The 57,671-nt window shown below is 42.9% G+C and carries 50 protein-coding genes (1 of these 50 running past the window's edge); 25 read left to right on the top strand and 25 right to left on the bottom strand.

Translation table 11 applies throughout. From position 1 onward, the window contains the following. Both H562_RS0112865 and H562_RS0112860 read right to left on the bottom strand, forming a co-directional pair. On the bottom strand, positions 1–2,822 hold the 5' portion of the coding sequence (locus H562_RS0112865; RefSeq protein ID WP_084466377.1) for a SusC/RagA family TonB-linked outer membrane protein. The gene continues 187 nt to the left of window position 1, outside the view; only the first 2,822 of its 3,009 coding nucleotides appear in the window; it begins with the start codon at positions 2,820–2,822; its stop codon lies beyond the left edge, outside the window. 17 nt (positions 2,823–2,839) lie between these two features. Further along, entirely contained in the window at positions 2,840–4,315 is a 1,476-nt protein-coding gene (locus H562_RS0112860; RefSeq protein ID WP_051190509.1) for a glycoside hydrolase family 28 protein, read from the bottom strand. Between the two features lie 182 nt (positions 4,316–4,497). Between H562_RS0112860 and H562_RS0112855 the strand changes: the two genes are divergently transcribed. Further along, the gene (locus H562_RS0112855; RefSeq protein WP_027377883.1) at positions 4,498–5,532 is read left to right on the top strand and encodes a LacI family DNA-binding transcriptional regulator; all 1,035 of its coding nucleotides are present in this window, start codon (positions 4,498–4,500) and stop codon (positions 5,530–5,532) included. 62 nt (positions 5,533–5,594) lie between these two features. Here H562_RS0112855 and H562_RS0112850 read toward each other — a convergent pair whose 3' ends face one another. The 10 genes from H562_RS0112850 to kduI all read right to left on the bottom strand — a co-directional run bounded on the left by H562_RS0112850 (position 5,595) and on the right by kduI (position 16,206). After that, positions 5,595–7,208: a UxaA family hydrolase gene (locus H562_RS0112850; protein ID WP_027377882.1), complete on the bottom strand. Its 1,614-nt coding sequence runs from the start codon at positions 7,206–7,208 to the stop codon at positions 5,595–5,597. Positions 7,209–7,219: 11 nt separating this feature from the next. After that, complete coding sequence (locus H562_RS0112845; protein WP_027377881.1) at positions 7,220–8,683, bottom strand: tagaturonate reductase; 1,464 nt, start codon at positions 8,681–8,683, stop codon at positions 7,220–7,222. Positions 8,684–8,689: 6 nt separating this feature from the next. Continuing rightward, positions 8,690–10,225: an MFS transporter gene (locus tag H562_RS0112840; protein ID WP_027377880.1), complete on the bottom strand. Its 1,536-nt coding sequence runs from the start codon at positions 10,223–10,225 to the stop codon at positions 8,690–8,692. Positions 10,226–10,253: 28 nt separating this feature from the next. Next, positions 10,254–10,919: a bifunctional 4-hydroxy-2-oxoglutarate aldolase/2-dehydro-3-deoxy-phosphogluconate aldolase gene (locus H562_RS0112835; RefSeq protein ID WP_034691176.1), complete on the bottom strand. Its 666-nt coding sequence runs from the start codon at positions 10,917–10,919 to the stop codon at positions 10,254–10,256. Positions 10,920–10,924: 5 nt separating this feature from the next. Continuing rightward, the gene (locus tag H562_RS0112830; protein ID WP_027377878.1) at positions 10,925–11,374 is read right to left on the bottom strand and encodes a YhcH/YjgK/YiaL family protein; all 450 of its coding nucleotides are present in this window, start codon (positions 11,372–11,374) and stop codon (positions 10,925–10,927) included. Positions 11,375–11,380: 6 nt separating this feature from the next. After that, positions 11,381–12,421, bottom strand: coding sequence for a sugar kinase (locus H562_RS0112825; protein ID WP_027377877.1), 1,041 nt, complete (start codon positions 12,419–12,421; stop codon positions 11,381–11,383). Between the two features lie 72 nt (positions 12,422–12,493). Then, positions 12,494–12,814, bottom strand: a complete 321-nt coding sequence (locus H562_RS0112820) for a cupin domain-containing protein (RefSeq protein ID WP_027377876.1) — start codon at positions 12,812–12,814, stop codon at positions 12,494–12,496. A gap of 11 nt (positions 12,815–12,825) precedes the next feature. After that, a complete protein-coding gene (uxaC, locus tag H562_RS0112815) occupies positions 12,826–14,226 on the bottom strand; it encodes a glucuronate isomerase (RefSeq protein ID WP_027377875.1) in 1,401 nt (466 codons plus the stop codon). 354 nt (positions 14,227–14,580) lie between these two features. Then, positions 14,581–15,366 (bottom strand): gluconate 5-dehydrogenase, encoded by a 786-nt coding sequence (locus H562_RS0112810; protein ID WP_027377874.1) that lies wholly within the window; start codon positions 15,364–15,366, stop codon positions 14,581–14,583. A gap of 3 nt (positions 15,367–15,369) precedes the next feature. Continuing rightward, positions 15,370–16,206 (bottom strand): 5-dehydro-4-deoxy-D-glucuronate isomerase, encoded by an 837-nt coding sequence (gene kduI, locus H562_RS0112805; protein ID WP_027377873.1) that lies wholly within the window; start codon positions 16,204–16,206, stop codon positions 15,370–15,372. Positions 16,207–16,661: 455 nt separating this feature from the next. Here kduI and H562_RS15115 point away from each other — a divergent pair, with 455 nt between their 5' ends. The 4 genes from H562_RS15115 to H562_RS0112785 all read left to right on the top strand — a co-directional run bounded on the left by H562_RS15115 (position 16,662) and on the right by H562_RS0112785 (position 22,947). Next, positions 16,662–19,838: a pectinesterase family protein gene (locus tag H562_RS15115; protein ID WP_051190508.1), complete on the top strand. Its 3,177-nt coding sequence runs from the start codon at positions 16,662–16,664 to the stop codon at positions 19,836–19,838. 130 nt (positions 19,839–19,968) lie between these two features. After that, the gene (locus H562_RS0112795) at positions 19,969–20,424 is read left to right on the top strand and encodes a DUF1810 domain-containing protein (RefSeq protein ID WP_027377872.1); all 456 of its coding nucleotides are present in this window, start codon (positions 19,969–19,971) and stop codon (positions 20,422–20,424) included. 201 nt (positions 20,425–20,625) lie between these two features. Then, the gene (locus tag H562_RS0112790) at positions 20,626–21,168 is read left to right on the top strand and encodes a tRNA methyl transferase PRC-barrel domain-containing protein (protein WP_027377871.1); all 543 of its coding nucleotides are present in this window, start codon (positions 20,626–20,628) and stop codon (positions 21,166–21,168) included. A gap of 12 nt (positions 21,169–21,180) precedes the next feature. Next, entirely contained in the window at positions 21,181–22,947 is a 1,767-nt protein-coding gene (locus H562_RS0112785; RefSeq protein WP_027377870.1) for an endonuclease, read from the top strand. An 84-nt stretch (positions 22,948–23,031) separates the two neighbouring features. On the opposite strand, the gene H562_RS0112780 is transcribed toward H562_RS0112785, so the two are convergent. Continuing rightward, positions 23,032–23,676, bottom strand: a complete 645-nt coding sequence (locus H562_RS0112780; protein ID WP_027377869.1) for a MarR family winged helix-turn-helix transcriptional regulator — start codon at positions 23,674–23,676, stop codon at positions 23,032–23,034. A gap of 354 nt (positions 23,677–24,030) precedes the next feature. On the opposite strand from H562_RS0112780, the gene H562_RS0112770 reads away from it, so the two are divergent. From H562_RS0112770 to H562_RS0112735, 8 genes are all read left to right on the top strand, one after another. Beyond that, complete coding sequence (locus H562_RS0112770) at positions 24,031–24,546, top strand: pyridoxamine 5'-phosphate oxidase family protein (protein ID WP_034691174.1); 516 nt, start codon at positions 24,031–24,033, stop codon at positions 24,544–24,546. Between the two features lie 78 nt (positions 24,547–24,624). Beyond that, entirely contained in the window at positions 24,625–25,887 is a 1,263-nt protein-coding gene (locus H562_RS0112765) for a putative DNA modification/repair radical SAM protein (RefSeq protein WP_034691173.1), read from the top strand. After that, positions 25,887–26,651 carry a TIGR03915 family putative DNA repair protein gene (locus tag H562_RS0112760; protein WP_027377866.1) on the top strand — a complete coding sequence of 255 codons (765 nt, stop codon included), beginning with the start codon at positions 25,887–25,889 and terminating at the stop codon, positions 26,649–26,651. The genes H562_RS0112765 and H562_RS0112760 overlap by 1 nt, the downstream gene beginning before the upstream one ends. Before the next feature lie 156 nt (positions 26,652–26,807). Continuing rightward, positions 26,808–27,836: a ligase-associated DNA damage response exonuclease gene (locus H562_RS0112755; RefSeq protein WP_027377865.1), complete on the top strand. Its 1,029-nt coding sequence runs from the start codon at positions 26,808–26,810 to the stop codon at positions 27,834–27,836. Between the two features lie 77 nt (positions 27,837–27,913). After that, a complete protein-coding gene (locus H562_RS0112750; protein WP_027377864.1) occupies positions 27,914–29,494 on the top strand; it encodes an ATP-dependent DNA ligase in 1,581 nt (526 codons plus the stop codon). Between the two features lie 47 nt (positions 29,495–29,541). Next, positions 29,542–32,019, top strand: coding sequence for a ligase-associated DNA damage response DEXH box helicase (locus H562_RS0112745; RefSeq protein WP_051190507.1), 2,478 nt, complete (start codon positions 29,542–29,544; stop codon positions 32,017–32,019). A 28-nt stretch (positions 32,020–32,047) separates the two neighbouring features. Further along, complete coding sequence (gene pdeM, locus H562_RS0112740) at positions 32,048–32,689, top strand: ligase-associated DNA damage response endonuclease PdeM (RefSeq protein WP_051190506.1); 642 nt, start codon at positions 32,048–32,050, stop codon at positions 32,687–32,689. Between the two features lie 16 nt (positions 32,690–32,705). Then, complete coding sequence (locus H562_RS0112735; RefSeq protein WP_027377861.1) at positions 32,706–33,245, top strand: lipocalin family protein; 540 nt, start codon at positions 32,706–32,708, stop codon at positions 33,243–33,245. A 76-nt stretch (positions 33,246–33,321) separates the two neighbouring features. Here H562_RS0112735 and H562_RS0112730 read toward each other — a convergent pair whose 3' ends face one another. The 7 genes from H562_RS0112730 to ku form a co-directional block, all read right to left on the bottom strand. Beyond that, positions 33,322–35,709, bottom strand: a complete 2,388-nt coding sequence (locus H562_RS0112730; RefSeq protein WP_027377860.1) for a TonB-dependent receptor — start codon at positions 35,707–35,709, stop codon at positions 33,322–33,324. A 244-nt stretch (positions 35,710–35,953) separates the two neighbouring features. Continuing rightward, complete coding sequence (locus H562_RS0112720; RefSeq protein ID WP_027377858.1) at positions 35,954–36,907, bottom strand: fasciclin domain-containing protein; 954 nt, start codon at positions 36,905–36,907, stop codon at positions 35,954–35,956. A 169-nt stretch (positions 36,908–37,076) separates the two neighbouring features. Continuing rightward, positions 37,077–38,186, bottom strand: a complete 1,110-nt coding sequence (locus H562_RS0112715) for a DNA topoisomerase IB (RefSeq protein WP_027377857.1) — start codon at positions 38,184–38,186, stop codon at positions 37,077–37,079. Positions 38,187–38,299: 113 nt separating this feature from the next. Continuing rightward, positions 38,300–38,467, bottom strand: a complete 168-nt coding sequence (locus H562_RS0112710; RefSeq protein WP_027377856.1) for a phosphatidate cytidylyltransferase — start codon at positions 38,465–38,467, stop codon at positions 38,300–38,302. A gap of 31 nt (positions 38,468–38,498) precedes the next feature. After that, a complete protein-coding gene (locus tag H562_RS0112705) occupies positions 38,499–38,933 on the bottom strand; it encodes a DUF6526 family protein (RefSeq protein ID WP_027377855.1) in 435 nt (144 codons plus the stop codon). 68 nt (positions 38,934–39,001) lie between these two features. Continuing rightward, complete coding sequence (gene ligD / locus H562_RS0112700; RefSeq protein WP_027377854.1) at positions 39,002–41,569, bottom strand: DNA ligase D; 2,568 nt, start codon at positions 41,567–41,569, stop codon at positions 39,002–39,004. Positions 41,570–41,625: 56 nt separating this feature from the next. Next, entirely contained in the window at positions 41,626–42,405 is a 780-nt protein-coding gene (gene ku / locus H562_RS0112695; protein ID WP_027377853.1) for a non-homologous end joining protein Ku, read from the bottom strand. Between the two features lie 92 nt (positions 42,406–42,497). Between ku and xth the strand changes: the two genes are divergently transcribed. The 5 genes from xth to H562_RS0112670 all read left to right on the top strand — a co-directional run bounded on the left by xth (position 42,498) and on the right by H562_RS0112670 (position 46,622). Beyond that, positions 42,498–43,271, top strand: coding sequence for an exodeoxyribonuclease III (gene xth, locus H562_RS0112690; RefSeq protein WP_027377852.1), 774 nt, complete (start codon positions 42,498–42,500; stop codon positions 43,269–43,271). Positions 43,272–43,340: 69 nt separating this feature from the next. Continuing rightward, positions 43,341–43,793 carry a DUF2147 domain-containing protein gene (locus tag H562_RS0112685; protein ID WP_034691170.1) on the top strand — a complete coding sequence of 151 codons (453 nt, stop codon included), beginning with the start codon at positions 43,341–43,343 and terminating at the stop codon, positions 43,791–43,793. Positions 43,794–43,804: 11 nt separating this feature from the next. After that, a complete protein-coding gene (locus H562_RS0112680; protein WP_027377850.1) occupies positions 43,805–44,149 on the top strand; it encodes a phage holin family protein in 345 nt (114 codons plus the stop codon). A gap of 111 nt (positions 44,150–44,260) precedes the next feature. After that, the gene (locus H562_RS0112675; protein ID WP_027377849.1) at positions 44,261–46,123 is read left to right on the top strand and encodes a M1 family metallopeptidase; all 1,863 of its coding nucleotides are present in this window, start codon (positions 44,261–44,263) and stop codon (positions 46,121–46,123) included. Between the two features lie 10 nt (positions 46,124–46,133). Further along, positions 46,134–46,622 carry a PH domain-containing protein gene (locus tag H562_RS0112670; RefSeq protein ID WP_027377848.1) on the top strand — a complete coding sequence of 163 codons (489 nt, stop codon included), beginning with the start codon at positions 46,134–46,136 and terminating at the stop codon, positions 46,620–46,622. 157 nt (positions 46,623–46,779) lie between these two features. On the opposite strand, the gene H562_RS0112665 is transcribed toward H562_RS0112670, so the two are convergent. After that, positions 46,780–47,628 carry a T9SS type A sorting domain-containing protein gene (locus H562_RS0112665; RefSeq protein ID WP_027377847.1) on the bottom strand — a complete coding sequence of 283 codons (849 nt, stop codon included), beginning with the start codon at positions 47,626–47,628 and terminating at the stop codon, positions 46,780–46,782. A gap of 113 nt (positions 47,629–47,741) precedes the next feature. Between H562_RS0112665 and H562_RS0112660 the strand changes: the two genes are divergently transcribed. Then, positions 47,742–49,739 (top strand): S9 family peptidase, encoded by a 1,998-nt coding sequence (locus H562_RS0112660; RefSeq protein ID WP_027377846.1) that lies wholly within the window; start codon positions 47,742–47,744, stop codon positions 49,737–49,739. 85 nt (positions 49,740–49,824) lie between these two features. Here the strand turns inward: H562_RS0112660 and H562_RS0112655 are convergent, their stop codons facing one another. Continuing rightward, positions 49,825–50,373 carry a hypothetical protein gene (locus H562_RS0112655; protein ID WP_156832004.1) on the bottom strand — a complete coding sequence of 183 codons (549 nt, stop codon included), beginning with the start codon at positions 50,371–50,373 and terminating at the stop codon, positions 49,825–49,827. A 162-nt stretch (positions 50,374–50,535) separates the two neighbouring features. Here H562_RS0112655 and queA point away from each other — a divergent pair, with 162 nt between their 5' ends. The 5 genes from queA (at position 50,536) to H562_RS0112630 (ending at position 55,362) form a co-directional block, all read left to right on the top strand. Next, entirely contained in the window at positions 50,536–51,585 is a 1,050-nt protein-coding gene (queA, locus tag H562_RS0112650) for a tRNA preQ1(34) S-adenosylmethionine ribosyltransferase-isomerase QueA (RefSeq protein WP_027377844.1), read from the top strand. A gap of 88 nt (positions 51,586–51,673) precedes the next feature. Then, on the top strand, positions 51,674–52,708 hold the full coding sequence (gene rlmN, locus H562_RS0112645; RefSeq protein ID WP_027377843.1) for a 23S rRNA (adenine(2503)-C(2))-methyltransferase RlmN: 1,035 nt from the start codon (positions 51,674–51,676) through the stop codon (positions 52,706–52,708). Next, on the top strand, positions 52,708–53,427 hold the full coding sequence (locus H562_RS0112640) for a YoaK family protein (RefSeq protein WP_027377842.1): 720 nt from the start codon (positions 52,708–52,710) through the stop codon (positions 53,425–53,427). Before rlmN ends, H562_RS0112640 begins: the two co-directional genes overlap by 1 nt. Further along, positions 53,424–54,299: a hypothetical protein gene (locus tag H562_RS0112635; RefSeq protein ID WP_027377841.1), complete on the top strand. Its 876-nt coding sequence runs from the start codon at positions 53,424–53,426 to the stop codon at positions 54,297–54,299. The genes H562_RS0112640 and H562_RS0112635 overlap by 4 nt, the downstream gene beginning before the upstream one ends. 85 nt (positions 54,300–54,384) lie before the next feature. After that, positions 54,385–55,362, top strand: coding sequence for a polyprenyl synthetase family protein (locus tag H562_RS0112630; protein WP_027377840.1), 978 nt, complete (start codon positions 54,385–54,387; stop codon positions 55,360–55,362). Here H562_RS0112630 and H562_RS0112625 read toward each other — a convergent pair. Genes H562_RS0112625 through H562_RS0112615 form a run of 3 tightly spaced genes read right to left on the bottom strand, consistent with a single transcriptional unit; the run spans position 55,359 to position 57,237 of the window. Next, entirely contained in the window at positions 55,359–56,090 is a 732-nt protein-coding gene (locus H562_RS0112625; protein WP_027377839.1) for a DUF72 domain-containing protein, read from the bottom strand. The two genes, H562_RS0112630 and H562_RS0112625, sit on opposite strands and share 4 nt — an antisense overlap. Continuing rightward, positions 56,080–56,685: a hypothetical protein gene (locus H562_RS0112620; RefSeq protein ID WP_027377838.1), complete on the bottom strand. Its 606-nt coding sequence runs from the start codon at positions 56,683–56,685 to the stop codon at positions 56,080–56,082. The genes H562_RS0112625 and H562_RS0112620 overlap by 11 nt, the downstream gene beginning before the upstream one ends. Positions 56,686–56,700: 15 nt before the next feature. Next, positions 56,701–57,237 carry a type 1 glutamine amidotransferase domain-containing protein gene (locus H562_RS0112615; RefSeq protein WP_027377837.1) on the bottom strand — a complete coding sequence of 179 codons (537 nt, stop codon included), beginning with the start codon at positions 57,235–57,237 and terminating at the stop codon, positions 56,701–56,703. 188 nt (positions 57,238–57,425) lie between these two features. Between H562_RS0112615 and H562_RS0112610 the strand changes: the two genes are divergently transcribed. Then, positions 57,426–57,671, top strand: a 246-nt coding sequence (locus H562_RS0112610; protein ID WP_034691021.1) for an IS1182 family transposase, incomplete at its 3' end; no start/stop codon positions are given.

Genomic DNA, 57,671 nt, shown 5'->3' with positions numbered 1-57,671 from the left:
GTGAAGTTCTGCGGTAAGCTGTAGCCCAGCGTTACGGTATTCAGTCTTAAGAATGAACCATCCTCAATTGCCCAGTCGGTTAGTACAAATCGCTGCATAAATGGCGACCACATGGTGGTGTTGGCGTTGAGTGCTGCCAGTGCTGCCGGATCTGAAACAAGCGCGCCGGTGTTTGGATCAATGTTGGTCCATCGCACACCGTCCATCTGTTCTGTAGTTAAGTTACGGTACTGTCCGTTTGGTGATGATGGGGTAGCGGTGGTGTTTTCGATCTTATTGGCATTATAGATGTCATTCCCTACCGTAAAGTTAAATGCCGCACCAAAATCGAAATTTTTATAAGTGGCGTTTAAATTAAAGCCACCGGAATATTTTGGGTTGGTATCGCCAATGATTGTTCGGTCATTTGCATCAACTTTGCCGTCACCGTTCAGGTCCCGAAGTTTCATAGAGCCCGGACTTACCGCACCTACAATGGTGGAGGAGTTGGTAACTCCCGCTTTTAAAGTATAAACGCCTGTGGTTGTGTTATAATCAAAATCGGAAACCTCATATCTGCCGTCATTCACGTAACCGTAAATCTGGCCGATAGGTTCACCCACTCTCAGTTGGTATTCTGCGCCAATCGCGGGATTCCAGCCACTGGGGTAGAACTGCGAAATCAGTGGTCCAAGATCATTGATCCTGTTTTTGTTGGCGCCCACATTGAGGGAGAAGTTCACATTTGCATCTTCTTTTCTTACAATGTCAACACTTAGGGATGCTTCGATTCCTTTATTTTCATTTTCACCGATATTTTGGTACTGGCCGTCATAGCCTGAACCCGGAAGTGGGAACAAAATCAAAAGGTCTTTTGTAAGGTTTTTGTAAAGTTCTACCGAACCGGTGATTCTGCCTTTGAATAAATCGAAATCCATACCGACGTTTTGGGTTACCGTTGTTTCCCATTTCAGATCGGAATTGAACAGTATTTTATCTGCTGCCCAGTAATTGCTTACATTGTTGATCCAGCTGCTTGGCAGGTTACTAAATGTCTGGATCTGCTGACCTGCAGGGATGTTGTTGTTCCCAGCTTCGCCGTAACTTACTCTGAATTTTAAGAGATCCATCCACGCTACATCTTTCAGAAAGCTTTCTTCATTAGCTTTCCAGGCAAATGCAACGGAAGGGAAGTAACCCCATTTATTATCGGTAGAGAATTTGCTCGATCCATCCGCCCTCATGGTTGCGGTGAACAGATATCTGTTTTTGAAATCATAGTTCACGCGCCCAAAGAATGACAGTAAACGGTCATCGGGATCGGTTACATTACCCACAGACTGCGGATTACCCTGCGTGGTGATATTCAGAGCATCATTAAAGGTAAAAAATTTCGGGAAACCGTGAACAACATTTGTCACTGTCGTTCTCTGGCTGAGGATCATTTCCTGACCAACCAAAAGTTTAAGCTTGTGATCTGAACCCAACAGTGATTTGAAATCGTAGTTCAAAGTGTTTGAGTTTCTGAATCTGCGGTCTTCGCGGTTATACGTGATCAGCGCCGGCATTCCCTGGAAATCTGCCAAAGGCACGTTCCTTACATAATAAGTTCCTTTTCCGTAGAAACGCGCATCCTTGTACCGGTAAAAATCTACACCAAGATCTGATTTGAACTGCAGATTCTTAATGATCTTATAACCTACGCTTCCCTGAATGTTGTAATTCCTTCTTTCCTGCGTACGGTCGTTGTCGTAAACGGAAGTATACGGGTTGATCAAAGTATCGTCTTCAGTTGCATCCGGATCTTCCACAGTTAAACCGGGAACATAAAATGGCGTATAAAGAACCGCGTTCTTGAGCCGTGAGTCAGATGATGATGACTCATTTTGCTCATTGGTTCCCCCACCATTGATCACGGTGTTGCTATGACGTACAGTGACCGAAAGATCTAATTTATCAGTCGGTTTACTTTTTAAATTCAGGGCAATATTCTCTCTTTTTAAGTCGGAACCCAGCATGATCGCATTTTCATCATACCGTGCAAGACTTATGTTATAGCTGGTTTTCTCGCTGCCACCGCGGATCGAAATGTCATTGCTTAAAACAGTTCCTGTGCGGCCATAAATTTCCTTTTGCCAGTCGATCGGTGCCACATTTGCAAAGTTGCCGATCTGATCGTATGCTCCAAAATATTTCGTGTATTTGTCCAGGGAATTGTCCAGCGTTGCATATTCGTACTGCCATTTCACATAATCCTGCGGAGAGAGTACATCGAGCCTGTTGGCTTTTTCCTTAAAACCGCTGTATGTGTTAAAGTTCACCTGGAGTTTACCTGTTTTACCACTTTTGGTGGTGATCAGAATTACACCGTAAGCCCCTCTGGAACCATAGATTGCTGTAGAAGATGCATCTTTCAATATGGTAAGATTCTCAATATCCGAAGGTGAAATATCCGACATGCTGTTTACGGGAAAACCATCAACAATAATCAGCGGCGAACTGTCCTGCGTGATGGAACCGCCACCGCGTATCCTGATGCTCACTTCCGCATCGGGTGAACCTTCGGCCGTTACGATTTTTACACCGGCAATTTTTCCGGTAAGTGCTTCAGCGACATTGGATACGGGAACTTTTACAAGGTCAGCTCCTTTCAAACTGGACACAGATCCTGTCAGATCACCTCTTTTTGCAGTTCCGTAACCGATCATTACCACCTCTTCAATGTCTTTCTGGCGGACAAGGGTATCTCCTTTTTTTTGAGCGTAAAAACTTTGCATTCCAAACAGGGCACATACCGCGACGGTATATTTTATCCTTTGGGAAATTATTAGTTTGTGTTTCATAATTTTCAGTAATTAGGTTATGGCATTACGATTTTAGTATTGTTAATGGTCGTGTTGATCAGTTTGAGGTTTTCTACATTTTTCAGTTTGAAGTTTTCTTTTACCTGATCGATCTTTACATTTTTAAAGATGATATTCTGAATTTTAGACTGTTCCAACCCTTCGGCAAAAATGGCATATTTTCCACCGTTTTTCACGGTTACATCTTCCAGAAGAATATTTTTAATGGTAGGGATATGCGTTCCTTTCTGATCGCCGTAGATCGCATAATTCATTGTAATATGCAGTACGGCTTCCGTCACCTGGCCTACGGTAAGGTTTTTCACATAGAAGCCGTCTACCGTTCCGCCGCGTCTTGTATTTGTTTTCAGACGTATGGCCCGGTCAAGTTCGGGGCTGTCCATCACGCAGTTATATACGAAGACATTCTTTACGCCTGCAGACATTTCACTGCCTATCACCACACCGCCGTGTCCGTCGATCATTTTACAGTCGCGCACGATCACGTTTTCGGTCATTATCCCAATACGTCGGCCTTCCGCATCGCGGCCCGCTTTGATGGCGATACAGTCGTCACCCGTGTTGAAGGTGGTATTTTTAATGAGCACATTCTGGGAATATTCCGGATCGCAGCCATCGTTGTTCGGTCCGTGACTTTTAATATTTACACCATCCACGATCACGTTCTTTGATTTATAGGGATGAAGGATCCAGAAAGGAGCGTTGATGATCTGTACATCTTTTATCAGCACATTTTCACATTCGAAAGGTTCTATGAAATTAGGTCTCAGGTAATGTCCGTTTCCGAAAATACGCTCTGCCACAGGCACGTTATTCTCTGCCATTTCCATAAGCGCGGGCAAATTGTTTTTATCAAGCTGGCTCGGATCGCCAACTTTGTAACCGTAAGTTATACCTTCGGAAGTTTTACCTTTCCACGGCCACCAGTTGTCATTTCCTGCCTGTCCGTTGAGCGTCCCTTTGCCTGTTACCGCAATATTTTTCTTGTTATTTGCATAAATCAGCGGTGAGTAATTCATCAGCTCCAGACCTTCAAATGAAGTGTGGACCAGTGGATAAAAATCCGACGGATTGGTACTGAACAGAAGCTCTGCCCCTTCGGAAATATGCAGGTTTACATTGTTCTCCAGATGAATGGGGCCGGTAAGAAATTTGCCTGCGGGTACCAAAACTTTACCGCCGCCGTTGTTGGTACATTCTTCAATTGCTTTTCTGATGCTTTCGGTGGCGGCTGTTTTACCGTCGGCGACAGCGCCATAATCCAGGATATTATAGGTTTTATCTTTGAAAACAGGTTCCTTGATGGAGCGTTCCAGCGTCAGCATTTGTTCCATAGGAAAACTTTCCCCGTTTTGTGGTTCCACCGCACTTTTTGAGAGGCAAGCCACGGCGGCCGCAGAACTCAGGAGCAGCGTAAAAATCAGGATAATGCTTTGCAGCTGCGACTTCAGGTAGTTAACTGTCTTATTCATATATTATTAATGTAATCGATTACAAATATAAACAAATTGCATAACCATGCAAATATTTTTTAACCTATTTGAAAATAATATTTATCACTGTAAAATTTGTTGCATATCGTAGCAAATACCTTAAATTTGCCCGTTAGCACTCGGTAAATAACCTTCGGAAGAAGAAAATATCATTTCCACCTATGGTCAAAAAAACGACTATCTACGACATCGCCAAAGTTCTGAATGTCACGGCAGCAACTGTTTCCAGGGCACTCAACGGTAACAAAAACATTAGCGAGGCAACCCGGAAACTGGTGGAGGAAACCGCGGCAAGTATGAACTACCGTCCAAACAAGCTTGCACTAGCGCTCAAAAGCGGAAAAAGTAACAATATCGGCGTAATTGTGCCCAGGATCAACACCAATTTTTTCGGTTCTGTAATACGTGGCATCGAAGATGAACTGAATCCCAGCGGCTATCACATCATTATCTGCCAGAGTCACAACGACGAGACCAAGGAGCTTAACAATATTGAATCACTTATCAATCTGCAGGTTGACGCGATTTTCATGTCAACTTCGAGTAAAAATTCAAAGCAGTTTGAAAAGATCTTAAGCAAAAATATACCGCTGATATTTTTCGACAGAAAAAAAACCATGTCCGGCGTAAGCTCCGTTACCATTGACGATTACTCCGGCGGTTATATGGCGACCAGGCACCTTATAGAGCAGGGCTGCACGCGAATTGCACATCTGGCCTCGGGTGATTTTGCAATCGAGATCTTTCACGACAGACACGAAGGTTACAGGCAGGCGCTGATCGATAATGGAATCGATTACAGAGAGGAATATGTGATTCACACCAGAAGCAGTATTTCTGAGGGAAAAGCGGCGGTGACTGAACTTTTTGCTTTAGATGAAAAACCCGACGGCATCTTTTCGTCAAGTGATTTTGTAGCACTTGGCGTCATTCAGGAACTGAAGGCGCGCGGTTTGCGGATTCCTGAAGATGTATCTGTTATCGGTTTTGCCAATGAGCCTTTCACAGATTTCCAGGAGCTGTCCATGAGTACAATCGATCAGTTTCCGGAGCAGATGGGTCGGCTTACAGCAAAAGTTTTTCTGGAACAGATCGAAAGTCCCGGCATGGTGCAGATCGACAAAAAAGTGGTAATGAAACCGGAACTCATCATCAGGAATTCAACCATTAAAAAAAAGCTGGCAGAAAAGATTTAACGACAAAATCTTTAGATATAATTAAAAAAAAAGTGGAAATCGAAAATTTCCACTTTTTTGTTTTACAGAGATACACCGCGTTTCCAGGGAATAAATACATCCTGCCGCAGCTGATCCGCTTTGGTTACTTCGCGGCCACTTGCCAGATCGATGATATAATCGATAAGGTCTTCGGCAACTTCCTGCAGCGACTGCTCGCCGGAGATCACACCACCGGCGTTCACATCGATCACATCGTGCATTTTTTCTGCCAGTTTGCTGTTTGAGGAAATTTTCACCACAGGCGAGACCGGATTTCCCATACCGGTACCAAGTCCGGTAGTAAACAGCACGATACTCGCACCGGCACCTACCAAAGCAGTGGTACATTCGGCATCATTTCCTGGTGTATTCAGGAGGTTCAGACCTGGTTTTGTAGCATATTCACCATAATCCAGTACATCGGCAATTGGCGCAGTTCCACCTTTCTTAGCGGCACCTGCAGATTTCATGGCATCGGTGATCAAACCGTCTTTGATATTCCCGGGCGATGGATTCATATCGAAACCGGAGCCCGCATCGACGACAGATTTCTCAAATGCCCGCATCAGCGACAGGAATTTATCGGCTTTTGCAGGTTCTACACAACGGTCCATCAGTTCCTGTTCTACACCGCAAAGTTCGGGGAACTCGGCGAGTATGGTTTTTGCGCCCAAGGCTACAAAGGTGTCGGACACAAGTCCCAGCGTTGGATTGGCAGAAATTCCCGAGAACCCGTCGGAGCCGCCACACTCCAGACCAATCGTAAGTTTGGAGAAAGGTGCCGGCTGACGCTGAATTTCATTTGCTCTTTTAATGGCTTCGTAGGAATCTTTAATAACCATTTGCAGCATCTTGTCGGTGGTGCCGATTTGCTGCTGTTCAAAGTATAAGATCTCCTTACCGTGGTTAGGGTTCATTTCGTGCAGGGATTTTTTGAAAATGTCCATCTGCAGATTCTGGCAGCCTAAACTGAGAACTGTAGCGCCCGCCACGTTCGGATTGTTTACATAACCCGCGAGCAGCCGGCCCAAACCTTCGGCATCCTGGCGGATTCCGCCGCAACCGCCCTGGTGGCTGATGAAACGGACTTCTACGTTATCGATCTGGTGCGAGGGACGTTGATGCTCAACTTCTTCCGGAACTTCGGTACCTTCAATCAGGGAACGGAGAAATAATTTGTGAGAATCTTCTTTTTTAGGCAGAAGTTCATTTTCGAATATTTCCTTAAGTTTTTCAATGTTCTTGTTTTCACAAAAAACAAGCGGGAAAAACAGCCACACATTGGAAACACCTACCTGACCATCGGGGCGGTGATAACCCATGAAAGTTTTATCTTTCCACTTATCCACATTTGGCGGCGTCCAGCCCAGGGTTGTTTTTTTACCGTGAACTTCTTCGCTTTGGTGCTTCACATTTTCTGTAGTTAAAACCTCACCCTTGCGAATGGGTAAATGTGCTTTTCCGACCATCACACCATACATAATTACAGAATCACCGATGGCCAGATCGTTTTCGGCGATTTTATGTTTTGCTTTTACCGGAGTAACCGTTACAATTTCCCGGCCCTCAAAAATGATGTGTTCACCCTGCTGAATATCTACCAACGCCACGATTACATTATCGAGCGCGTTTACTTTCATTAATTTTTTTTGCATGTTAAAAGTTTTTAGGAAAGTTGTTGTATAAAATTCGCGTAACCTTTTTCGATGCCGTGGCTTTCCATTTCGCGGATCGCAAGTGTGAGCGCCGCAGCCAACCCTTCAATTCGGTTCAGATCCTGTTCCCAGAAACTGAGGTCGGCAAGAGTCTGTGTTACGGTCTCCTTCACATCGTCCGCCGCCCAGTATTTTTTCATAGCTTCCACGATCTCCGGAGAATCCTTTACCGGTAGATTTTTTTGTTCCCAGTTTCCCTTGTAAAAACGGACCATTGCAGCAAAACCGAATACCAGATTCAGTGGCAGTTTTTTATTTTCATTAATGTAGTCCAGGATGGTGGGTAAAACACGAACCTTAAATTTAGGAATAGAGTTTAAAGCGATATCTGAAAGTTGGTGTTTGATGAAAGGGTTTCTGAACCGGTCCAAAACTTCATCAGTAAATTCCAGCAGTTCTTTACGGTCCATATCGAGTGTCGGCACAATCTCTTCGTAAGCAAGCTTTTTGATAAATTCGGCGGTAAATTCATTATCGATGGACTGCTGCACCGTTTCGTTACCATACATCAGCGAAAACGGAACCATTGCTGTATGAATGCCGTTCAGTATCCTGACTTTTCTGGTTCGGTAAGGCTGCATATCTGCCACAATCTTTACATCGAGATCGGTTTTGTGGAACGGGAGTTTTTCCTTCAAATCATCACCTCCTTCTATTACCCAAAGGAAAAACGGTTCCGCTGTAACCAGAATATCATCCTGATACTCCAGCTTATCATTGTACTGCTCAATTTCATGACGCGGATAGCCCGGCACGATACGGTCGACCAATGTATTGTGGAAACTGCAGGCGGTGGTGAGCCAGATTTTAAATTCCTCTCCCAGATCCCAGAGATCAGCATACTGTAGAAGTACGCTTTTTAGCGTATCTGCATTGTGGTTGATGAGTTCGCAGGGAATCACGGTTAAGCCTCTTGTAGGGTCGCCGTTGAAAAAACGGAATCTTTCAAAAAGAAAATGCGCGAGTTTTGCGGGGAAGGATTTCGGACTTTCAGCAGACATGATATCGCTGTCCACGAATTCTATACCGGCTTCCGTAGTATTTGATAGTATAAATTCCAGCGACTCTACTTTAGCAACAGAAAGAAAATCCTGAAAATCCTGATACGGATTTATGCATTTCACCACGTTGTCGATCAGGTGGATATCCTGGATCTTTTTGTCGTTTTTAATGCCGTTGAGGAAAAGTGTATATAAGCCGTCCTGTTCATCGATCATGTGAACCATACCACCTTCAAGTGGCTGAACCAGGGCGATTCCCGCATTGAAGTCCACTTCCTTATTCAGTTTGTAAAACGCGTAATCCACAAATGCACGCAGAAAGTTCCCTTCACCGAACTGCAGGACTTTGATCGGCAGTTTTTCGGCGGTGCCGTAATTTTCGCGGCTTAATTTTATTTTAGTAGTACTCTCCATATTTTCTTAATCTTTTATTACTTTATATTTGGGCACAAGACTCTTCATAATGAACCACGCGATGAGATAGGCAACCGCGCAGATCGAAAAGATGATCATATAGCCTTTGTCGATACCGTCGGATATTACTGCGCCGGATTTCCTGAGGTCATCAAATAAATTTTCCGGAATTCTTTCTGTAGCGTACTGCGGATATTTTTCAAGGAACGGAACATTGTTCACTGTGGTCCAGGCTTTGTGCGAATAATCGAAAAGCACCCCGGAACCTTTATTAATAAGAAAAGATCCCAAACCACCTGCCATACCGCCGATGCCTGTAATGGTGGCGATGGCGCGCTTCGGAAACATATCGCCCACGGTAGAAAAAATATTTGCAGACCAGGCCTGATGTGCCGCACCTGCGATACCAATTATGATCACGGGCAACCAAAAGGAAATTGTGCCGGCAGGTTGGGCAAGTAAAGCGAGTAGCGGGAAAAAAGCGAAGATCAACATTGCTTTCATTCTGCCGGAGTACGGGTTCATGCCCATTTTATCAACAAAATATTTTGGCAGCCAACCACCGATGATGGAAAACAGCGTAATTGCGTAAAGGATAAAAAGCGGAATTGCACTTTGGGTACTGTCCATACCATATACAGAACTCAGGTAAGCCGGGGTCCAGAAAAGATAGAACCACCAAACGCCGTCAGTCATGAATTTACCCACGATAAAGGCCCAGGTCTGGCGGTATTTAAAACTCTGCGCAAAGGTGAAGCTGCGTGCTTTTTCATTAGATCCGTTTGGTGCACAGTCGTCCTCAGCATCATCCTGCTGTATGTAGGTAAGTTCCTCCTTGTTCAGTTTTTTGCATTTGTCGGGTTTCTGGTAGTAAAACTGCCAAAGTCCCATCCATAAAAACCCCAGTGCACCGATAATGATGAAAGACATTTCCCAGCCGTAGGCTTTGGCAATGAATGGAATGGTGAGTGGAGCGGCCAGCGCACCAACCGTAGCTCCGGCATTAAAAATACTCGTGGCAAACGCGCGGTCTTTTTTAGGGAAAAATTCTGCGGTTGTTTTAATAGCGGCAGGGAAGTTGCCCGCTTCACCCACAGCCAATACCAATCGCGCAAATATGAACAGCGTTACACTGGTGCTGATGATAAGCGATGCATTATCGACTTTTGCCAAAGCTTCTTTGGACCCTTCGAAACTCATGATCCACTCACCGGTGATCAGTCCCGAAGTGGCAATACCACAAAATGCGTGCAGACATGCACCTACCGACCAAATACCGATCGCCCAAAGAAAACCTTTTTTGGTATCTAACCAGTCTACAAATTTCCCGGCGAAAAACATACTCACCGCATAGAAAATTGAAAAAAGCGCGGTAATATTACCGTAATCATTGTTATTCCAGTGAAATTCGGGCTCTATAAAATCTTTCCAGGTTAGTGAAAGTACCTGCCGGTCCATATAATTAATGGTCGTAGCCAAAAAGAGCAGGACACAGATCGTCCACCTGAAGTTACTTGGTTTTACCGTGTTTTCTGTTTTCATCGGAGGAGTATTTGGTGATTAAGACATTTTAGTTCTTGATCGACTTTATCACGTCGAGCACTTTTCTGGTTTCAGTTTCTATTGCCGCGTAGTCTTTATCGGCCATCAGTTTTTTGCTGACGAGTTTGCTGCCCATACCTACGGCGGAAACGCCTGCTTTGTACCAGCCTTCGATATTTTCTTTAGTAGTATCTACACCTCCTGTCGGCATAAAAAGCAAATTCGGGAAAATATCTTTAATACCGCTTAAAAAATCGGGTCCGAGCATGTTTCCTGGGAACAGTTTGATGAAACCCACACCTGCATTTTCTGCGGCAATGATTTCAGAAGGAGTCATGCAACCCGGACTGTAGAAAAGATCTTTTGCGATCAGATACGCGGCAACTTCCGGCACAAATCCCGGACTGATGAAGAAATCGGCGCCTGCTTTCTCGAAGTTTTCTGCCTGAGTTTTATTTTTAATGGTACCGATCCCTAAAAGCAAATTGGGCATTTCAGTATCGCGGATCCCGACCATTTTTTTGAAGTTCTGCAGTGCAGCCTCGCCGCGGTTGGTATATTCCACCGCGCGGATTCCCGCCTTATATAAACTTCTTAAAACTTCAAGAGTTACGTTTTCGTCTGCATTAAAGTAGAGTGGGAGGATTCCCTGCTGCACGATCGCATCTGAAACTTTCTGAATATTTGTGGTCATTTGATTTATATTTTTACTTTAAAAACTATTTTCTTGATGTCGCTGTCGCCAATCATTGGAGCGTGTACATCTTCCGGATAAAAAATAACGAACTGGCCGCCGTGCAGTGTAAAGTACGTTTCAGGCTGTTCATCGAAGAAGCGCACATCTTTATCGGGATTGTATTCGCCTTTTTGATTTGTGCAGCTTTCACGCGGTTTCCAGCCTATGGTTTCGGGTCCTGCCACACAAAACTGAATATCGACCGTACGATCGTGACACTCAAATTTCTGCAGACTGACTTCTGCGGATTTACCGGGTTTATTGCTGATGATCGCTTTTAAACCTTCTGCGATCTCTACGGTCCCATCTGCCAGATCTTCTAAATTATTTTCCTTTAAAAAGTCAAATGCTTTAGAAAAAAGTGGATGAAGTGCCTCGTACTGCGCAGCGTTATTAAAGGTATTGATGATCATGGCAATTTATCTTGCAACACGGCCGGATGAATCACCGGCCATTAATTTTTGTACTTCCGATACAGTCACAAGATTGGCATCTCCTTTAATGGTATGTTTCAAACATGAAGCTGCCACGGCAAAATCCAGCGCGTTCTGGTCATCATCAGGGTAAGTTAAAAGTCCGTAGATCAAACCACCCATAAATGAATCGCCGCCGCCTACACGGTCCACGATATCGGTGATCTGATATTGTGCCGACTCCAGCATTTTTTCACCATCATAAAGTACACCAGCCCAGGTATTATGGGAAGCGGAAATTGAACCTCGTAGGGTTGTGATCACCTTTTTAGCTTTCGGGAATTTTTCCATCATCTGCTTGCATACAGAAAGGAACGCTTCCGCTTTTACGTCGTGGCCGTGCATCTGAACATTCAGTCCGTCGGGTTTGATGCCGAAATGCATTTCAGCATCTTCTTCATTTCCGAGGATGATGTCGCAATGTGACGTCAGTTCAGTCATGATCGCTTCACGGTCGCCACCGTATTTCCAAAGTTTTGCACGGTAGTTTAAGTCGGTAGAAATAGTTAAGCCTAATCTGCTGGCGGCTTTTACGGCTTCCAGACAAACATCTGCGGAGCTTTGCGAGATCGCCGGCGTAATTCCGGTCCAGTGGAACCAATCGGCATCGCGGAATACTTCGTCCCAATCGATCATACCGGGCTGGATCTCCGACATGGCGGAATGTGCCCGGTCGTAAACCACTTTACTTCCGCGGCTTACAGCTCCGGTTTCCAGGAAATAGATTCCCAAACGGTCGCCTCCCCAAACAATTTTATCTACGCCTACACCGCGTTTCCGCATTTCCATCATGGCACATTCGCCAATATCATTTTTCGGCAAGCGCGTTACAAAATCCACCGGAATACCGTAGTTTGCCAGTGAAACCGCCACATTGGATTCTCCGCCGCCATACACGACATCGAAATTGTTGGCCTGTGAAAATCTTAGGAAACCTTGTGGAGCTAATCTCAGCATGATCTCTCCGAATGTGACTACTTTGCTCATTGTTAAATTATGTTTTTTCGTTAATTTTTATTTAATGTTTTCGTTTTGCGCCTTAAATATTGTTCCCGGTATTTATAAAAAATCTTCGCGCAGCGGACTGAAAGATTCGATCAGAACGCCATCTTCCAGGCAAACCACACCGTGCTTTATATTGGTTTTCAGGAAAAATGAGTCGCCTGTTTTCAGTACTTTTTTCTCGTCTTCGATCTGAACTTCAAAAGCGCCCGAAGCAATATAAGCGACTTGCGAATGGATATGTTGATGAAGTTTGCCAACGCCGCCTTTTTTGAAACGGACAATAGTAAGCATCAAGGACTCATCGTAACCAACAACGGCGCGCTCCAGATTATCATCGATCTTTTCCCAGGTATATTTGCTTTGTTCTAAAAACATACGTTCAGTCATTAAAAAGAAAAATATTCCTTTGCGTTGTTATAGCTGATGTCGGCAACCATTTTCCCGATCCATTCCATTTCATTTGGAAGTTCGCCGCTTTCGATCTCTTTTCCTAAAAGGTTACATAAAACCCTGCGGAAATATTCGTGTCTTGGGAAGGATAAAAAGCTTCTGGAATCCGTCAGCATTCCAATAAAACAGGAAATTAATCCCATGTTAGAAAGTGCATTCATCTGCTTGGTCATGCCGTCTTTTTGGTCGAGAAACCACCATCCGGATCCGAACTGCACTTTTCCTTTCACGCTTCCATCATTGAAATTGCCGATCATTGTGGCCAGAACTTCATTATCGGCAGGATTTAAATTGTACAGGATTGTTTTTGCCAGTTTATCTTTGGAATCAAGCGCATTTAAAAATTTAGATAATTTTTCTGCCTGAGAAAAATCTCCGATGGAGTCCCAACCTGTGTCCGGTCCTAATACCTTCAGCATTCTCGCGTTGTTGTTCCTTAATGCTCCCAGGTGAAATTGCTGAACCCAACCAAATTCATGGTAAGTTTCGGCCAGATACAGGAGAATTGCACTTTGGAATTTTAAAGCTTCCTGATGCGAAACCGTTTTGTTTTCTCTTTTATTTTTAAAGATTTCGCCGATCTCGTTTTCAGTGAAATTCTCAAAATAGATCTGGTCCAAACCGTGATCACAAAGCCTGCAGCCATGATCATTAAAATAAACAATTCTTTGACGGAGCGCATCTTTCAAATCCTGAAAAGTACGGATCTCAACGCCAGCCACCTTTCCTAAAGTATTGATGTATTCGTTGTAACCTTCATTTTCAATTAAGATCGCTTTGTCCGGTCGGAAAGCTGTGCTCATTTTTACACCGGCGTTCTGCGTTTTATATTGCTGATGATATTCTAAATTATCAATCGGATCTTCGGTGGTGCATACGAGTTCTGCGTTTACTTTTTTCAGTAAATTCTGTGTTGAAAATTCCGGCGTCTGCAGTTTGGCGGAAGTTTCTTCATAAATCTTTTCCGCAGATTTTTCGTTCAGCAATTCATAAATATCGAAATAACGCGCTAATTCCAGATGAGTCCAGTGATACAGCGGATTTCTCAGGGTGTAGGGAACCGTTTTTCCCCACTGTAGAAATTTATCTTTGTCGGACGCGTTTCCGGTGATGAAGTTTTCACTGATGCCCAAAGTCCGCATTGCTCGCCACTTATAATGGTCGCCTTTGATCCAGACCTCCGTAATATTTCCGAAAATATGATCCTCTGCGATCAGTTTTGGTGAGAGGTGATTGTGGTAATCGATGATCGGCTGTTTTGCGGAGTATTGGTGATAAAGCTCCTCGGCATATTTATTTTCCAGAAGGAAATTATCGTGAATGAAATTGTTGCTCATTTTCTGACCTTTTTATTTCGCCCTTTCAGGGCTTAACTTTTTGTTCCATAGGGTTCCGCCCTACGCTGTTGATTACGCCACTTCGTGGCTTTTTGTTTCATTTTTATCCATAGGGTTTCGCCCTATGCTAATGATTTCGCCCTTTCAGGGCTTAACTTTTTGTTCCATAGGGTTTTGCCCTATGCTGGTGATTTCACCTCTTCGTGGTTTTTCACCATTGCCTCTGTTGTGCGACAATTTCGTTTTGTATCCGAAACTGCAGCCCGACCTGAAAATTTGAAGGGAACACTTCGACAGGCTCAGTATAAACTACGGGCGGAAATGTCTGCCCAAAAAAATATTTCGCTCTATATATTACTCTTCATTAGAAGGTTTGCCGATGGTTGCCAAAATGCCGCCATCTACATAAATGATCTGACCGTTTACAAAGTCGCTCGCTTTTGAAGCCAAAAAAACCGCGGTTCCGCCTAAATCTTCAGGATTGCCCCACCTTGCAGCAGGAGTCCGGCTGATGATAAACTCGTTGAACGGATGACCATCGACACGGATCGGCTCGGTTTGCGTGGTGGCGAAATAACCGGGACCAATTCCGTTGACCTGAATATTGTACTTTGCCCATTCGGTAGCGAGATTTTTGGTGAGCATTTTCAAACCGCCTTTCGCAGCGGCGTAAGCTGAAACGGTATTTCTACCGAGTTCGCTCATCATTGAACATATATTGATGATCTTGCCTTCTTTTCGATCAATCATTTGCTTTGCAACCAGTTGCGACATAATAAAAGGTCCGACCAGATCGACATCAATTACTTTTCGAAACTCTGAAACCTCCATGGAAATTGCAGGTTCCCGCCGGATAATTCCGGCGTTATTGACTAAAATATGAATGTCACCAACCTCTTCAGAAATGAGTTCCACATTTTTTGCGGCGGCAATTTCGTCGGTCACATCGAACAAATATCCTTTTGCTGAATATCCTTTGGAATGATAATGGTCCAACGCTTTTTCCATCTTCACCGGCGTATTTCCGGTCACTATAATTTGCGCTCCGGCTTCGGCCAAAGCTTCGGCCATTGCCATGCCTAGACCGTGCGTTCCACCAGTGATCAGTGCATTTTTTCCGCTTAAATTAAATAAGTTCATGTGTTATCTCAATTCGTTTGCGGCCACTACATCCATGTCGCCATAATCTAGATTCTCTCCCGCCATTCCCCAGATAAAAGAGTAGTTCGACGTTCCTGCACCTGAGTGGATCGACCATTCCGGTGATAAAACCGCCTGATTATTCTGGATGAAAATATGCCGTGTTTCCTGTGGCTGACCCATAAAGTGTGCAACCGACTGCCCATCTTCGACATCAAAATAGAAGTACGCTTCCATTCTTCTTTCGTGCGTGTGAGAAGGCATGGTGTTCCAGATATTTCCTGGTAAAAGTTCAGTCAGACCCATCTGGAGCTGACAGGTTTCTACAATACTGTTTACGATGAGTTTATTTAAAATTCGCTTGTTCGCCAGTTTATCGTCGCCAAGATGAACGATTTCTGCATTATCCTTGGTAATTTTTTTATTTGGAAAGTTTGTGTGTGCCGGCGCTGAGTTCAGGTAGAACAGCGCAGGTGAATCTGTGGTGCTTTTAAAGGTAACATCTTTGGCACCTTTCCCGACATACAGCGCTTCTTTTTTCTGAAGGATGAATTTCTCACCGTCGACTGAAACTTCGCCTTCGCCACCGACATTGATAATACCGAGTTCGCGGCGGTCCAGAAAGTTTTCTGATTTTAAGTAGGGAATGGTTTTCAGTTTTAGTTCCTGTTTCCCCGGCATTGCGCCACCTACGATCAGGCGGTCGTACATTGAGTATACGAGGTTGATTTCTTTGGAGTTAAAAAGACTGTCCAGAAGGAATTCTTTTCTGATGCGCTGAGTATCGTAATTTTTGGCATCTTCGGGGTGGTGGGCGTATCTAAAACTGTATTTGGTCATAATTCCTGTTTAAATGTAATCGATTGCACAAAGATAATATTTATTTCGAATAAAAAAAATAATTTGGTGAAATGTCAGCTTTCCAGCAGCAGAAAGGAGATACGAGGTTTACATCTATTATTGGTCATCCTTCACGCGGGGGAATTTTGTGGTTTAATCTAATTTAAAATTCAGGATGAATGATCGGTCCTGATGAAGCGAACGTACCGTTTAATTATATGATGCTTATGGTTAATTTCAACGATGAATTTTCCACTCGCCTAAATTTATTTTATAAAATCATTCGGATTATCAAATTTCTTTTACATTTGCGTAATCGATTACAAGTTTAATAAAAATATTTAAGTTTCAATTTGAAGTTGCAGGTTTTCGCCAATTCGTTCAAAATATATGGCATTTATCTGTGTAAGTTCTCATCATCATTATTAAATTTTCGTCAATTAAATTATATTATTATGTTTAAAAAATTACTTTTCCCAGTCTTTTTGCTGCTTGCAGGAACCTGCAGTTTTTCCGCACAGCAAAAAACCGATGTTTGGGATTTCGGCGCACAGCAGCTGGATCCCGCAGGCTTTAACAATGAACTTACAGAGGCCAAAATAAATTCGTGGTATACGGCGGCGGCGGGAAGTTCGAATGTAGTAATGCCGGCTTCTTTTGTCGCTTCCGATCTTTCCTGGACCGGCGGTGCCAACGACCGCCTTCGCACCAGCAACACCAACCTTACACGCTATGACAGCAACGTGGGGCCGGGCGCCGCACTGGGGTATACCGGAAGACTTTACGTAAACGCAGGTTCCGCGACCGGCAGATTTCTGACTTTGGCATTACAAGAAGATGATGAAGTTTCCGTTTTTGTGAATTCGGACGCGGCAGGAATGCTGAATTTTGTTTATGCAGCTGATCCCGCAGTACAGACTAACCAATCGGCGACAACTACCGCGGTTCAGGAATTTAAGTTCGTTGCTAAAAAGACCGGAAGCTACAGGATCTTCGACAGCGGGAGTAAGCCCAGTTATTACCGCATCCAGCGTACCACTGCAACCTATGTAAATGTGAGTGGAATTATTGATACCTCTGCAACCAGCGTTGTTCCACAGAATTATTCGGTAATTTTCACCAACAGTGCCGGGAAAACCTGGACAGCGCCGGTCGAGAACAGCGCCTACACTGTCACTTTGCCCGCAAATTATACTTACCAGGTTTCTTTGGGGAATGCAAATGGCTATGTAATTTCGGAAGGCGAAACATTTGAGGCTACCGCAACTTCTACGGTTCACAATATTTCGGTTGCACAGGTGGAACTTTATCAGGTAACCGGCTCAATCAGCGGGCTCAGCGGTACAAGTTCCCTGAATAATCTGAATCTCAGTTTTATGCCGGATCCCAACTCCGGAACCATTTATACTCCAAAAGCTGTTGTCAATAAAACCACGGGAACATATAGCGTGAACCTGGAGGCAAACTTAAGTTATACCATATCAGCAACAGGTGTTAATGATGATGAAATTGCAGACAACATACTGGCAATACCTCCGCAAAATACCGTGCATAATATTGTTTTCAGTGCCAAACCCAAATATGGAGTGTCCATCTCTGCTCCGACTTTAAATGCAGTTCAACTGTCACAGCTCCAGGTTAAATTTACGAATGTCAGCGAGCCCGGATATGTATATAGTTTTACGGATTTGTCCGCTATCTCTTTACGGAACGGAACCTATTCCGTGGCAGTTTCCGGACTTGATGCTTACCCTGTGCAGCTGCAGCTGACTTCATACCTGAAAGTGAATAATGCCCCAACAACGAAAATTCTGACCTTTGTACCTGTATCGGTGTGGTCTTTTGAAGATAAAGTAATTACGGCGGCAACGCCTTATTACAAAGGACTTGCATTCACCGGAAACATTGTAAATGAAATTGCAAAAGGGCATCTTGTCTGTCAGGCGGGATCCACCATTTCGGTGCCGGTCAATCCAAGTGAAAAGCTAACCATCACTTATTACTATGCCGCAAATTTCTCCATTGATGGAAATGCGCCGGTTACCACTTCGAGCGCCAGTACCTCTTTACTGGAAAAAACGGAATACATTTATAATGGAAATAGCGCAGGAAATGTAATGATTTCTGTTGGAGGTCTTACGTATATTACTGACATTTCTAAAAATCCGGTTGCAGCGTATTCGCCTACAGTCACTGTGGGCCCAGGCAAAGATTTCCAGACGGTTACGGAAGCCTTAACAGCAATAGGAAACATGCAAAGAACACCGGACAAGAGAGTTACTGTACTGATCGATCCGGGTAATTACGAAGAAATGATTGTCATCAGAAATCCAAATATTACACTTAAAAACGCCTCGCCATCCCCAAGCATCAGTCTTGCAAATCAGGGTGTGGACATTTCTCCAAACGCCGTGCGGATCACTTCTTATTACGGCGTGGGTTATAATTATTTCAGTCAGGGACCTGATAACAAGTGGAGTGCGCTCGCACTGGAAGTAAACAAAGCCAATGGATTTACCGACTATACAAATTTGAGCGGAACCAGCAATGGATCGTACTGGAACGCAACGGCCGTGATTGCTGCCGACAATTTTGTAGCAGAAGACATCATTTTCGAGAATTCCTTCAACCAGTATATTTCGGCAAAAGAAGCAGCAGACGTGCTGGTAGAAGTAGTGGGAACCAAAGGTACACGTCCGAAAACTGCAGGCGATGTAGCTGTGCAAAACCGCTCCTTTGTGGAACGCGCTGCCGCCTTGGCCGTAGCAAACGGGGCAGATAAAGTTTTCCTGAAAAACTGCCGTATCGTGGGCAGACAGGATACTTTCTTCGGTGGCACAGGCGCGAGAGTAGCTGTATACAAAGGCGTGATGATGGGCGCGGTCGATTACATTTTCGGCCCGATGACCGCAGTTTTCTATCAGTCGAAATTCGCTATGAACACAAGTGATGCGTCATCCGATGCAGCTTATCTTTTGGCACCGCAACAACTTAACGGCAGAGGATTTTTACTGTACGAATGTACGGTCGGTTCTGCCAATCCCGGTTCAGAAACAGCTTCGGTCTACCGCGCAAAGCCAGGTTATTTTGGCCGGCCCTGGGCTGCAGATACAAGTGAAGCCGTGATTTACAAAGCCACCGTGGAAACCTCGGATTATCCCGGTTCTGCAGGCTTATCGCTGATTTCTCCGCCAGGCTGGACCAACTCTTTGGGTGGAACTTCAGACCGCATTTATGAGTACGCGACAAATGAACTTTCCGGTGTCAGCAACGCGGCGAACAGAGTTCCTTGGTCGAAAGTTCTGCAAACTCCTTTCCTGACCGATGGTACGGAAATTACACTTTACAACTTCACAAAGGGAAATGACGGCTGGAATCCATTTCTGGATCTTCCCTTGGCGGTTAATTCTCCACAGCCTCAATCAACCGTGCAGGCTTTTTCTGTGGGCAAATCAGTATATATTTCAAAAGTGAATTCATTGACAAGCGTAAAGGTTTTCAGTATGAACGGATCCTTGCTGAAATCCCTGCGGGTACATTCCGACACCCAGTTTTCGCTGAACAGCGGTGTGTATATTGTGACTCTTCAGGCAAAGGACGGTGGTAAATCAGTAAAGATTTTAATCCCTTAAATAACCGTATCAAATTTTATTCGTTATAAAGGCTGCTTCATTTTGGAGTGGTCTTTTTTCTTTTTAATAATTTCACCACAGAATATTTTTATTAATAAATTAGTGGTACACAATAACGCATGGGAAAATCATGAAAAGTAATCTCCATCGTTTTCACCTCGCACAGGAAAAGACTATTGGCCACGCCCGTACCGAAATGAGAAAAGGCAAAAAAACCAGCCATTGGATGTGGTATATATTTCCACAAATCAAAGGTTTGGGCAGATCGGAAACAGCCCGAAAGTTTGACATCCAAAACCGGCAGGAAGCTCTAGAATATCTTCAGGATCAAATTTTGGGCGGGCGGCTTCTTGAACTCACGCATACTTTAGTTGAAGACATTAGTGGAAAATCCGCTGAAGAAATTTTCGGTTATCCCGACTGGCTGAAATTTCACTCGTGTATGACTTTATTCAACCTTACTGTTTTAGATCAGCCGCAGACCTTTGATGATGTAAAATTTACGGTTTTTAAAAAAGCCCTCGATAAGTATTATAATGGCGAATCCGACCCGGCTACTGTTGATATTTGGGAAGCGATCTCTTGAATTTTTGGAAACTGTCAGTAAATAAAATGTGAAATCCTGTGGCAATCCGCCATTTTATTCAGCATATCTTCCGGTTTAAATGGGCTTTTGGTGAACTTTAGCAATAAAAATGATTTTCGACAGCTGCCGCCTGAAAAGTTATACTTAAATTCGTTGGCCAAAATATGAAGTAGAGAAGCGCCCTTGCGCAGTAAAGTTTTAATGGCCCAAAAAGGACAGATAGTAGAAATTCCCGCGAATTCTCCTTTATACAAAGAATTTCCGCCGCGGTTCACTTCCAGAAAACAAGAACTTCTGTTCAGATCGCGGGTTCCGCATTATACGCTTTTCGATGGATTCCTTGTCGGTGAACATCAGGGACTTAGCGGGTTTCAACTTGGTCAGCGCAAAGGCATTAATGTGGGTGGCAAAAACGCGCCGCTGTTTGTCATAGGCTTCGATATCACAGAAAACCGGCTCTTTGTGGGCGAAGGTGAGGCGCATCCCGGCCTGTTTACCCGCACATTTGCTTTTCACGCGGCTCAGTTTAAATGGTACCGCGACATTCCTTTTCAAGCTCAACATGCAGACCACGGCCTCAGTGTCGAAATCCAAACTTCGTTTAATAGCAAAATAATCCCCGCAAAACTTTTTCTTTTCGAGGATCAAATTTTTATTGATTTCGACAGGAAGGTTTGCCGTAAACTACAGAATCAGTTTTTCGGCATATACCGCAACCAAATCCTCCTTGCAGATTTAATTTAATAATTTATAAACATGAAAGTAAAATTTACCTTTTTAGGGCTTCTTCTCTCGTTTTTAATGCATGCGCAATCCGCGCCGGCTTACTATTCGGGTGTAGATTTTGCCAAAACCAAAAATGCTTTAAAAGCTGACCTTGCGGCTTTAATTACATCTACGCACACCAAAACAATTTCCTACAGTGAACTGCAGACTTTGCTTAAATCCAGCGATGCCGATCCGGAGCAACCCGGTAACCTGCTTTTGATTTATGGTTCTGCGACTTCGGGTACGCATCAGCGGAGCCGGAGTATCAACGGCAGCTGGAACCGCGAACATGTGTATGCCAAGTCGAAAGGTACGCCGAACCTTGGCACTTCCGGTCCGGGCGCCGACGGTCACCACCTGCGTCCGGCTGATAATACGCTGAACAGCACGCGCGGTAATCTTTCTTTTGATGACGGCCTGGGCGCTCTTGCCTACAGAACAAGCCGCGGTGGCTGGTTTCCCGGCGATGAATGGAAGGGCGATGTGGCGCGAATCCTTATGTATATGTACGTTCGATACAATCAAAGATGTCTGCCTTTGAACATTACAATGAATCCAAGTACTTATTCACCGGATTTCCCTGATATTCTGTTGAAATGGAATATTGAAGATCCGGTTTCTGAATTTGAGATCCAGCGTAATAATGTGGTAGCAGCCACACAGAAAAACAGAAATCCCTTTATTGATAATCCTTATCTTGCCACTGTGATCTGGGGCGGACCGGATGCGCAAAACACCTGGCCCGACACTTTCAGCGGCGGCGCAGCAACTGATGACGAAGCACCAACCGCGCCGGCAAATTTAGCAGTTACCGAAACTACAGCCAGCAGAATTTCCCTCTCGTGGACTGCGGCAACAGATAATATCGGTGTTACCGCATATTCGGTTTTTGTCGATGGCAATATTTACGCAACGGTTGGAACAACAAGCGCTAACGTGACCGGTCTTACTCCGGAAACTACATACAGCTTTCATGTTGTGGCCAAAGATGCGGCGGGCAACGTATCACCGGTAAGTTTAACGGTTCAGGGAACTACACTTCCCGCGGGAACATCCGGCGAAGGAACTACTTGCGGTACCGAAGATTTCGAAAATGTTCCGTCAACCGGCAGTAATCCGCCGGCATCTACTTACGCAGACAGAACCTGGTCTGGTAACGGAATTGTGTGGAATGCGACCAACGCACGTACAGATAAGCAGATTTACATTGACGGGGATACGAACAAAGCCATCTGCATTAAGAAAGGTTCCCTTAAATCATCGGTGATTTCCGGTGGAATTGGCTCACTGAAAGTGAAAACCTATCTGCCGTTTTCCGATTCTGCAGGGAATTATACTTTGCTGATCAATGGCGTTGTAAAAGGCCAGATCCCGTATTCAAAGACTGCGAAAACACAGACTATTGAAAATATAAATGTGGCAGGCGACGTAGTGATTGAGCTGATCGACCAAACCACCAGTAACAGGGTTTCTTTTGATAATCTTTCGTGGACTTGTTATACGCCGATGGGAGCAGAAAATGTATCGCCGAACACCCAGAAAATTTCGGTATATCCGAATCCGGTAAAAAACAGCGAGTTCGTTATCAGCGGAATCAGTTCCAACGAAACGGTGAAGATCTACAGTTTGACTGGCCAGCTTTTAGAAACTGTTCTGAATGTGAACAACAAACAAAAAATAAGTCTGACCCATTTACCAAAAGGCGTTTATTTTATCACGACGAAAACACAGTCTGCAAAAATCATTGTAAACTAGATCGTTCAGATATTAGCAAAGAGCCGGGAGATTTTTCTTCCGGCTTTTTTTGATGAAAATTGCGTCGTATTTTTTTGAGTTAACTCAGACCAGTTTTTCAATTTCGGCCAGGTTTTCGTTTCTGAGATTCAGATAAATGGTATGGTGAAAAGTGTTGAGCTTTTTAAGATATGATAGAAGCGTTGCCTTTTCGCGGGCGTTCAGTTTGCCCGACATGATCTTAGAAACGACTGTAATGTCTTTCATAGTTTCGAAAAAAACTTCCTTTCCTTTTTTTGTTACCGAAATACGCACACTTCTTTTATCGGATTTATCGGGCTTTTCAGAGATAAGGCCGTTTTTTACCAGCCGTTTGATGATCTCAATTCCCGACTGTTTTTCGTGCGCGTTTTTTTCGATAAGCTGGCTTTTGGTTAAAGAATCGTAATCCATCAGGCGAAACAGATAGGTAAAATCGTCATTTACAAGATTACTGTTATTTTCAAGAGCTTTTTTAATAAGATGTTTGGAATAACGGCCGAGCAGAATGACCTGTTTTGCAATCTCATTTTCCAGATCGTAGACCTCCAGATCATATTTTTCGGTCAGGTTCGTGGGATTTTCCTTTTCGTATGCTTTTTCATTAAGGAAATTCCGAAAATCTTCCACCTTGGCAGTATTCGTGTAGGCAGCACTTTCTTCAAAACTTTGCAGATCCTTTAAAATCTCGATGAGTAATTCTATGTTCATACGTGGTATAAATTAAAGTTGCAGCCGAAGGTGATCAGTAGACTATTACAATATCAAAACCTACAACTAAAGCAAGCGTAAAGTTACATTTAAATTAAAAAGTTACAAAGCAGTTTTTCTTTTTTGGTGGCCACACACGAGCTAAATCAGGCTGCGGCGCAAAACCGGCAGGCAACCACAGAAGGTATTAATTTTTTATTAAATCATCTAATTAGAATGCTTTTGGACTAATGTTTGCTTTTCTGATTTGGATTATTACAGAGAATTTCTTGCCTGATCTATTTGAATTAAAATTTCTTTTCAGCAAAGATATCTGAATGATAACCACTTTCTTTAACCTTAAAAATTACGATTATGGGACAAGCACAATCTCCACACCAAAATCTGGCCGGCAATGCGGCGATCAAAAAAATTAAGGACCTTGCCGAAGAGGCCAGAACCTGTTTTTTTTCTACTAAAATCGGAAAAGATACACACAGCGTTCCGATGACCTTGCAGGAAGTTGATGAGAACGGAATCTTATGGTTCATCAGTTCATCCGAAAGTGAGCACAACCGCAATATTCAGGAAGATGTGCAGGTGCAGCTTTATTTTATGAACGGTTCATCTTACGAATATGTTTTTATAAAAGGTAACGCCTCGATTTCTAAAGACAGGGAACTTATCGAAAAATACTGGTCAGACTTTGCCAACGCCTGGTTCGACGGCAAAGATGATCCGCGTGTGACCGTGATTGGTGTAAAAGCGCAGGATGGATATTACTATGAAACCAAAGACAATAAGGTTTTTGCCATGGCAAAGATGGTTTTCGCCGCAGTCACAGGCAGCAGGAATGAAGACGGTGGAATAGAAGGCGGTTTGGAAATCTAAATATGCTACAAAAACTAGCAACTGTCGTTACAATTTCAGCATATTTCCTTTTATATTTGGCAGTTGCTATTTAACATAATGAAGAACTTCGACCGCATAAAAGAAAAACTCGAAATACTTGCAGATGCCGCAAAGTACGACGTTTCCTGTTCCTCCAGTGGCGGGAACCGCAAAAATTCAAACGGCGGTTTGGGCGACAGCCATGCCAGCGGAATCTGCCATTCCTACACCGAGGACGGACGCTGTGTTTCACTGCTCAAAATCCTGCTGACCAACCACTGCATTTACGACTGCGCATACTGCGTCTCCAGAAAATCCAACGATATCAAACGCGCAGCATTTACAGTAGAAGAAGTGGTGGATCTTACCATAAATTTTTACCGCAGAAATTATATTGAAGGACTTTTTCTGAGCTCCGGTATATTTACAGATGCCGACACCACCATGGAAAGGCTGGTTCGCGTGGCCAAGAAACTGCGTACAGAACATAAATTCAATGGGTATATTCATTTAAAATCCATTCCGGGAGCCAGTGACGAAATTATGAAGGAAGCAGGTCTTTATGCCGACCGCCTTTCAATTAATCTCGAAATTCCGACCGAAAAAGGATTGAAACTTCTTGCACCCGAAAAATCGCATGATCAGATGATCAAACCGATGGGCTTTATTAAAAATGAACTTATCCTTTATAAAGAGGAAAAAAAGATATTCCGGAAGGTACCGAAATTCGCACCCGCCGGCCAGTCTACGCAAATGATTGTGGGCGCCACCGATGAGACCGATTTGAAAATCATAAAGGTTGCCGACCATTTCTACCAAAACTTTAACCTAAAACGCGTTTATTATTCCGGCTACGTGCCAATGCTCGAAGATGCGCGGTTGCCGTCTGTGCATTCGCAGGTTCCTATGTTACGCGAAAACCGCTTGTATCAGGCTGACTGGCTGATGCGCTTTTACGGTTTCGCGGCTGATGAAATTGTAGAACGTTCAAATCCCTTTCTTGATCTTGAAGTCGATCCGAAACTTGCCTGGGCTTTGCGGAACCGTGAAAAATTTCCGGTGAATATCAATACCGCGTCCAAGGAAATGATTTTGCGCATTCCCGGCGTGGGCACAAAGTCAACTAATAAAATTTTACAGGCGCGGCGTTTTCAAAAACTAAACCTGGAACATTTAAAAAAAATCGGTGTGGCCGTAAACCGTGCTAAATTTTTTGTTGAATTCGAAAGTCAGAATATTTTTACAAAATACATCGATGATCAGAACTTACGGAAGATCATCTTAAACGGGATGAAGTCGAAATTTCAGAATCCTTTTTCTGAGCAGCTTTCACTATTTTAATGACCACAGTTATTTACGACGGCAGTTTCGGCGGTTTGCTCACAGCTGTTTTTGAGGTTTTCGAATATAAATTTTCTGACGTGGCGATCATCAGCAAGGAAAATTATCTGCACGAAAATATTTTTGCAGAGCTTCACGAAGTCTTTTTCAATGAAGAAAAATCGGAACGTGTATTAAACAGAATTAAAGCAAATCTTGGCAAAGATGGCATATCAAAACTCCTGATGGTCTATTTCTCCGAGAAGCCCGAGTTGGAAAACTTGATCCTTGAAGCCGTGCGGTATTCCGTTAATAACCCCAACCAAAATGTACTTCAGAATTTTGCAGATGAGCACATGATGGAAATTGCAAAAACGGTAAAATCAGTAGGTCGCGAAATCCACCGTATGCACGCATTTGTGCGTTTTGAAAAACTGCAGGATGACGTGTTTTTTTCTAAAATTGAACCTGATTTTAACCTGTTGCCATTAATCCTGAAGCATTTTAAACACCGCTACCGCGATCAGAAGTGGATGATCTTTGATCTGAAAAGGCATTACGGCATTTATTATGATCTAAAGGAAGTTGAATTCTTTTATCCGGAAGAACTCTCGTTTGCAAGTCTTTCAAAAACGGAAAGTGTACTTCACGAAGAAGAAATTAATTATCAGAAACTGTGGCAGCGGTATTTTATCAAAACCAATATTCCGGAACGGAAAAACTTAAAACTTCATGTAAAATCCCTGCCGAAACGGTATTGGAAATATCTGACCGAAAAACCGTAAAACCAAAGCGTTAAAGCTCGCCCTTAATGGAAATTATCAGGCCGCCGACTGCAATCTTCAGCCAACTGGTATGGAAATGGCTTCAGCTTTTACCGGACCGCAAAAGCCTATAAAGGTGCTTGCATCCATAAGAAATTTACACTCCTAAGAAAGCGTATGAAACTGATCAAATTTACCAGCAAAGGTCTTTACTGCATACCCGGGAAATTCTACATAGATCCCTGGCGGCCGGTTGATTTAGCGGTGATCTCGCACGGTCACGGCGATCATGCAAAGTGGGGTATGAAGAAATATTTATGTCACCACTATACAAAACCGATTCTGAAGATCCGCATTGGTGAAGATATTGACGTGCAAAGCGTTGGTTATGACGATCCGCTGATGATTAACGGTGTGAAGGTAAGCTTTCATCCTGCGGGGCATATTGTAGGCTCTTCGCAGATCCGCATGGAATATAAAGGTTATGTCACGGTTTTCTCCGGGGATTATAAAGTGCAGGACGATGGCATTTCAACACCTTTTGATGTCGTTCGCTGCAATGAATTTATTACCGAAAGCACTTTTGGGCTGCCTATTTATAACTGGCTTACGCCGGCACAATATTCGGAGCAGCTGCGGGTTTGGGTTGAAAATAACCGCCAGCAGGGGAAAACTTCTGTGTTTGTGGGATATTCCCTGGGCAAGGCGCAGCGCATCATGAAATCGGTGGAAGGTTTTGGGAAGATATTCGTACACAGTTCAATTGGCCGTTTAAATGAAGCCATCGAAAGTGTAGGCATTGATTTGCCGGATTATGAAACTGTTTTATTTAATGATGATCTGAAAAAGGTAAATCAGGAAATTGTGATCGTTCCGCCGGCGCTGCTCGACAGTAATATGATCCGCAAAATTCCCAACCGCGCAACGGGTTTATGTTCCGGCTGGATGCAGGTTCGCGGTTCCAGAAGGTGGCGCTCTGCCGATGCCGGATTTGCGATTTCCGACCATGCAGACTGGAGCGGACTTTTGGAAACTGTAAAGGCTACCGGTGCTGAAAAAGTTCATGTCACACACGGCCAGACTGCTGTTTTCTCAAAATATTTAAATGAGATCGGCATCGAAGCTTTCGAAGCCAAAACCAACTTCGGCGACGAGGAAGAAAGTGCAAAAGAGGAAGTTGAACCGCAGAAAGAACAGACAAAATAGAAACCAATTATGGAAATTGGAAACTCCATTTAAGACAAAATTTTTTAGAATTTACAGATTCCTATTTTTTTTAAAAAATGAAACATTTCGCAGAACTCATTTTATCCCTGGAAAGCAGTAATAAAACCACCGCAAAGATCGATGCGATGGTCAATTACCTGAATGTGGCTGCCGACAAAGATAAGTTATGGTTTCTCGCACTTTTTACGGGTAAAAGACCGAAACGTCCCATCAACACCAATTATTTAAAACAGTGGGCGCTCGAAATTACCCATCTACCGGAATGGCTTTTTCTGGAAAGTTACAGTTCCGTAGGTGATCTGGGCGAAACGCTTTCACTTATTTTACCCGCTCCCGAAAACATCATCGATAAATCATTAAATCAATGGATGTCGGAATTGTTGGAATTAAAAGCCAAAACCGACGACGAAAAAAAGCAGTATGTTCTGGAAAGCTGGAACGGTCTGGATTATACCGAGCGTTTTATCTTTAATAAGCTGATCGGCGGCAGTTTCCGCATTGGAGTTTCAAAAAAACTCCTCATCAATGCACTGGCAAAATATTCAGGCATCGACACGAGTCAGCTCATGCACAGCATTATGGGAAAATGGACGGTTGATGATGTCAATTTTGAGGAACTGATCCAAGGCACCAATATTAATCCTGACAATTCCAAACCATTTCCGTTCTGCTTGGCTTATCCGCTGGAAAAGGAACCTGCCGATCTTGGTGATCTGGAAGAATGGCAGGCAGAATTTAAGTGGGATGGCATCCGCGGTCAGTTTATTAAAAGGAACAACGAAATTTTTATCTGGTCGCGTGGCGAAGAACTTGTGAATCCGCAGTTTCCTGAACTGGTAGAAGCACTTTCGAAACTCAATGGCGATTTTGTGCTCGATGGGGAAATCCTGGCGGTAAAAGATGATGAAGTCTTGAACTTTAATGAACTTCAAAAACGCCTGAACCGGAAAACCATTTCTGCGAAGATGATGAAGGAAATTCCTGTCGCCACCTTTGTTTATGATATCCTGGAGCTCGAAGGCGAAGATCTGCGCGAAAAGCCAATGGTTGAGAGGCGATTAATTCTGGAAGAACTGATTGACAATTCCGACATTGAAAATATCAGGATATCAGAAATCGTACTTGCAAAAGATTGGGAAGAACTTGCCGAAATCCGCGAAAAATCCCGTGATAACAACAGCGAAGGTCTCATGCTGAAACAGAAAAACTCCCATTATCATTCCGGCCGGAAAAAAGGTGACTGGTGGAAATGGAAAGTCGATCCTTTAACGATCGATGCGGTTTTGATTTACGCCCAGAAGGGTAGTGGCCGTCGCAGTGGTTTCTATACCGATTATACTTTTGCGGTGAAAAAAGAAGACCAACTGGTGACCATTGCTAAAGCTTACTCCGGTTTGACGGATAAAGAAATAATGGAAGTCAGCCGCTTTGTGACGAAAAATTCACTTGAGAAATTCGGGCCTGTGCGGACTGTAAAACCGGAACTTGTTTTCGAAATTGCTTTTGAAGGTATAGGTTTCAGCAACAGACACAAAAGTGGAGTTGCCCTGCGATTTCCGCGGATTGTAAGATGGCGGCGCGATAAGACCGCAGCAGAAATTGATGATATCGAAGAAGTGAAAAAATTAATTACCTGAGAATTTTAACCGCAGGGACTTTACAAAAAAAGCCTGCTTACCGCTGAATGGAAAACGACTTTAAAAATACCGACGGTTTACAGATCATCATAAAATGGCTGGCGGCGAAAGAATTTTCGCCCTTCTCTTTTCAGCTGGAAACCTGGGAAAAGTATTATAAAAATTACAGCGGAATGGTAGTGGCGCCCACGGGATTTGGAAAAACATATTCGGTTTTTCTGGCGGTTATCATTGATTTTTTAAATTTTCCTGAAAAGTATGGCGATGGTTTAAAACTTATCTGGATCTCGCCGTTGCGGGCTTTGGCAAAAGATATCGCAAAAGCCATGCGCGACGTTATAGATGAGATCGGCTTAGACTGGACTGTTGGCGTGAGAAATGGTGATACTCCCGTTGCGGAACGTGCGGCACAGACAAAAAAAATGCCCGACATTCTGCTGGTGACACCCGAAAGTATGCATCTCCTGTTAGCGCAGAAAAATCACCAGCGGTTTTTTAAAAACTTAAAATGCATCGCCGTAGACGAATGGCACGAACTCCTCGGCGGTAAACGCGGCGTCTTAACGGAGCTCGCTCTTTCCCGTCTGGTTTCGTATCAAAAGAAAGTCAGAATTTGGGGAATTACCGCAACCATCGGGAATCTGGATGAAGCGCTGGAAGTGCTGATTCCTTACAGAATCAAAAAGACAAAAGTTGTTGCAAAGGAAAAAAAGAAGATCGATATCATTCCCGTTTTACCCAATGAAGTCGAAATCCTGCCCTGGGCCGGACATCTCGGTCATAAACTCGCTGACAAAGTTATTCCCATTATTCTCGCAAGCAAAACTACCTTGGTCTTCACAAATACCCGAAGCCAGGCAGAGATGTGGTATCAGATTCTGTTGCAGCAACACCCCGATTTTGCCGGCCAGATCGCCATTCACCACAGTTCCATCGATAAAGACCTGCGCATCTGGATCGAAGAAAATCTGAGTTCCGGATACCTTAAAGCGGTCGTTTCTACCTCGTCGCTCGATTTAGGCGTAGATTTTAAACCTGTGGATACCGTGATCCAGATCGGCTCCAGTAAAGGCGTTGCGCGTTTTCTGCAGCGCGCAGGACGAAGCGGACATTCACCTTTTGAGACTTCAAAAATTTATTTTGTTCCCACGCATTCCCTGGAACTTATTGAAGTAGCGGCGTTAAAGGAAGCGGTAAAGCAAAAGGTCATCGAACCGAGAGTTCCCATGGTCATGACGTTTGATGTGCTCGTGCAATATGTGATCACTTTAGCTGTTGGCGAAGGTTTTAAGGAAGCTGAAACCTTTAATCAAATTAAAAATACATTTGCTTTCCGGGAAATGTCAGAAACGGAATGGACTTCGATCATGCGGTTCATTACGGTCGGCGGCGGTGCTTTCAAGAATTACGAAGAATTTCATAAAGTCGTTATTGAAGACGGAGTATATAAAGTGACAAGCCGGAGAATTGCCATGCTGCACCGCATGAATATTGGCGTGATGGTGAGCGATGCCATGTTGAAAGTAAAGATTTTGGGCGGCGGTTATGTTGGAATGATCGAGGAATATTTTATCACGCGCATGAAAAAAGATGATAAATTTATTCTTGCGGGCCGCGTTCTGGAAGTTGCCCATATTAAAGAAATGACCGTGTACTGCCGCAATGCGAAAGGCAAAGCGATGGTGCCGAGTTATCTCGGTGGAAGGTTACCGCTGAGCTCTTATCTCGGACAGTTTTTAAGGTTGAAACTTTCGCAGTCGCTTGATGCAAAATCATCAGAAAAAGAACTGAAATTCCTCCATCCGCTTTTGGCAAACCAACAGGATTTTTCGCATATTCCCAAGCTCGGTGAGTTTTTGGTAGAACTGATCAAAACCCGCGACGGTTATCATCTTTTCATGTATCCGTTTGAAGGCCGGCTCATTCATGAAGTCATGGCCGCACTCATCGCATTCAGGATTTCGAAAATTACACCAATCTCTTTTTCGATGGCGATGAACGATTACGGTTTTGAACTGTTGAGTTCCCAGGAAATTCCTTTAAATGACGAAAATATACAGCAGATTCTTTCCAAAGAAAATCTGATTCAGGACGTGTTGAGCAGCATCAATGCAACTGAAATGGCACGCCGCAAATTCCGCGATATTGCCGTGATTTCGGGATTGGTGATTCAGACTTATCCCGGACAGCAGAAAAACAACAAAAGTTTGCAGGCCTCTGCGGGTTTGATTTTTAATGTTCTGGAGGATTACGATTCTGAAAACATCCTTTTAAAACAGGCTTATGCAGAAGTTTTCAATCAGCAGATCGATGAAGCGCGCCTGGTGGAAGCATTTAAAAGGATAGAAAAGTCCAAAATAATTCTCAAATTTGCAAACGCTTTCACGCCGCTCAGTTTCCCCATCAAAGTCGACAGCCTCCGACAGTCGCTCAGCAGTGAAGACCTGGGCGAAAGAATCCGCAGGATGCAGGCCGAAGCAATGAAGAAAGGAAAAACCATCAGTCAGATGGTCCGTAAAAAATAATGACACCCCTGTTTCTATATAAAATTTAATGCTGAAGATTCTCGAAAAAACCATTCAAAACGTAAACCTGACCTTTACCAACCAACGCGCACTTTTTTGGAATGAGGAAAAAATGCTCATCGTGAGTGATCTGCACGTGGGCAAATCTGCACATTTCCGGAAAAATGGTATCGCGGTTTCCTCTGAAATTTTACATGCAGATCTGCAAAAGCTGGAGGATCTCATTCAGTATTTCGGGGCGGAGAAAATCGTCATCGTTGGCGACCTATTCCATGCCGGATATAATTCTGACCTTGAAATCTTTAGAAAATGGCGCTATCAGTTTTCGCAGGAATTTATTTTAATTAAAGGGAATCACGACCGCCTAAGCTGCGAAATTTATGAAGGTCTGGGCTTGGAATGTCATGACCGCGAACTTCTGCAGCCACCTTTTCATTTTTCACATGATCCCGAAATTTACGGTCACGAGTCCTTTTATATTTCCGGACATATCCATCCGGGTTTTGTGCTGCAGGGCAGGAATGAACGTATCCGGCTGCCGTGTTTTGCCGTGTCAGAAAGCCAGATCGTATTGCCGGCATTCAGTAAATTCACGGGTCTGGACACGAAAACATTAAAAGGAAATTTTAAAAATATAGTTTTCACCGAGGGCACCATTTTTGAAGTGTAAACGCAAATTTACTTTAATGAAAAATCTAAATAAGGCGATCCTGCCTGTTTCAATCGGACTTTTAGGAATTTTGATCCTGAGTTCGTGTGGTGCGAAAATCCCAAAAGGCGCAACAGCTGTTCAGGGCTTTAATTCAAAAAAATTCTTGGAAAAATGGTATGAGATCGCCCGTTTCGACTACCGTTTCGAGAAAAACCTGAACAACGTGACTGCTGAATATTCCAACAAGCCAAATGGAAACATAGAAGTTAAAAACCGTGGCTATGATTATGTGAAAAATGAATGGAAGGAATCGATCGGTGAAGCGCGTTTTGTAAATGAACCCACCGAAGGCCGCCTGAAAGTTTCATTCTTTAAACCGATCTGGTCCGGCTATAACGTCATCGATATTGATGAAAATTACACTTACGCGTTGATCGCGGGAAATAACCTCGATTATCTTTGGATTCTTTCGCGCGAAAAAACTTTGCCGGACAGTTATAAACAGAGGTTTTTGGAAAAAGCAAAAGCGCTCGGATATAAAACCGAAAACCTTATTTGGGTGGAGCAGAATTAGACTTTCTGCACAGTGAAAGCGAAACTTAAAAGCCTGCGGAATTAATTTCCCCGGGCTTCTTGGTGCTTAATTTATTCTAAAATTCAAATATAAATCCGAAATAGGGGATCGGTGTATTGCGGTCGGCAGTTCCGTCGTCAAGTAAATAAACCTGCTGATCCTGCGGCGCAGAAGGATTCGCGACAATTCCATCACCCAGTTCATTACGCTGAAGATTTACTACAGGCAGATTGCTGGCATTTTTTGAGCCGTAAACATTAATGATATCCACATAAGTTGTGAACTGCCATTTTTGGAAAACCCATTTCTTTTCTGCACGCAGATCCAGTTGATGCGAAACATTTCCGCGCAGAGTATTCAACCTTGCAAAATCCTGCACTGGTCCGTTGGCAATATTCCAGATCGAAACCAGTGAACTCCGGTTCAAATCATACGGCGTTTCCGGCAACCCGGACTGTAACCTGAAGCGGGCGCCAAAATTCCAGTTTTTGCTAAAATATTTGCCCGCACTAGCGGATAGGATATGCCGGGAATCCCAACTCGAGGGCAATAAATTTCCTGCCGCATTGCTGAATTTGGAATAGCCAAAAGTATACGCCAGAATACCGTAGAAATTATTTACTGTTCTTTTTTGAGCTAAAAATTCGAGACCATAAGTTTCTCCAAAACCGCGGGAATCTACAGGTTCGCTGCCCACGACGAAAAAGTCGGCACCGATGTTGGCGAGTGAAATTCCGTTCCGCAGTGAGAAGGGATAATTTTTGTATTTTTTGTAATAACCTTCCGCGGTAAACCGCAGATTATTTTCACCGGAATATTCTAAACCTCCTACGATCTGGGAGTTTTTAATATATTTTAAAGTATTTTTATTGATCAGGACTTCATTAAGCCGATAACCCAAAGAAGTGTAAGCAGGAAGCTGATAATAAATTCCGGAATTGAAATTTACCGCCCAGCGTTCTGCGATTTTATATTTTAAAGACAGGCGCGGGGAAAACTGATCGAGCGGATTGCCGGTTTCCGCCGAATAACTGCTGGCATCAACTCTGGCACCGAGAGAAACGGTAAGCGCATCATTAAAAAATAATTTTGAGGACTGAAGGTAAAATCCGTATTGGAGCAAATTAAGCTGTGAATTGATCTGATCAAAATTAATTTCTTTCTGGTTCACCTGCTTGATCGTGGAATTATTGGTATACCGCGCAAAATTGATATTTCCGCCCGTGCTAATACGGTAATCCTGCAGCTGGAAATTACGGTCGATACGAAATTTATTTTCTGCTTCGCGGGAATTATAATCGTAAAGGAGATTTTCCGGCGTTTCGCGGTTTCGGTAATATTTCGTCGCCTGGTTGTCGAGCATATTCCTGCTATAGGTGAAAAGCCAGTTTCCATTATCAACCAAATGTCTGTAGCCTGCGCCAAAGGTATAATTCCATTGCGGGGAAACGGGTAAACGGTCGATCAGAGTTTGATTGTATAAAGTCTTTTTCGCATTTTCATTGAATTTAAAATCATCAACTGCGCCTAACCCCAGGAAATACAGTTCATCGCCGCCGGCATATTTTTTAGAAACTTTGAAAGTCGCATCGTAATAACTTGGTAAAAAAGGCAGACCGATCGCTTTGAAAAGCAACTGGAGATTCGATTTTCTTACTGAAAATAAACCGCTCCAGGATTGGTCTTTCGAAAGAGGACCGTCCATCATGAACTGCATATCATCGAGACCTAAAATTGCTTTGTAGCCGAGCTTGTCTTTTCGGGCTTGCTTTAAATTAAATTCAAAAAGCGAAGAAAGAACGCCGTTTCTTTTTGCGGGAAAGGCGCCGCTGTAAAAGTCGACATCTTTAATAAAATCCACCGTGATGATCCCGCGTGGTCCGCCGGAAGCGCCCTGGGTTTGAAAGTGGTTGATGACTGGAACCTCAATACCGTCAATATAAAATTTATTTTCTGCCGAACTGCCGCCGCGTATAAAGAGATCATTCCGGAAAGTCGGTGTACTCCCAACGCCGGGGAAACTCAGGATCGCTTTAGAAACATCGCGGTTGGATCCGGCACTTTTCTGAACTTCTTCGCTGGTGATATTTCGGAGAGAAAGTGGACTTTCTGCCGTTGTCCTGTAGGTTTTTCGTGTAAGTACAACTTCCTGGATATCGGTCGTTTTCGATTTTTTCAGGCCAATGGAAAGCGCCAGATTTTGGTTGGGAACGATATTAATATCGAAAAGATAACCATCATCGTAACCCGCCGCAGAAACCTCGAACGTATAGTTGCCGGTAGGTATATCTGACAGCTGCACACTTCCCTTTCCTGAACTTTGAATTTCTGTATTTCGAATTTTCACAGCCGCTTCCAAAGGTTTTTTGCTGAATTCATCAACAACGGAAATATTAACCGAGCCAACCTGCGCGAGCGATAAAAACGAAATAAAGATACCGATAAACAGAAAGAAATTTTTCATTGATTTACTTTTTCGAAAAAGGAACTTTAAATAAGATAAGGTAAGAAACTGTACTTCATTTTGAAACAGCAGTTTTCCGAGGGTGCAAAACTAAGTATTCGCCGGGAATTTATCGGAATCAGCCCGGACTCTGATGTCAAAGCCGAAATCATTAAGAGAAACAAAATCTATACGCTAAAAAACAGGAATACATCTTCTGTTAAAAAAGATGTATCCCAAAACACTAAGAAAAAACTAAAAAAAACTATGGTAATAACACTTTATCCACCGCGTGAATGATACCATTTGAACACTGCACATCGGTTAAATTGATGTTGGCAACACGGCCCTGAGCATCTGTAATTTTCGCACCACCATTGGTGGTAATTTTAAAAGTCCCACCCTGAAAGGTAGTTACGACCATATTATTTACCAAGTCGGTAGAAGCCACATTTGCTCCTGCAACTACGTGGTATTTTAAAACATTTTCCAAAGTCAGCTGCGGTATTGAGGCAAGATCAGGCAAGCTTATCTCCGAAAGTAAAGAGGTGAACGCTGTATTGGTAGGCGCCATAACGGTAAAAGGTGAGTTCACAGTTCCGCCTAAAATTGAAACAAAGTTCGGCATATCCGGTCTTGTAAGCGCGGCAGCAAGGCTACTGAAATTCGGATTTGCAGTTGCGTGAGTTACAATTGTTGGTAGGCCAATCACTTTATCAACTTTGTGGATTACACCGTTTGTCGCCATGATGTCGGTTTCGGTAACGGTAGAAACGCCGTTGATTTTCACGCCCGAAGCGGTACTAATATACATACTCAGATTTCTGCTGGCGGATGCCGGGCCTTTTGCCAGCGTTGAAACATAACCTGTTGTAACCTGCGCTGCCATTACTTTTGTAGCCAGAACGTGGTTAAGCAGAATTTCCTTTAAAGCAGCAATGGGAACGTCGTTAAGGCTTGCGAATCCATTTGCAGTGAGGAATGCAGTAAAAGCTGCATTTGAAGGTGCAAATAGGGTAAAACTGCCTGAGCCGTCCAGCGTTGCAGAAAGTCCTGCCTTATCGATTGCTGCTTTTAAACTGCTCAGGTCACTGTCTGAAGAGGCGAGCTGATAAATAGATTTTGGCATATCAACCATAGGATCATCACTGTTTTCGCAGGAAACGAAAATCATTACGACACAGAAAATGGCCGCAATTGCTTTGAATAAATTTTTCATAATTTTATTTTTTAATTAGACTACATAATTAGTACAAAAATGTTCTAATATCAAAATAAAAGAATAGTATTTGTCTATCTGATATATTTATTCAGCTGAATAACCGCCAATTTGGGAACTTTTAATCAAAAGCGGCATATAATTTAGACAGGGAGTTAAAGGACGAAATTTAACTTTTCAGTTTTTCGTTTTCCAAAATTTTCATAACAACCGTTTCTTCTTTCGTCAGACCTGTTCTGCCGTCGTTAACCTCAATCGCGTCGAGTTCGTTTAGATATTTGGTGATCGATTTATTTTCGTACAGATTGATAACGAGCGGATGTACATAATATTTCCGGCAGACATTTCCTGTATTTCCCAAGTGTTCTGCAACCATATCGAGCGCTGTTTTAACCTTTGATTTATAATCCTTGCTGTTTTCGGCTTCGCCGATTTCTTTAAATGCAATCAGTGCGTTCACCGTGCCGGACCAGGTTCGGAAATCTTTCGCCGTGAAATCCTCGCCGCTGATCTCCTTAATATATTCGTTGACCATACCTGATTCGATCGCATGGCGTTTGCCGTCTTCATCATAATACTGAAAGAGTTCCTTGCCCGGAATATCGCGGCAGTTTCGTACCGCTTTGGCAAGTTTTGAATTTTTAAGATCAATATCGTGGTAAATACCTTTTTTTCCCTTAAAAGAAAAATGGATCTTCCTTCCTGTAATTTCAACGTGCTTATCCTTCAAAGTCGTTAAACCAAATGAACCGTAAAGTTTTTCGTACACGCTGTTCCCGATGCGGATATTTGTGCGCTCCATCAGACTGACTACTACAGCGAGAACTTTGGTTTTATCCAGATTTTTTCGGGCAAGATCTTTTTCAAGTTGCAGGCGGATCTTTGGCAGCGCGTAACCGAACTGCAGCATACGGTAAAATTTGGTATGGTTCCGCAATGCGTTCCAGAGCGGATGGTAGCGGTACTGCTTCCTTTTCTTTGCGTCGATTCCTGTTGCCTGAAGATGACCGTTCTGCAGCGTACATATCCATACATTTTCCCAGGCCGGTGGAATTGCAAGCTTGTTGATCCGGGCAATTTCTTCTTTATCCTTTATCTTTTCGTCACCGATGAAATAAGAGAACTTTTTCCCACGCTTCCGTCTCGCAATTCCTTCGAGTTCGCGGTCGCTGGTATAAATCAACTGCACTGCCTTTGCAGATTTCACGGGATCTTTCATGATCTTCACAATGCGCGCAGGAGTGAGTTTTTGTATAAGTTCGGTCTCGGGATTTTCCATGGCTGGTTTTGGGTAGATATTTAATTGATCATTAATAAAAAAACAGGAACCCGGTTAATTAAATATTAAATGGATCCCTGTGCATTTTCGGTTATGTATAACAGCGGAAGCGGTTAACTGTTTCTGCCTCTTGTAAAAAGCCAGATAATTAAAGCGATAACGGCAGCCACGAGGATGAATCCCCACCACATGCCGGCTTTGAATATGGTACCGATTGCATCACAGCTTGTAAGTGTAAGCAGGAAAAAAACGGCCAGACTGAGGAATGTAAACTTTTTCATAATGTTTATTTTTAATGATTAATGTTTTTAGCTAAACCCGGTTGTGATCCGGGCGCCATTTGGTGATGGCTTTCTTAATTTCTTTGCCTGAAAGGTTTTGGTTTAATGCTTTATCGAGTAATATCTTAAACTCATCATCATACGCGAAACGCAGCGCGGCGATCTGACCGAAACTGAGCCTGTCTGCAACCTCATCCGACCTTTGATGAAAAATCTCAAAATACCGCTGCTTAAATTCCAGTCGAACGATCCTGTTTTGGTTTCCCAGTGCATAATGCTGCCGCATCATGACCGCCACATAAATAAAGAGAAAGATAATGACCGAAAACAGGATCCAAAGGATCTGAGGCTCATCGGTAAATATTTTCCAGATCCCATAAATCTGCAGAATCAGCAAAAGCGGCAACAGTATAAAATGATGCGGCGCGTAAAATTTCGTGTGATTGCTGTAGTTTTGGGTTTTCATAATTATCTTTCTAGCAAATATGCAACCAAATTAGATCTATGCGCGGTTATCATTGCTTTTTAAAGGGATTATAAGTTCTCATTTGGGTGCAGAAGTTCCAGCGCTTTCAGCATATCGATGCCTTTGCCGAGCACGGGTTTGAACAGGTCTCCGTTCTTTTTTACCCTTTCCAAAGCATTCTCTATATTAAAATCCGTAGGTTTCAAACCACTTTTCACTTCGCTCCATTCCAATGGCATGGATACGGTCGCACCGTTTTTGGGACGTAAACTGTACACGCTGGCCAGGGTTTGGCCGCGGCGGTTCTGCAGGTAATCCAGATAAATCTTGTTCTTATCTCTTTTCTGAAGCGCTCTTTCCAAAGTCGTAGTATCGGGAAGTTCCTTCTGCACAAACTGCATCAGAATATGCGCAAAATCCTTAACCTGTTCGAAAGTATATTTGCCGCCCATTGGGATATAAATGTGAATACCCGAACTGCCGGATGTTTTGCAGTATCCCTTGACCTTTCCCAGATCCATTATTTTTTTTGCAACGAGCGCAGTTTCAATTACATCTTCGAAACTGTTCTTTTCTGAGGGATCCAGATCCAAAACCAGATAATCGGGCTTGTCGATATTCTGAATCTGGCTTGTCCACACATTAAATTCAATGCAGCCGAGATTGTTCATATAGGCCATTGTAGCTTTGTCGTTACAGATGATATAGTCGATAAATTTATCGCCGGAGTCGGAATGCACTTTTTCAATCTGCACCCATTCCGGTGTATTGTCTGAAGCATCTTTCTGATAGAAACTCATACCGGTAATTCCGTTCGGAAAACGGTTCATCGATTGAGGGCGGTTCTTGATATGCGGCAGAATGTAGGTCGAAATCTGCTGATAGTATTCTATCATATCGCCTTTGGTCACGCCATCATTTGGATAGTAAATTTTATTCTGATTGGTGAGTTTCACTTCCTGTTTTCCAAATTTCGCCAGTTGATCAGTCTCGCGGTTCACTGAAGCTTTCTTCACAGGTTTTTGCTCTGCTTTCAAATTCGGTTCTTCGTTTTTCTTTGCCATAATTTTATCTTTTTTAATGGTCACCTCTTCTGTATTTTTATCTTCGCGCAGATGCAGAAAAACAGGATGGCGGAAAATCCCATCCTTGGTCACCTCGGTAAACTTAATTTCTGCAATAAGCTCAGGTTTCAGCCACGTGGCTTTGTCATTGGTTTTTGGGGTATTTTTAAAGGGAGACTGCCCTACAATAAGAGGCTCCATCTTGGCATATAGTTCAACTAAACCTTTGTCACTGAAACCTGTTCCGGTATGTCCGCTGAATATCAGATCTCCGCCGTCGTACCTGCCTAAAATGAGGGAACCGAACTTTTTCCTGCTTCCCTTGGGTGCGGTAAATCCACAGATGATGACTTCATCGGTCTGCACGCTTTTCACTTTCAGCCAGTCACCGTTTCTGGCACCTTCAATATACGTGCTGTGTATCTTTTTTGCGATCATGCCTTCAAGTTCTGTTTTCTGGATTTGTTTAAAGAATTCTTCGCCGTTTTCGAGAACATGATCACAATATTTGATGACGTCGGTTTCCTTTAATGCATCTTTCAGCAATTCCTTCCTTTGAAGAAAGCTGAGATTCTCGGTAGAATGACCATTTAGCCATAACAGATCAAAGACCTGATAAACCACCGTGAGGTTTGGCATATCGCCGATTTGCTGCAGTAGTTGGAAATTAGGCTTGCCCGAAGAATCATAGGCGACAAGTTCACCATCCAGAACCATGTCATGCTCCTGAATTTTTAATGAATTTGTAATTTTTTTAAATTTTTCAAGATAGGAGAGGCCGTTGCGCGAGTAAAGCTGCACGCCGCTGCGCAGATCAGCGACCGCACGGTAACCGTCCCATTTAATTTCGAAAGCCCAGTCTTTTCCGCTGAAAGGTTTTGGCGCAAGTGCGGCGAGCATCGGTTTAATGAACTTGCTGAGTTTTCTTTCTGCAGAAAGCGCCGGCGTATAATTTTTGAACGGTTTTACAACTGGCGAATTACTTTTTTTTTTACTTTTTTTCTGGATCAGATATTCTGAAACTTTGGAGTTAGGATCGGTTTCGGCTTCGGCGTCGTAATCGTCTACCGCGTAATTATCACGGTGTTTTATGAGCAGCCACGGATTCCCGTCGTCGGAGTTTTTAATTTTAACCAGCGCAAATTCACCGTGCAGTTTTTTGCCGTGCAGCACAAATTTGAGGGAATCCCTGGCCAACTCCTCCTGCATAACCAGATCGTCGGTTTTACCTTTGACCTTATTTAAAGGTTCGTACGTTCCTTCATCCCAAATCTCGACTTCACCAGCGCCGTAATTTCCTTCGGGTATGCTTCCTTCAAAAGTTCGGTATGCAAAAGGGTGATCTTCAACCATCATTGCAAGTCGCTTATCCGCCGGATTCAACGATGGTCCTTTGGGGACAGCCCAACTTTTAAGTACCCCATCCATCTCTAACCGGAAATCATAATGCAGGCGACTCGCGGCATGCCGCTGAATAACAAATTTCAGTTTGCCTTTTCTGGTTTCGTTTTTTCCCTTTGGTTCCGAAGTTTGCTCGAAATCACGTTTCTTATTGTATTCGTCAAGTGGCATTAATGAGAGTTTGCTGATGATAATTTTTAATTATAAAACACTGTTGACTGCAAAGTTTAGCCGGCTTTCATCTTTTTCGAATCCAGACTGGCTTTCAGCTGGGCCATAAGATCGGTCGCCTTGCCGGACACTTCTTCTTTGACCACCACTTTTTTCGGTTTACCTTTCGCCTTGGCTTCAATGATTTTCATAAGATCATCGTTATAAGTATTCTTGTATTTTTTCGGATCAAAATCTGTCGCCAACTGTTTGATGAGGGATTCTGCCATTGCAAGTTCTTCTGTTTTGGCGGTCTTTGCTTTTGGGAGTTTCAGATCACCGAAGTCGCGGATCTCATCAGGATAGCGCATGCGGTTCAGTATGAGGACTTTATCATCATACGGACGAACCAGACAAAGGATTTCCTTTTCCCTCAAAATAAAAGTACCGATTCCCGCCATTTTAGTTTTAATTAAAGCGCTCAACAGCAGTTGGTACGCCTGTTCGCCATTTTTCTGAGGTTCCAGAAAATAGGAACTTTCAAAATAAATACTGTCGATCTCGTGAATATCCACGAACTGCTTTATGTTCAGGATCTTGGTTTTCTCCGGACTCACCGCCTCGAAATCTTCATCTGTAAGCACCACGTATCGGTCTTCCAGTTTATAACCTTTCACGATATCGGCATATTTCACTTCTTTGCCGGTCTTCGCGTTTACTCTCTTGAAGTTGATGTTTTCGTGATCATCTTTATCGAGCATATCGAGATCAATATTACTTTCGCCCGTTGCCGTATATAATTTGATCGGGATATTTACGAGTCCAAAACCGATCGCACCGTTCCAAATAGCTCTCATAATCTTTTATTTAGAAAAAATCATATCAAATAACCGTCCAAATTATTCTTTCATTTTTTTTTAATGTCGCTAACTTTTTTTAAATTCAACCTATGAAAATCGCAACTTACAACGTAAACGGTGTGAACGGCAGATTACCCGTTTTGCTGAAATGGCTCGCAGAAAGACAGCCGGATATCGTGTGTTTACAGGAACTCAAAGCGCCACAGGAAAAGTTTCCGGAAGCCGAAATCTTGGAAGCCGGTTACCATGCGGTGTGGCTCGGCCAGAAAAGCTGGAATGGCGTGGCGGTTTTAACAAAAGATAAAAAAGCAGAAGTGCTGCGCACACGTTTGCCGGGTGAGGAAGAGGATGAGGCCAGCCGCTATCTGGAAGTAAAAGTGGGCGACCTTGTAATTGCATGTATTTATCTGCCGAACGGAAATCCTACACCCGGGCCAAAATTCGATTATAAACTGCGCTGGTTTGAAAGACTCGATGCGCATGCCGAGGTCTTGGTTACTTCCGGCAAAAAAGTTTTCCTGATCGGCGATTTCAATGTGATTCCTACTGATGAAGATGTGTATAAACCCGAAAAATTCAAGAATGATGCGCTGATGTTGCCCGAAGTTCGGGAAGCGTTTTTCAGTCTGATCAGTCAGGGTTGGACCGATGCGATACGGCATCTGCATCCCACGGAAACTATTTATACCTTCTGGGACTATTTTCGGAAAGCATACGAGCGGAATGCCGGTATGCGCATCGATCACTTTCTGCTTTCGCCGAGTGCGTTGCTACTTTTAAAAGAAGCAAAGGTAGATACGCATGTTCGCGGTTGGGAAAAATCCAGCGACCATACGCCCGTCTGGATCGAAATTGAAAGTTAAATGAAATAACATAATTGACAAAACCGCGGTAAGGTCCCATTATGGCAGTAATCTTGCATAGAGAGATTCATGATTGCAAAAAAAATTCTGTTCTTTTTACTGTTCAGCTTCACTGTTATTAAGGCACAGTCTGCCGACGATATTCTCGGGAGTTGGATGGCAGTAGATCACAGCGTGGCTGTAAAAGTGTATAAAGTTAATGACGAATACCGTGCAAAAGTTATATGGTTCGATGAAAAACTGGGCAGCGGAAAACCGATGAATTCGCGCTACGACTCCGGAAACCCAAATCCCGCCCTGCGAAGCAGAAAAATAATTGGAATGGAAATTCTGGAAGGTCTGGAATACAAACCTGAAACCCATTCCTGGGAACACGGAATTATATATGATGCAAGTTCAGGCCGACACTGGGATTCATCAGTTAAATTTGGTAAAGATGGCCTGCTGAATGTGCGCGGATATTGGAAATTTAAATGGATCGGCAAAAGTCTGTCCTTCAAAAAACTCAGATCAACACTTTAAAATCATAAATTATGAACCTTATCATCAGACTTTTAGTCACTGCAGTTGCAGCGTATTTACTAGCGTATATCTTGCCGGGCATTCACTTTACCGGCTTTGGCGGCGCGCTGATCTTCGCGATCGTTTTGGGAATCCTTAACCTTATTGTTACACCAATTCTCAAAATTTTGGGTTTTCCTTTAACGATTATTACGTTAGGATTGTTTTCTCTTGTCATCAATGCCATTGTAATTCTGATCGCTGATTATTTTGTCGACAGCATGACGGTAGACGGCTTTCTTTGGGCCTTCATTTTCAGTATCGCTTTATCTTTTATCACCTCGTTACTTGGCGGACTGATCTCACCGAAAGATTAAGGACTGTTTTCCTAATAAAGCACAACCATTTCCGGATTTCCCGGGAATGGTTTTTTTATGATATTTCAGATTGCTTGAAATTCTTTAAATTTGAATCTTAACATTTACCTTATGAACCGCTTATTTGTCATTTTTTTTCTTCTGATATTTTCATCGGACAGTTTTGCACAGGATTTATATATTCCGCGGAATATTAAACTTGCTTATGAAAAGCAGACACGTTCGGAAGATGGGAAACCCGGAAAAAATTACTGGCAGAACAGAGGTGATTATTCAATTGCTTTTACAGTAGATCCCAAATCGAAAACTGTTGCCGGTGATGAAACAATTGTCTACGCAAACAACTCGCCGGATACACTGAAAACGGTTGTCATAAGATTTGTGAACAACGTACACAAACCAACCTCACCACGAAACAGCAAAACCTCACCAGACTTTCTGAGTGATGGTTTGCAGATCAAAGCGCTTTCCATTAACGGAGAAAAATACACGCTTAACAGTGAGGACTGGGAAACTTTTTACGATCTGAAGCTGAAAACTGCGCTGCTGCCAAAATCAAAAAACACAATTAAAATTATATGGCAATATCCTTTGTCAAAAGAAAGCGGCCGCGAAGGTCAGATCGATGAAAATACACTGTTTGGCGCCTACGCGTACCCGCGAATTTCTGTATATGATGATTACAACGGCTGGGATAAATTACCCCACAATGGCCGGAATGAATTCTATAACGACTTCAACAACTACCGTGTATCCGTTTCTGTACCGAGAAATTATATCGTGTATGCGACCGGAGTCCTCCAAAATCCTGAGGAAGTTTTGCAGCCTGCTGTCCTAACAAAATTTAAAAAATCTTTAACAGGCAACGAAATCATTCACGTGGCAACTGCGCCGGAAATAAGGAACGGCAAAGTAACCGCTCAAAAGCCGGTCAATACCTGGAAGTTCAAGGCAGAAAATATAACTGATTTTACTTTTGGCGTAAGTTCCTCTTATGTTTGGGATGCCAGCAGTGTGCAGCTGCAGACAAAGAGAGTTTCTGTGCAGGCAACATACAATGCCGGAACTGCGGACTTCGAAAAATATGTAGAGTGGCAGAAATACTGCATTAAGTGGTTTTCCGAAAACTGGCCGGGAATTGAATATCCTTTTCCGACCATGACTGCATTTCAGGGTTTTGCGGATATGGAATATCCGATGATGGTAAATGATACTGCCATTCCCGATAATCTTGCAGATTCAAGGCAAACCGTGGATCACGAGATTGCGCACACCTATTTCCCTTTCTTCATGGGAATCAATGAAACCCGCTATGCTTTTATGGATGAAGGTTGGGCGACCGCGCTGGAGTATCTGATCGGGGAGGCCGAAAACGGCAAAACCTTTAATGATAAAATGTTCACAGATTTTCGGGTAAAGAGATATATCAACGATCCTTCAACCGAAGAAGACCAACCTGTTATCTCGCTGAGTACACAGGTTTCGGGCATTGGCTATGGTAATAATTCTTATATAAAACCTGCATTTTCGTACCTGGCGCTGAAAGATCTGCTCGGTGATGACCTTTTCAAAAAGGCACTCCATCATTACATGAATACCTGGCAGGGAAAACATCCGATGCCGTGGGATTTTTTCAACTCAATGAATGCCGGAAGCGGGCAGGATCTTAACTGGTTCTGGAATAACTGGTTTTTCAGTAATAACTACATCGATTTAAAATTGAATTCAGCCAAAATTGAAGGTGAAAACTTAATCATCAGTATAGAGAACGTTGGTGGTTTTGCGATTCCCTTTGAGGTAGAAATTACAGCTGCTGATGGAACGGTGACCAAAAAACATTATACGCCCGAAATCTGGAAAACGGCTAAAACCTTTACCACAAAAACTCCCGCAAAAATGAAAGTGAGATCTGTTAAATTGGATGGTGGAATTTTTATGGATTACACGCCGAAAGATAATTTATTTACACTTTAATATTGCTTTTATGAAGGAATTTGAGACTGCGAAAATGGATCAGGGTACGAGGTTATTAACCGTAATTCTCCTGATTCTTATGCCACTGTTCGCTGTTACGCCCTTTTTTATTAAGCCTGCACAACCCGTTCCTGCGGTTGCTCTAATGATTATATTGATTGGCGCTGTAGTAATTTCGTATGGTTTTGTTCCCAAAAGTATTGAAGTCTCAGAATCCCGGATTATCATCAAAAATTTATACGGTCGTGTTGCGATTAATATTAAAGACATTAAAACACTCGAACAGATTACGACGCTGGGATTTAACTTCCGCACTTTCGGTGTCGGTGGACTTTTTGGTTATTTTGGCTATTTCAATAAAGGTGAAGTTTGGTACGTGACGAACAGGCATAAGAAAGTGAGGATCACTTTGCAGTCGGGTAAGATCTATATGATCAGTCCCGGGGATCCGGAAAAATTCGTGGCAACAGTGACCGAGAGCAGAAACTTTACGGGATAAGAAAGATAGCTTCTATATTTTTATTTTGGATGTTTTAGAATGTATTTAGTGAAACTTACAGGTTCCCAAACAGGTTTGGACTGAATTTTCAGCGGTAAAGATGTCGCCATTGAAATTGAGATGAAAGTAGAGCACGCAGGCAAAGAAAATTTTAAGATTATTTTTTAACAAATCTCACATAATTATTTCCGCCTTCCGCACTGTAAAGTTTAATGAAGTAAACTCCGCCTGGCAATCCGCTCACATTGATTTCATTATCTGACAATTTTTTTGCTTCGAAAATTTTCCCGGAAGAATCCAAAATCTCGTATTTGAAGAAAGAAATCTGTGAATTAATTTTTAACTTGTCCTGCACTGGGTTTGGAAACACTTTGATCATCGCATTTTTTCCGCTCACCTCATTCGAAGCCAATAAACAGACAGGCGGATCTGTAATCGCGCCTACTGAAAAATCCCAAAATAAATCAGAATCTATCAAAAATGCCGGTGAGCTTTGTGGATCTGCAGGAGTGAACAAATAGCAAGTGTTAAAAGTAACATAACCTTTTGCAAAATTGGCATTTATTTTTTTCCAACCCTCGCAGGCAGAACTCATTTGCGGTCCCGGCGGAAAATAATCGACCATGGATCTCGGTTCTTCTGCGTTCATGTAAGCACAGGTATCCGTCCAACTTGCGGGCGGCTTAAAAAACAACTTTGGCCGTTCATAGTCATTGCGATAGTAAGTAACTGTTTCAACAGGTGAAGTTTGCCCTAAACGCACATAAAATCCCTTGAAAGTTGTCTGGACAGAAATTGGGATCTGCACTTCGCTGGTTGTTGAAGGTGAATTTAAACTGGGTTGGCTGCCATCGGTAGTAAAATAAACTGTTGAATTATTTTCAAAACTTTTTACAGTAACAGTTGTTGTTCCCTGAAATAAAGCTTCATATGGCAGGAATAAAGTGTTTTGGGGGAAAGAAAACATATAAAAAAACAGGAAGACAGCGGTTAAATTTGTTTTCATAGCAGCTTTTATTTTGTGTTATGCAGATAAAAATACGAAATTAAGAGTTCAGTCACCTTTTATTTTTTTTAAATCCTATATTTGTTACTCTTCAATTCTTAAAATAATTTCTAATGAAACTTAAAAATTCTTTAATCGCTCTGGCAGCGCCTTTTCTTATGAATGCCCAAAATGTAATGACACCCGAAACTTTATGGACACTCAATAAAATCGGTGTTTCAGCAGTTTCGCCTGATCAGGGTTCACTTGTTTACAGTGTGGGGAAAACCGATCTGAAAACTGAAAAAAACAACAGGAAGAATTATTTTTTAAATCTTAAAACCAATAGCGCCAGCGCTCTGGACCTTGGGAAAAAGTCACTTTTACAGTGGGATTCAAACGGTCTTTATGCGCAGGAGGGAGCTCAAATTTTTATTTCTAAAGACGCCGGAAAAACCTGGAAAGAATTTTACACCAGCGGCGAGGTCGATAATGTAGTAATCTCGCCGGACGGCAAGAAGATTGCCTTCAGCAAAGAAGTTACCGTAGAAAAAGTTCTTGGCAAAGATAAATATTCAGATGCTCCAAAATCTACCGCACATATTTATTCCGATCTTAACCACAGGCATTGGGATTATTTTAATGAAGGCAAGTACAACCATATTTTTGTGGTGAATATTTCGGATAAGGTGGAAAATGCCAAAGACCTTTTGGAAGGCAAAGCCTGGGATTCACCGCAGCGGCCATTTGGCGGAAGCGAAGACATGGTATGGAGTCCGGATTCAACCCAGCTTTTATATGTAACCAAAGCGCTCAGCGGTGCAGAATATGCCCAGTCCACCAACACTGATATTTACGCCTACGATGTAAATTCCGGTACTGTACGAAACCTTACAGGCAGTAACAAAGGCTACGATGTGGCGCCAAAATTCTCGCCGGACGGAAAATATATGAGCTGGCAGTCGATGGAGCGCGAAGGTTATGAGGCCGATAAAAATGACATCAAGATCTTTGAGTGGAAAACCGGAAAAGTCACCAACCTTACAAAGGACTGGGACGAGAGCGTGGCTGGAGATGTGCGCTGGGCGCAGGATTCCAGATCCCTGTATTTTACAACCGCTTTCCGCGGCACCAAACAGCTTTTTTCCGTCGGTTTGAATAACCCAAAAATAACACAGATCACAAAAGGTGATTTCGATGTAAATGAAATTTATGCCCAGAATAAAAACAGCCTCGTCGTTTCACGGACCGATTTTAACCACAACGCAGATCTCTTCTCGGTAGATGCGAAAAGCGGCAATATGACACAGATTACCGAGGTCAACAAAAAAGAATACGCGCAGATCACACCTTCAAAATCGGAACTGAAAATGGTAAAAACCACCGACGGAAAAGAAATGGGCGTATGGTTTATCTATCCCCCAAACTTCGATGCTTCAAAGAAATATCCTACACTTTTATATTGCCAGGGCGGTCCGCAGTCGGCACTAACACAGTTTTTCAGCGTGCGCTGGAATTTCGCCCTGATGGCGGCAAATGACTACATCATCGTAGCGCCAAACCGCCGTGGAATGCCGGGTTGGGGAACAAAATGGAATGAAGATATTTCAAAGGACTGGGGCGGTCAGCCGATGCGCGATTATCTTGCGGCGGCAGATTATGCGAAAACATTACCTTACGTAGATGGCGACAGGATGGGCGCGGTTGGTGCCAGTTACGGCGGCTACAGCGTATTTATGCTGGCCGGAATTCACGACAACAGGTTTAAAACCTTCATCGCACATGACGGACTTTTCGACATGAAATCGTGGTACCTGACAACTGAAGAACTCTGGTTTGCCAACTGGGATCTGGGAGGTTCGCCTTACGACAAGCCCACACCAAAATCTTACACCGAGTTTAACCCTTCCAATTACGTGAACAACTGGAACAAGCCGATCATGGTCATCCAGGGCGGCATTGATTACCGTGTGCCTTATGAGCAGGGCCAGGAAGCATTTCAGGCGGCTAAGCTGAAAGGTTTAAAAACAAAATTCCTTTATTTCCCAAATGAGAATCACTGGGTTTTACACCCTCAGAACGGTTTGGTTTGGCAACGCGAATTTTTCGAATGGCTAAAAGAAACTTTGTAAAACTGAAAGTCCGGATTTATCCGGACTTCTTTTTTAGAATTGGAAATACTAGTACTTTTTGGATTGTTTTTCAATTAAAGCTTTTCTAGAGCTGAACTTTAATTTTAAATCCGGAATTCATTTTCATGGTAATTTTATCAGCCGTGGCTCGGGCGGCCTGAACTTCTATAATTAAGGAATTCTGGCTGGTGCGGAAATATTCGATCAGTTCAGCATTTTCAATATTGAAGGTGATCGTGGTAGGATTGGTGTTGTCATACGCCGTTGCGATCAGACGTTCAGCCTGGTTTGGCGCTTTTACATAAATGTTTGCATTTTTAATTACGTCGAGCTGATTCCCAAGATCTGAATTTACATAATCCAAACTTAACGTACTCAGCTGTACCGACTTTAAATTATTGATGGAATATTTTGGATTATTCTGTTTGATCTGCGCATCAAGATCAATATTCATCGGAATTTCCGGTGTTCGGGTATACGTGGTTGTACTTACGGCTGCAAACGGGACCTGCAGTGTTGTAGAAAACGGCACATTAATCGGCGGCAGCGCATCAAGTACAGAATTCACGATATCCCGGCAACCGGTTACAAAAAAAAGACTGACCACAGTGGCAAGAACAATTAACTTTTTCATAATGATTATTTTGAGTGTCTTCTGCATTTATCGTTCCAAATCACCTGCGCCAAAATTCAAACGCGGGGGACTTGACAAACGCCTTTGAATGTCGTATATTTGCAGGCCGAAAAATTTTCGTTTTTTCGGACTTAATCTTTATATTACAGTAATTTGAAAAAGATGAAAACCTCGGATTTTAACTTCCATTTGCCTGAAGAGCTTTTGGCGGAACATCCGGCTGAACACAGAGACGACGCAAGATTAATGGTTTTGGACCGCAAAACGGAAACCATTGAACACAAAACATTTAAAGATGTAGTTGATTATTTCGACGAGCACGATCTTTTTATTTTTAACAATACCAAAGTTTTTCCTGCAAGATTATACGGTAACAAAGAAAAAACCGGCGCCAAGATCGAAGTTTTTCTTTTACGTGAACTCGACAAGGAAACCCGCGTTTGGGACGTACTCGTGGATCCGGCAAGAAAAATCCGTATTGGTAACAAACTTTTTTTCTCAGAAGATGAATCCCTTGTAGCGGAAGTGATCGATAACACCACTTCTCGTGGAAGAACACTGCGCTTTTTATACGACGGTTCCTATGAGGAATTCCGTGCGAAATTAAAGGAACTTGGCCAGACACCGCTCCCGAAATATATCAAGAGAGAAGTGGAACCCGAAGATGCAGAACGGTACCAAACGATCTATGCAAAACACGAAGGCGCTGTAGCAGCACCTACGGCAGGTCTGCATTTTTCCCGTCACCTGATGAAAAAACTGGAGATCAAAGGGATTGATTTTGCTGAAGTTACTCTGCACGTAGGTTTAGGAACCTTCAATCCAATTGAAGTTGAGGATCTCTCAAAACATAAAATGGAATCTGAAGAAGCGATCATCGACCAGCTCAATGCCGATATCATCAACAAAGCGGTAGAAGAGCAGCGCAGAGTTTGCGCCGTAGGAACAACGACCATGCGCGCGCTGGAAACTTCGGTTTCATCTAATAAAAAAATCGGTCCTTATCACGGTTGGACCAATAAATTTATTTTCCCGCCGCACGATTTCGGTGTTGCCAATGCAATGATCACCAATTTTCATACGCCTAAATCAACATTAATGATGATGATTGCAGCCTTTGCCGGAAAAGATTTTCTGATGCATGCTTATGAGGAAGCAGTGAAAAACAAATACAAATTCTACTCGTACGGAGATGCGATGTTGATTATATAAATATTATAAATGATAGATTATAAATTTTAGATTAAGTTCATTTCGGTGTTCTTAATCTAAAATTTATCATTTAAAATCTAAAATTCTTTTGAAAGATATTCGCACTTTATCGCTGGAGCAACTTACCCAATATTTTATTTCACTGGGCGAGAAACCGTTTCGTGCGAAACAGGTTTACGACTGGCTTTGGAGTAAAAACCTGCATTCCATCGAGGAAATGACAAACCTTTCGAAGGAACTTCGCGAAAAAATTGCCCAGGAATATACCATTAATCCGATCACAGTTGACGAACTGCAGAAATCAACAGACGGCACCATTAAAAACGGTGTAAAACTGCACGACGGACTGCTGGTAGAATCCGTACTGATCCCTACGGAAACCAGAACTACAGCCTGCGTTTCTTCTCAGGTCGGCTGCTCACTCAACTGTGAGTTTTGTGCCACAGCGCGCCTTAAAAGAATGCGGAATCTGGAAGTGGCCGAAATTGTGGACCAGGTTGCACTTATCGACAGGCAAAGCAAACTGTACTTTGACCGGCCGCTTTCGAATATCGTTTTTATGGGAATGGGCGAACCGATGATGAACTATAAAAATGTGGTAGAATCCATCAAAAAAATGACGGATCCCACCGGTATGGGCATGTCGCCGCGCAGGATCACAGTTTCAACATCCGGTATTCCCAAGATGATCAGGATGCTTGCCGACGAAAATCTGCGTGTAAAGCTTGCTTTCTCACTGCATTCAGCCATTGAGAAAAAACGGAATGAGATCATGCCATTTTCAGGCAAATTTCCGCTGACAGAAATTATGGAATCCCTTCAGTACTGGTATTCGAACACCGGAAATCCGATTACCTTTGAATACTGTGTCTGGAAAAACATTAACGATACCGACGAAGACATTAAAGCCTTGATCCGTTTCTGCAAGCAGGTTCCCAGCAAAGTGAATCTCATACAGTACAATCCGATCGGCGACGGTAAATACGATCAGTGTAATAAGGAGGCAGAGGAAAACTATGTGCGTCAGCTGGAAAAAGCCGGGATCACCGTTCTTATACGGCGCAGCCGTGGTGGCGATATCGATGCCGCCTGCGGTCAACTGGCGAATAAAAGCAGCGACTGATGTTTTCGCACATCGGTAAAAGCCGCACGCCACGCCATAATCTGGCGATCGCCTCACTGCTTTCATTTGTTGCAGGTTTGGTCAATGTGGTGGGTTTCTTTTCCGTACACCGCCTAACCACAAACGTGACCGGCCATTTTGCCTTTTTTATTGAGGAAATTTTCAAATTCAACTTCCAGGCTGCGTTTCATTTTGCACTTTTTGTTTTTGCCTTTTTTCTGGGGGCTTTTCTGGCCAACTTCATGGTAGAAACCTATTCACGCATCCGGGAAAATGAAACTTATGTTCTGCCTGTAATCAGCGAAGCGGTGATTCTTCTGGTCATCGCCATTTCAGGAAATTTTCTGATACAGCAAAGTCCCGATCTTATCGCGCTGAGTCTGCTTTTCGCAATGGGCATGCAAAACTCACTCGTAACAAGCATTTCGAAATCTATCGTACGAACCACACACCTTACCGGCTTATTTACCGATATGGGAATCGAATTTTCCCAGCTTTTTTTCTATAAAGATAAAGTGCACCAAATCAAACTCATCAAGTCCATCAAATTGCGGCTTACAATCATTCTGATGTTTTTTTCAGGCGGCATCGTTGGCGGAATTCTTTTCGATTTTTTCGGCATCCAATCTTTGATTCTTGGAACAGTATTGTTGACCGCAGGTTTGCTGTACGACTTTATAAAAATTAAAATCCTTTTAATAAAACGACACCGATCATGAAGAAGCTTCTGGCGATTACAGCCTTATTTGTTTCACTGAGTTTTTCTGCGCAGCAAGATTATGAATGGCTGAAACTTAATCCTTTCCAAACCGCTGTATTTGGCGATACACTGGTCGAAAACTCAGGTCTGGAATTTATCCGCGGCAAGCTTTATACCTTTAATGACAGTGGAAATACGTCGGAAATCTTTGAGATCGATAAGCATTCAGCTGTCATTAAAAAAGTTTTTAAAACAAACCTTAAAAATCAGGATTGGGAGGCCATCGCGAGTGATTCCACCAGCTTGTACATCGGCGACATCGGCAACAACCGTGGAACCCGCAAGGATCTTGTGATCTATAAAATCCCGTTCAATGATTCGTTAGACCTGACTTCCATTAAAGAAATTCCTTTCTATTACCCCGAGCAAACCAGTTTCGAGCCACAGAATCTAAATAATGATTTCGATGCAGAATCGATGATTTTCCTGAACGGAAAGATTCATGTCTTTACGAAAGAATGGTTTTCCAAAGGCGTGACACATTATACTGTAAATCCCAACTTGCCGGAAAAACAGGCCGCACAGATAGTTGAAAACTATAAAACCGATTTCGTGGTGACTGATGCATCGTACTTCAAAGGCAGACTTTATCTTGTAGGTTACACCAAAAAATTTGAGATCTATCTTTCTGTTTTTAATGAAACTTCCCCCGGAATATTCTTTGACCAGAAACCCAAAAAATATTTTCTGGGAAGTACGCTGGCGGTGGGTCAAATCGAGGGAATCGCTGTAGATGAGTCCGGCGCTTATATTTCCGGCGAAGAATTCCGCTCTCCACTGGGCAGATCAAAAGCGCGCCTTTATTTTATCCCCGCTGAAAAACTGAAGTAATTTCCCTCAGGCAAAGGTTTTCTCCGCAGATTAGGTTTTTAATAATTATATTTGCGTTTACGTAATAATTCCCAACATATACAGAGTGGCCCACATTGTAGAAGAGATTAAAATGCCGATCAACGCAGAGATGAAACTTTTTGAACAGAAGTTTTACGAATCGATGCAGAGTAATGTGCCGCTGCTCGATAAGGTTACACGTTTTATTGTGACGACGAAAGGAAAGCAGATGCGCCCGATGTTTGTCTTCCTGTGTGCAAAACTGTTCGGCGAGGTTAATGAAAAAACTTTCCGCGGCGCGTCCATGATCGAGTTGATCCACACCGCGACTTTGGTGCACGACGATGTTGTGGACGAAAGTTTTAAAAGACGTAATTTTTTTTCCATCAATGCGTTATGGAAAAATAAGATCGCAGTTCTAGTCGGCGATTATCTTCTTTCAAAGGCGGTTTTACTCTCAACCGATTACAAGGATTATGATCTGTTGAGTGTGATCTCCACCACGATTCGGGAGATGTCGGAAGGTGAGCTTCTGCAGCTCGAAAAAGCCCGCAAACTCGATATTACAGAAGATGTGTATTTTGAAATCATACGGCAGAAAACAGCTACGCTCATTGCAGCATGTTGTGAAGTCGGCGTGCTGAGCAATACCGATGATGAAACAATGGCGGCAAAAATGCGCGAATTTGGCACTTTAACCGGCATGGCTTTTCAGATCAAAGATGACCTTTTCGATTTCCTGACTTCGAATATTATAGGAAAACCCGTGGGCATTGATATTAAGGAACAGAAAATGACTTTGCCACTGATCTATACGCTGCGAACTGCAAATGCTGACGACAGGAAATATTATTTCAACACCATCAAGCGTTTTAACAATGATACCAAACGGGTAAAGGAACTGATCGAGTTCGTGAAAAAATCCGGTGGTTTAAGCTACGCAATCGGTGTGATGAAAGATTATCAGCAAAGAGCAAAAAATATCCTGCAGGAACTCCCGGCAGGTGAGGCCAGACATTCGCTGGAACTGATGCTTGATTACGTGATCGAAAGGAAATATTAATTTCTTCGCAGGAGTGCGTCGAGTTCGAGCGCGTTTTTTATTCCTGCCGTTCCCCAGGTATTATTAAAAAAAACAAAAACTTTTCCTTTAAAATTCTTCAGTTCTTTGGCTAATGATTCCAGTTCTTCTGCGGCATACTCAGATTTGAAAAGGACGGGAATGCCGTGCAAACGGTAATACAACAGGCTTCCATTATTGACCATTACCGCACGCGGCAGATCTTTGGGATAACTGACGCCGGAAAACACGATGTTATTTGCTTTCAGTTTTTCGTAGACCTGCTCGGTCCACCAGGATTTATCGCGAAATTCAACAACATTAACGAACTTAGGATCGGCACTTTCGATTAAGTGAGCCAAATTCTCTTCACTGAATTTAAAACTGCCCGGTAACTGAAACAGAAATCCCGCGACTTTCTCCTTTAAGCCGGAACAAATGTGACTGCAGAATACTGAAGTTTCTTCGGCTGTATCATTTAACTTCTTAACGTGGGTAATGTTTTTTGGAATCTTAAGGAAAAATTGAAAATCTTCCGGTGTCGCGTCATACCATTTCTCAAGGGTTTTAAGCATAGGCTTCCGGTAAAAAGTGGAATTGATCTCCACTGTCTTTAAATGTTCAGCATAATATTGTAAATGATCTCTTGACGGCAAATTTTCCGGATAGAAAAAACCTTTCCAATAACCCTGTGTAAAGCCCGAACAGCCAATAAAATACTTATTCCTCATCTTTTTTTAGTAAACCGTCAGTAAGTGAGGTCCACTGGAATTTGCTTCCTATAACCATGCCGCCAACAGCGACCAGGTTGTTCCGTAATTTTTCCAGCAGATTTAGATCTTCGGTGTTTGGAATTTCATTCCTTGCAAGTACAGCAGCCGTTATTTTGGAGCCCTCTCTTTTAATTAAAAAATTGGAGGTAGCGGAATCGGTAAAAAAGTGTGCGATCTTGCCATTTTTTTTATGCGGATCTTCACAGGGACGAACACGCATATATGCGGTTTGTGAAGTTTCGTGATCTTCTTCTTCAACCACTTCCAGGCGCACCCAGTCATAAGAATCCCCGGTGGGATTATGCAGACCGGGAACTTTAATCCTCAAATAATCGTTGACTTTCGGGAAATCGAGAGACAATTCGCCGCCGGGGTTCCGTAAGGAAAACTCAGCTTTCTCCTTTCCTGCATACAGTTCCCAGGAATTTACGTCGAAAAATCTCTTTTTCAGATCCCGGAAAAAATCTGCCGCTTCCTTTTCTGTGTCAAAAATTCGCTCAGAAATGTTATCGCTACAGTTGCCTTCTGTTTGTTTAGGAACTTTGTGGTACATGACTTTATTTAATGATTATTTGCTGAATTCTTCAATTATTCTTTTGTTAAAGGCCGGCAGATCGCCCGGATTTCGGCTGGTCGTAAGGTTTCCGTCGGTGATTACTTCAGAATCTTCCCAGGCGGCGCCAGCGTTTTTAAGATCCTGAGATATCGATTTATAGGAAGTCATTTTTTTGCCTTTTACAACATCCGCATTAATGAGGGTCTGTGGACCGTGACAAATTGCGGCGACAGGCTTATTTGCCGAAAAGAAGGATTTAACGAATTTTACCGCATTCTCATCATTTCGCAAGGTATCCGGATTTATCACGCCACCAGGCAAAACCAAAGCATCGTAATCGCTTTCCTTTGCATGATCCACGGTTTGATCCACATCTACAGGATCGCTCCATTCGTGATCTTTCATACTTTTTATCTGTCCCGCTTTCAGCGAAATGATTTCGACTGTCGCGCCGGCTTCTTTTAATGCTTTCACCGGACTTTCGAGTTCAGACTGTTCATAACCATCAGTTGCAAGAACTGCAATCTTTTTATTTTCTAAAGTGTTCATAAAAATTTATTTGCAAAACCTGAAACAGAAATTGTGCCCTTTTTAACTGCTTAAAAAAGTTTGCGGCATATTTTTTCTAAATTAAAAGAAGCCGTCTCAAAACTGAGGCGGTTTTTTTGTGATTTTTTTTGCAAAGTATTGTCTATTTTATAGTTGTTTTGTATCTTTAAGTATTGATAATCAATGATATGAATATTAAATTTAAAGATTATAATCAACAACAAAACTGGTTATTCCCGCCCTCAATCGAGGAATTGATTCCGGAAAGTCATCCTGTTCGCATCGTTAATGGGGTTATTGAGCAACTTGATCTGAGACTGCTCATTGAGGAGTATAGTAAAGATGGCAAACCCAGCTTTCATCCCAAGATGATGCTCAAGGTAATGGTTTACGCTTATATGGATAATATCTATTCCAGCAGGAAAATCGAAAAA

Source organism: Kaistella palustris DSM 21579 (assembly GCF_000422265.1).
Classification (GTDB): domain Bacteria; phylum Bacteroidota; class Bacteroidia; order Flavobacteriales; family Weeksellaceae; genus Kaistella; species Kaistella palustris.
This window is presented reverse-complemented; position numbering and strand designations above follow the sequence as displayed.

What these genes read in the sequence shown, in the direction of transcription:
- H562_RS0112860 (WP_051190509.1), bottom strand. Translation starts at nt 4,315, where the DNA reads ATGAATAAGACAGTTAACTACCTGAAGTCGCAGCTGCAAAGCATTATC.
- H562_RS0112855 (WP_027377883.1), top strand. Translation starts at nt 4,498, where the DNA reads ATGGTCAAAAAAACGACTATCTACGACATCGCCAAAGTTCTGAATGTC.
- H562_RS0112850 (WP_027377882.1), bottom strand. Translation starts at nt 7,208, where the DNA reads ATGCAAAAAAAATTAATGAAAGTAAACGCGCTCGATAATGTAATCGTG.
- H562_RS0112845 (WP_027377881.1), bottom strand. Translation starts at nt 8,683, where the DNA reads ATGGAGAGTACTACTAAAATAAAATTAAGCCGCGAAAATTACGGCACC.
- H562_RS0112840 (WP_027377880.1), bottom strand. Translation starts at nt 10,225, where the DNA reads ATGAAAACAGAAAACACGGTAAAACCAAGTAACTTCAGGTGGACGATC.
- H562_RS0112835 (WP_034691176.1), bottom strand. Translation starts at nt 10,919, where the DNA reads ATGACCACAAATATTCAGAAAGTTTCAGATGCGATCGTGCAGCAGGGA.
- H562_RS0112830 (WP_027377878.1), bottom strand. Translation starts at nt 11,374, where the DNA reads ATGATCATCAATACCTTTAATAACGCTGCGCAGTACGAGGCACTTCAT.
- H562_RS0112825 (WP_027377877.1), bottom strand. Translation starts at nt 12,421, where the DNA reads ATGAGCAAAGTAGTCACATTCGGAGAGATCATGCTGAGATTAGCTCCA.
- H562_RS0112820 (WP_027377876.1), bottom strand. Translation starts at nt 12,814, where the DNA reads ATGTTTTTAGAACAAAGCAAATATACCTGGGAAAAGATCGATGATAAT.
- uxaC (WP_027377875.1), bottom strand. Translation starts at nt 14,226, where the DNA reads ATGAGCAACAATTTCATTCACGATAATTTCCTTCTGGAAAATAAATAT.
- H562_RS0112810 (WP_027377874.1), bottom strand. Translation starts at nt 15,366, where the DNA reads ATGAACTTATTTAATTTAAGCGGAAAAAATGCACTGATCACTGGTGGA.
- kduI (WP_027377873.1), bottom strand. Translation starts at nt 16,206, where the DNA reads ATGACCAAATACAGTTTTAGATACGCCCACCACCCCGAAGATGCCAAA.
- H562_RS15115 (WP_051190508.1), top strand. Translation starts at nt 16,662, where the DNA reads ATGTTTAAAAAATTACTTTTCCCAGTCTTTTTGCTGCTTGCAGGAACC.
- H562_RS0112795 (WP_027377872.1), top strand. Translation starts at nt 19,969, where the DNA reads ATGAAAAGTAATCTCCATCGTTTTCACCTCGCACAGGAAAAGACTATT.
- H562_RS0112790 (WP_027377871.1), top strand. Translation starts at nt 20,626, where the DNA reads ATGGCCCAAAAAGGACAGATAGTAGAAATTCCCGCGAATTCTCCTTTA.
- H562_RS0112785 (WP_027377870.1), top strand. Translation starts at nt 21,181, where the DNA reads ATGAAAGTAAAATTTACCTTTTTAGGGCTTCTTCTCTCGTTTTTAATG.
- H562_RS0112780 (WP_027377869.1), bottom strand. Translation starts at nt 23,676, where the DNA reads ATGAACATAGAATTACTCATCGAGATTTTAAAGGATCTGCAAAGTTTT.
- H562_RS0112770 (WP_034691174.1), top strand. Translation starts at nt 24,031, where the DNA reads ATGGGACAAGCACAATCTCCACACCAAAATCTGGCCGGCAATGCGGCG.
- H562_RS0112765 (WP_034691173.1), top strand. Translation starts at nt 24,625, where the DNA reads ATGAAGAACTTCGACCGCATAAAAGAAAAACTCGAAATACTTGCAGAT.
- H562_RS0112760 (WP_027377866.1), top strand. Translation starts at nt 25,887, where the DNA reads ATGACCACAGTTATTTACGACGGCAGTTTCGGCGGTTTGCTCACAGCT.
- H562_RS0112755 (WP_027377865.1), top strand. Translation starts at nt 26,808, where the DNA reads ATGAAACTGATCAAATTTACCAGCAAAGGTCTTTACTGCATACCCGGG.
- H562_RS0112750 (WP_027377864.1), top strand. Translation starts at nt 27,914, where the DNA reads ATGAAACATTTCGCAGAACTCATTTTATCCCTGGAAAGCAGTAATAAA.
- H562_RS0112745 (WP_051190507.1), top strand. Translation starts at nt 29,542, where the DNA reads ATGGAAAACGACTTTAAAAATACCGACGGTTTACAGATCATCATAAAA.
- pdeM (WP_051190506.1), top strand. Translation starts at nt 32,048, where the DNA reads ATGCTGAAGATTCTCGAAAAAACCATTCAAAACGTAAACCTGACCTTT.
- H562_RS0112735 (WP_027377861.1), top strand. Translation starts at nt 32,706, where the DNA reads ATGAAAAATCTAAATAAGGCGATCCTGCCTGTTTCAATCGGACTTTTA.
- H562_RS0112730 (WP_027377860.1), bottom strand. Translation starts at nt 35,709, where the DNA reads ATGAAAAATTTCTTTCTGTTTATCGGTATCTTTATTTCGTTTTTATCG.
- H562_RS0112720 (WP_027377858.1), bottom strand. Translation starts at nt 36,907, where the DNA reads ATGAAAAATTTATTCAAAGCAATTGCGGCCATTTTCTGTGTCGTAATG.
- H562_RS0112715 (WP_027377857.1), bottom strand. Translation starts at nt 38,186, where the DNA reads ATGGAAAATCCCGAGACCGAACTTATACAAAAACTCACTCCTGCGCGC.
- H562_RS0112710 (WP_027377856.1), bottom strand. Translation starts at nt 38,467, where the DNA reads ATGAAAAAGTTTACATTCCTCAGTCTGGCCGTTTTTTTCCTGCTTACA.
- H562_RS0112705 (WP_027377855.1), bottom strand. Translation starts at nt 38,933, where the DNA reads ATGAAAACCCAAAACTACAGCAATCACACGAAATTTTACGCGCCGCAT.
- ligD (WP_027377854.1), bottom strand. Translation starts at nt 41,569, where the DNA reads ATGCCACTTGACGAATACAATAAGAAACGTGATTTCGAGCAAACTTCG.
- ku (WP_027377853.1), bottom strand. Translation starts at nt 42,405, where the DNA reads ATGAGAGCTATTTGGAACGGTGCGATCGGTTTTGGACTCGTAAATATC.
- xth (WP_027377852.1), top strand. Translation starts at nt 42,498, where the DNA reads ATGAAAATCGCAACTTACAACGTAAACGGTGTGAACGGCAGATTACCC.
- H562_RS0112685 (WP_034691170.1), top strand. Translation starts at nt 43,341, where the DNA reads ATGATTGCAAAAAAAATTCTGTTCTTTTTACTGTTCAGCTTCACTGTT.
- H562_RS0112680 (WP_027377850.1), top strand. Translation starts at nt 43,805, where the DNA reads ATGAACCTTATCATCAGACTTTTAGTCACTGCAGTTGCAGCGTATTTA.
- H562_RS0112675 (WP_027377849.1), top strand. Translation starts at nt 44,261, where the DNA reads ATGAACCGCTTATTTGTCATTTTTTTTCTTCTGATATTTTCATCGGAC.
- H562_RS0112670 (WP_027377848.1), top strand. Translation starts at nt 46,134, where the DNA reads ATGAAGGAATTTGAGACTGCGAAAATGGATCAGGGTACGAGGTTATTA.
- H562_RS0112665 (WP_027377847.1), bottom strand. Translation starts at nt 47,628, where the DNA reads ATGAAAACAAATTTAACCGCTGTCTTCCTGTTTTTTTATATGTTTTCT.
- H562_RS0112660 (WP_027377846.1), top strand. Translation starts at nt 47,742, where the DNA reads ATGAAACTTAAAAATTCTTTAATCGCTCTGGCAGCGCCTTTTCTTATG.
- H562_RS0112655 (WP_156832004.1), bottom strand. Translation starts at nt 50,373, where the DNA reads ATGAAAAAGTTAATTGTTCTTGCCACTGTGGTCAGTCTTTTTTTTGTA.
- queA (WP_027377844.1), top strand. Translation starts at nt 50,536, where the DNA reads ATGAAAACCTCGGATTTTAACTTCCATTTGCCTGAAGAGCTTTTGGCG.
- H562_RS0112640 (WP_027377842.1), top strand. Translation starts at nt 52,708, where the DNA reads ATGTTTTCGCACATCGGTAAAAGCCGCACGCCACGCCATAATCTGGCG.
- H562_RS0112635 (WP_027377841.1), top strand. Translation starts at nt 53,424, where the DNA reads ATGAAGAAGCTTCTGGCGATTACAGCCTTATTTGTTTCACTGAGTTTT.
- H562_RS0112625 (WP_027377839.1), bottom strand. Translation starts at nt 56,090, where the DNA reads ATGAGGAATAAGTATTTTATTGGCTGTTCGGGCTTTACACAGGGTTAT.
- H562_RS0112620 (WP_027377838.1), bottom strand. Translation starts at nt 56,685, where the DNA reads ATGTACCACAAAGTTCCTAAACAAACAGAAGGCAACTGTAGCGATAAC.
- H562_RS0112615 (WP_027377837.1), bottom strand. Translation starts at nt 57,237, where the DNA reads ATGAACACTTTAGAAAATAAAAAGATTGCAGTTCTTGCAACTGATGGT.